The 57,671-nt window shown below is 42.3% G+C and carries 54 protein-coding genes (2 of these 54 cut by a window edge); 22 read left to right on the plus strand and 32 right to left on the minus strand.

The features are described 5' to 3' along the window. Positions 1 to 754: the 5' portion of a pyridoxal phosphate-dependent aminotransferase gene (locus tag DBR32_RS11985; protein WP_124636576.1), read on the minus strand. The gene continues 446 nt to the left of window position 1, outside the view; the window shows 754 of its 1,200 coding nt (coding positions 1-754); its start codon is at positions 752 to 754; the stop codon falls past the left edge of the window. 193 nt (positions 755 to 947) lie between these two features. Between DBR32_RS11985 and DBR32_RS11990 the strand changes: the two genes are divergently transcribed. Beyond that, positions 948 to 2,837: a TonB-dependent siderophore receptor gene (locus tag DBR32_RS11990; RefSeq protein WP_124636577.1), complete on the plus strand. Its 1,890-nt coding sequence runs from the start codon at positions 948 to 950 to the stop codon at positions 2,835 to 2,837. Positions 2,838 to 2,906: 69 nt separating this feature from the next. On the opposite strand, the gene DBR32_RS11995 is transcribed toward DBR32_RS11990, so the two are convergent. The 5 genes from DBR32_RS11995 to DBR32_RS12015 form a co-directional block, all read right to left on the minus strand. Further along, positions 2,907 to 3,326 carry a nucleoside-diphosphate kinase gene (locus DBR32_RS11995; protein ID WP_124636578.1) on the minus strand — a complete coding sequence of 140 codons (420 nt, stop codon included), beginning with the start codon at positions 3,324 to 3,326 and terminating at the stop codon, positions 2,907 to 2,909. A gap of 89 nt (positions 3,327 to 3,415) precedes the next feature. Beyond that, positions 3,416 to 3,892, minus strand: a complete 477-nt coding sequence (locus DBR32_RS12000; protein ID WP_124636579.1) for a DUF4920 domain-containing protein — start codon at positions 3,890 to 3,892, stop codon at positions 3,416 to 3,418. A 76-nt stretch (positions 3,893 to 3,968) separates the two neighbouring features. Then, on the minus strand, positions 3,969 to 4,319 hold the full coding sequence (locus DBR32_RS12005; RefSeq protein WP_199724469.1) for an ArsC family reductase: 351 nt from the start codon (positions 4,317 to 4,319) through the stop codon (positions 3,969 to 3,971). Beyond that, a complete protein-coding gene (locus DBR32_RS12010; protein WP_124636580.1) occupies positions 4,316 to 6,397 on the minus strand; it encodes a hypothetical protein in 2,082 nt (693 codons plus the stop codon). Before DBR32_RS12010 ends, DBR32_RS12005 begins: the two co-directional genes overlap by 4 nt. Before the next feature lie 36 nt (positions 6,398 to 6,433). Then, positions 6,434 to 6,937, minus strand: coding sequence for a 3'-5' exonuclease (locus DBR32_RS12015; RefSeq protein WP_199724471.1), 504 nt, complete (start codon positions 6,935 to 6,937; stop codon positions 6,434 to 6,436). 111 nt (positions 6,938 to 7,048) lie between these two features. Between DBR32_RS12015 and DBR32_RS12020 the strand changes: the two genes are divergently transcribed. The 3 genes from DBR32_RS12020 to DBR32_RS12030 all read left to right on the plus strand — a co-directional run bounded on the left by DBR32_RS12020 (position 7,049) and on the right by DBR32_RS12030 (position 10,482). After that, positions 7,049 to 8,308 (plus strand): pyridoxal phosphate-dependent aminotransferase family protein, encoded by a 1,260-nt coding sequence (locus DBR32_RS12020; protein ID WP_124636581.1) that lies wholly within the window; start codon positions 7,049 to 7,051, stop codon positions 8,306 to 8,308. Positions 8,309 to 8,474: 166 nt separating this feature from the next. Further along, positions 8,475 to 9,722 carry a putative DNA modification/repair radical SAM protein gene (locus tag DBR32_RS12025; protein ID WP_124636582.1) on the plus strand — a complete coding sequence of 416 codons (1,248 nt, stop codon included), beginning with the start codon at positions 8,475 to 8,477 and terminating at the stop codon, positions 9,720 to 9,722. Position 9,723: 1 nt separating this feature from the next. Next, positions 9,724 to 10,482, plus strand: coding sequence for a TIGR03915 family putative DNA repair protein (locus DBR32_RS12030; RefSeq protein ID WP_124636583.1), 759 nt, complete (start codon positions 9,724 to 9,726; stop codon positions 10,480 to 10,482). Positions 10,483 to 10,485: 3 nt separating this feature from the next. Here DBR32_RS12030 and DBR32_RS12035 read toward each other — a convergent pair whose 3' ends face one another. Then, the gene (locus tag DBR32_RS12035) at positions 10,486 to 11,253 is read right to left on the minus strand and encodes a tetratricopeptide repeat protein (protein ID WP_124636584.1); all 768 of its coding nucleotides are present in this window, start codon (positions 11,251 to 11,253) and stop codon (positions 10,486 to 10,488) included. Between the two features lie 331 nt (positions 11,254 to 11,584). On the opposite strand from DBR32_RS12035, the gene DBR32_RS12040 reads away from it, so the two are divergent. After that, the gene (locus tag DBR32_RS12040) at positions 11,585 to 14,167 is read left to right on the plus strand and encodes an adenosylcobalamin-dependent ribonucleoside-diphosphate reductase (protein WP_124636585.1); all 2,583 of its coding nucleotides are present in this window, start codon (positions 11,585 to 11,587) and stop codon (positions 14,165 to 14,167) included. Between the two features lie 76 nt (positions 14,168 to 14,243). On the opposite strand, the gene DBR32_RS12045 is transcribed toward DBR32_RS12040, so the two are convergent. After that, positions 14,244 to 15,440, minus strand: a complete 1,197-nt coding sequence (locus DBR32_RS12045; protein WP_370453703.1) for a pyridoxal phosphate-dependent aminotransferase — start codon at positions 15,438 to 15,440, stop codon at positions 14,244 to 14,246. Positions 15,441 to 15,586: 146 nt separating this feature from the next. On the opposite strand from DBR32_RS12045, the gene hisS reads away from it, so the two are divergent. Further along, positions 15,587 to 16,966 (plus strand): histidine--tRNA ligase, encoded by a 1,380-nt coding sequence (gene hisS / locus DBR32_RS12050; protein WP_124636586.1) that lies wholly within the window; start codon positions 15,587 to 15,589, stop codon positions 16,964 to 16,966. Positions 16,967 to 17,272: 306 nt separating this feature from the next. On the opposite strand, the gene DBR32_RS12055 is transcribed toward hisS, so the two are convergent. The 8 genes from DBR32_RS12055 to DBR32_RS12090 form a co-directional block, all read right to left on the minus strand. Then, positions 17,273 to 17,920, minus strand: coding sequence for a hypothetical protein (locus DBR32_RS12055; RefSeq protein ID WP_124636587.1), 648 nt, complete (start codon positions 17,918 to 17,920; stop codon positions 17,273 to 17,275). Positions 17,921 to 18,276: 356 nt separating this feature from the next. After that, complete coding sequence (locus DBR32_RS12060; RefSeq protein WP_124636588.1) at positions 18,277 to 19,674, minus strand: S9 family peptidase; 1,398 nt, start codon at positions 19,672 to 19,674, stop codon at positions 18,277 to 18,279. A gap of 3 nt (positions 19,675 to 19,677) precedes the next feature. Then, entirely contained in the window at positions 19,678 to 20,313 is a 636-nt protein-coding gene (locus DBR32_RS12065) for a hypothetical protein (RefSeq protein ID WP_124636589.1), read from the minus strand. A gap of 96 nt (positions 20,314 to 20,409) precedes the next feature. Further along, positions 20,410 to 21,237 carry a hypothetical protein gene (locus tag DBR32_RS12070; protein ID WP_124636590.1) on the minus strand — a complete coding sequence of 276 codons (828 nt, stop codon included), beginning with the start codon at positions 21,235 to 21,237 and terminating at the stop codon, positions 20,410 to 20,412. 88 nt (positions 21,238 to 21,325) lie between these two features. Then, a complete protein-coding gene (locus DBR32_RS12075; RefSeq protein ID WP_124636591.1) occupies positions 21,326 to 21,880 on the minus strand; it encodes a DUF1572 family protein in 555 nt (184 codons plus the stop codon). Between the two features lie 76 nt (positions 21,881 to 21,956). Beyond that, complete coding sequence (gene trxA / locus DBR32_RS12080; protein ID WP_124636592.1) at positions 21,957 to 22,274, minus strand: thioredoxin; 318 nt, start codon at positions 22,272 to 22,274, stop codon at positions 21,957 to 21,959. Between the two features lie 123 nt (positions 22,275 to 22,397). Next, complete coding sequence (locus tag DBR32_RS12085; RefSeq protein ID WP_124636593.1) at positions 22,398 to 23,873, minus strand: OmpP1/FadL family transporter; 1,476 nt, start codon at positions 23,871 to 23,873, stop codon at positions 22,398 to 22,400. Positions 23,874 to 24,055: 182 nt separating this feature from the next. After that, positions 24,056 to 24,379 carry a YtxH domain-containing protein gene (locus tag DBR32_RS12090; RefSeq protein ID WP_124636594.1) on the minus strand — a complete coding sequence of 108 codons (324 nt, stop codon included), beginning with the start codon at positions 24,377 to 24,379 and terminating at the stop codon, positions 24,056 to 24,058. A gap of 154 nt (positions 24,380 to 24,533) precedes the next feature. Here DBR32_RS12090 and DBR32_RS12095 point away from each other — a divergent pair, with 154 nt between their 5' ends. Both DBR32_RS12095 and DBR32_RS12100 read left to right on the plus strand, forming a co-directional pair. Next, on the plus strand, positions 24,534 to 25,328 hold the full coding sequence (locus tag DBR32_RS12095; protein WP_124636595.1) for a thymidylate synthase: 795 nt from the start codon (positions 24,534 to 24,536) through the stop codon (positions 25,326 to 25,328). A gap of 11 nt (positions 25,329 to 25,339) precedes the next feature. Next, positions 25,340 to 25,852: a gamma carbonic anhydrase family protein gene (locus DBR32_RS12100; protein ID WP_124636596.1), complete on the plus strand. Its 513-nt coding sequence runs from the start codon at positions 25,340 to 25,342 to the stop codon at positions 25,850 to 25,852. Positions 25,853 to 25,860: 8 nt separating this feature from the next. Here DBR32_RS12100 and DBR32_RS12105 read toward each other — a convergent pair whose 3' ends face one another. Next, complete coding sequence (locus DBR32_RS12105) at positions 25,861 to 26,754, minus strand: transglutaminase family protein (protein WP_124636597.1); 894 nt, start codon at positions 26,752 to 26,754, stop codon at positions 25,861 to 25,863. Between the two features lie 39 nt (positions 26,755 to 26,793). On the opposite strand from DBR32_RS12105, the gene DBR32_RS12110 reads away from it, so the two are divergent. From DBR32_RS12110 to yidC, 4 genes are all read left to right on the plus strand, one after another. Continuing rightward, positions 26,794 to 27,522, plus strand: a complete 729-nt coding sequence (locus DBR32_RS12110) for a shikimate dehydrogenase (RefSeq protein WP_124636598.1) — start codon at positions 26,794 to 26,796, stop codon at positions 27,520 to 27,522. A gap of 54 nt (positions 27,523 to 27,576) precedes the next feature. Then, positions 27,577 to 29,067: a glycoside hydrolase family 10 protein gene (locus DBR32_RS12115; RefSeq protein WP_124636599.1), complete on the plus strand. Its 1,491-nt coding sequence runs from the start codon at positions 27,577 to 27,579 to the stop codon at positions 29,065 to 29,067. Between the two features lie 25 nt (positions 29,068 to 29,092). Then, positions 29,093 to 30,388: a sodium:proton antiporter gene (locus DBR32_RS12120; RefSeq protein WP_124636600.1), complete on the plus strand. Its 1,296-nt coding sequence runs from the start codon at positions 29,093 to 29,095 to the stop codon at positions 30,386 to 30,388. Positions 30,389 to 30,463: 75 nt separating this feature from the next. Further along, entirely contained in the window at positions 30,464 to 32,281 is a 1,818-nt protein-coding gene (gene yidC, locus DBR32_RS12125) for a membrane protein insertase YidC (protein WP_124636601.1), read from the plus strand. Between the two features lie 90 nt (positions 32,282 to 32,371). Here yidC and DBR32_RS12130 read toward each other — a convergent pair whose 3' ends face one another. From DBR32_RS12130 to DBR32_RS12150, 5 genes are all read right to left on the minus strand, one after another. Beyond that, positions 32,372 to 32,857, minus strand: a complete 486-nt coding sequence (locus tag DBR32_RS12130; protein ID WP_124636602.1) for a hypothetical protein — start codon at positions 32,855 to 32,857, stop codon at positions 32,372 to 32,374. 49 nt (positions 32,858 to 32,906) lie between these two features. Continuing rightward, complete coding sequence (locus DBR32_RS12135) at positions 32,907 to 33,572, minus strand: phosphatidylserine decarboxylase family protein (protein ID WP_124636603.1); 666 nt, start codon at positions 33,570 to 33,572, stop codon at positions 32,907 to 32,909. 42 nt (positions 33,573 to 33,614) lie between these two features. Beyond that, positions 33,615 to 34,439, minus strand: a complete 825-nt coding sequence (locus tag DBR32_RS12140) for a phosphatidate cytidylyltransferase (RefSeq protein ID WP_124636604.1) — start codon at positions 34,437 to 34,439, stop codon at positions 33,615 to 33,617. Between the two features lie 3 nt (positions 34,440 to 34,442). Further along, positions 34,443 to 35,378, minus strand: coding sequence for a type II CAAX endopeptidase family protein (locus DBR32_RS12145; RefSeq protein WP_124636605.1), 936 nt, complete (start codon positions 35,376 to 35,378; stop codon positions 34,443 to 34,445). Positions 35,379 to 35,555: 177 nt separating this feature from the next. Next, positions 35,556 to 38,534, minus strand: coding sequence for a glycoside hydrolase family 3 N-terminal domain-containing protein (locus DBR32_RS12150; RefSeq protein ID WP_124636606.1), 2,979 nt, complete (start codon positions 38,532 to 38,534; stop codon positions 35,556 to 35,558). 243 nt (positions 38,535 to 38,777) lie between these two features. Between DBR32_RS12150 and DBR32_RS12155 the strand changes: the two genes are divergently transcribed. The 4 genes from DBR32_RS12155 to DBR32_RS12170 all read left to right on the plus strand — a co-directional run bounded on the left by DBR32_RS12155 (position 38,778) and on the right by DBR32_RS12170 (position 40,899). Beyond that, positions 38,778 to 39,329 (plus strand): RNA polymerase sigma factor, encoded by a 552-nt coding sequence (locus DBR32_RS12155; protein WP_124636860.1) that lies wholly within the window; start codon positions 38,778 to 38,780, stop codon positions 39,327 to 39,329. 13 nt (positions 39,330 to 39,342) lie between these two features. Next, positions 39,343 to 39,657 (plus strand): hypothetical protein, encoded by a 315-nt coding sequence (locus DBR32_RS12160; protein WP_124636607.1) that lies wholly within the window; start codon positions 39,343 to 39,345, stop codon positions 39,655 to 39,657. Between the two features lie 437 nt (positions 39,658 to 40,094). After that, positions 40,095 to 40,397, plus strand: coding sequence for a hypothetical protein (locus DBR32_RS12165; RefSeq protein ID WP_124636608.1), 303 nt, complete (start codon positions 40,095 to 40,097; stop codon positions 40,395 to 40,397). Positions 40,398 to 40,437: 40 nt separating this feature from the next. Continuing rightward, the gene (locus DBR32_RS12170; protein ID WP_124636609.1) at positions 40,438 to 40,899 is read left to right on the plus strand and encodes an Hsp20/alpha crystallin family protein; all 462 of its coding nucleotides are present in this window, start codon (positions 40,438 to 40,440) and stop codon (positions 40,897 to 40,899) included. A gap of 67 nt (positions 40,900 to 40,966) precedes the next feature. Here DBR32_RS12170 and DBR32_RS12175 read toward each other — a convergent pair whose 3' ends face one another. The 4 genes from DBR32_RS12175 to DBR32_RS12190 all read right to left on the minus strand — a co-directional run bounded on the left by DBR32_RS12175 (position 40,967) and on the right by DBR32_RS12190 (position 45,983). Then, positions 40,967 to 41,722: a GLPGLI family protein gene (locus DBR32_RS12175; protein ID WP_124636610.1), complete on the minus strand. Its 756-nt coding sequence runs from the start codon at positions 41,720 to 41,722 to the stop codon at positions 40,967 to 40,969. Between the two features lie 13 nt (positions 41,723 to 41,735). Beyond that, on the minus strand, positions 41,736 to 44,567 hold the full coding sequence (locus DBR32_RS12180) for an outer membrane beta-barrel protein (RefSeq protein WP_124636611.1): 2,832 nt from the start codon (positions 44,565 to 44,567) through the stop codon (positions 41,736 to 41,738). A 169-nt stretch (positions 44,568 to 44,736) separates the two neighbouring features. Next, positions 44,737 to 45,537 (minus strand): nitrilase family protein, encoded by an 801-nt coding sequence (locus DBR32_RS12185; RefSeq protein WP_124636612.1) that lies wholly within the window; start codon positions 45,535 to 45,537, stop codon positions 44,737 to 44,739. Positions 45,538 to 45,548: 11 nt separating this feature from the next. Continuing rightward, positions 45,549 to 45,983: a thioesterase family protein gene (locus DBR32_RS12190; protein ID WP_158605977.1), complete on the minus strand. Its 435-nt coding sequence runs from the start codon at positions 45,981 to 45,983 to the stop codon at positions 45,549 to 45,551. A gap of 67 nt (positions 45,984 to 46,050) precedes the next feature. Between DBR32_RS12190 and DBR32_RS12195 the strand changes: the two genes are divergently transcribed. The 3 genes from DBR32_RS12195 (at position 46,051) to DBR32_RS12205 (ending at position 50,194) form a co-directional block, all read left to right on the plus strand. Then, positions 46,051 to 46,659, plus strand: a complete 609-nt coding sequence (locus DBR32_RS12195; RefSeq protein ID WP_124636614.1) for a fumarylacetoacetate hydrolase family protein — start codon at positions 46,051 to 46,053, stop codon at positions 46,657 to 46,659. A gap of 61 nt (positions 46,660 to 46,720) precedes the next feature. After that, on the plus strand, positions 46,721 to 49,618 hold the full coding sequence (locus DBR32_RS12200; RefSeq protein ID WP_233559731.1) for a two-component regulator propeller domain-containing protein: 2,898 nt from the start codon (positions 46,721 to 46,723) through the stop codon (positions 49,616 to 49,618). Positions 49,619 to 49,717: 99 nt separating this feature from the next. After that, positions 49,718 to 50,194: a hypothetical protein gene (locus tag DBR32_RS12205; protein ID WP_124636616.1), complete on the plus strand. Its 477-nt coding sequence runs from the start codon at positions 49,718 to 49,720 to the stop codon at positions 50,192 to 50,194. A 71-nt stretch (positions 50,195 to 50,265) separates the two neighbouring features. Here the strand turns inward: DBR32_RS12205 and DBR32_RS12210 are convergent, their stop codons facing one another. Next, a complete protein-coding gene (locus tag DBR32_RS12210) occupies positions 50,266 to 50,676 on the minus strand; it encodes a RidA family protein (protein ID WP_124636617.1) in 411 nt (136 codons plus the stop codon). Positions 50,677 to 50,742: 66 nt separating this feature from the next. On the opposite strand from DBR32_RS12210, the gene DBR32_RS12215 reads away from it, so the two are divergent. Next, positions 50,743 to 51,432 (plus strand): aminotransferase class IV, encoded by a 690-nt coding sequence (locus DBR32_RS12215; RefSeq protein ID WP_124636618.1) that lies wholly within the window; start codon positions 50,743 to 50,745, stop codon positions 51,430 to 51,432. Between the two features lie 24 nt (positions 51,433 to 51,456). Here DBR32_RS12215 and ispE read toward each other — a convergent pair whose 3' ends face one another. Next, positions 51,457 to 52,269, minus strand: a complete 813-nt coding sequence (ispE, locus tag DBR32_RS12220) for a 4-(cytidine 5'-diphospho)-2-C-methyl-D-erythritol kinase (RefSeq protein ID WP_124636619.1) — start codon at positions 52,267 to 52,269, stop codon at positions 51,457 to 51,459. A 65-nt stretch (positions 52,270 to 52,334) separates the two neighbouring features. Here ispE and DBR32_RS12225 point away from each other — a divergent pair, with 65 nt between their 5' ends. Continuing rightward, positions 52,335 to 52,898 carry a cob(I)yrinic acid a,c-diamide adenosyltransferase gene (locus DBR32_RS12225; RefSeq protein ID WP_124636620.1) on the plus strand — a complete coding sequence of 188 codons (564 nt, stop codon included), beginning with the start codon at positions 52,335 to 52,337 and terminating at the stop codon, positions 52,896 to 52,898. A gap of 57 nt (positions 52,899 to 52,955) precedes the next feature. Here the strand turns inward: DBR32_RS12225 and fabD are convergent, their stop codons facing one another. Both fabD and DBR32_RS12235 read right to left on the minus strand, forming a co-directional pair. Next, positions 52,956 to 53,837 carry an ACP S-malonyltransferase gene (gene fabD / locus DBR32_RS12230; RefSeq protein ID WP_124636621.1) on the minus strand — a complete coding sequence of 294 codons (882 nt, stop codon included), beginning with the start codon at positions 53,835 to 53,837 and terminating at the stop codon, positions 52,956 to 52,958. A gap of 37 nt (positions 53,838 to 53,874) precedes the next feature. After that, positions 53,875 to 55,233, minus strand: a complete 1,359-nt coding sequence (locus DBR32_RS12235) for an NAD(P)/FAD-dependent oxidoreductase (RefSeq protein WP_124636622.1) — start codon at positions 55,231 to 55,233, stop codon at positions 53,875 to 53,877. 206 nt (positions 55,234 to 55,439) lie between these two features. Here DBR32_RS12235 and DBR32_RS12240 point away from each other — a divergent pair, with 206 nt between their 5' ends. Beyond that, complete coding sequence (locus DBR32_RS12240) at positions 55,440 to 56,636, plus strand: sialidase family protein (protein ID WP_124636623.1); 1,197 nt, start codon at positions 55,440 to 55,442, stop codon at positions 56,634 to 56,636. On the opposite strand, the gene DBR32_RS12245 is transcribed toward DBR32_RS12240, so the two are convergent. Both DBR32_RS12245 and DBR32_RS12250 read right to left on the minus strand, forming a co-directional pair. Further along, positions 56,633 to 57,223 carry a HutD family protein gene (locus tag DBR32_RS12245; protein ID WP_124636624.1) on the minus strand — a complete coding sequence of 197 codons (591 nt, stop codon included), beginning with the start codon at positions 57,221 to 57,223 and terminating at the stop codon, positions 56,633 to 56,635. The two genes, DBR32_RS12240 and DBR32_RS12245, sit on opposite strands and share 4 nt — an antisense overlap. 11 nt (positions 57,224 to 57,234) lie before the next feature. Next, positions 57,235 to 57,671, minus strand: the 3' portion of a protein-coding gene (locus DBR32_RS12250; protein ID WP_124636625.1) for an NAD(P)H-binding protein. Its footprint extends 223 nt past the window's final position; 437 of the gene's 660 nt are visible here — the last part of the coding sequence; its start codon lies beyond the right edge, outside the window; its stop codon occupies positions 57,235 to 57,237.

Consider the following 57,671-nt stretch of genomic DNA (forward strand, 5'->3'; position numbering starts at 1 on the left):
TTTTCGTAACCAGAGCACCGATACGGGCGCCACAAGCGCTATAACGTTTAGAAATCGTGTCTAAGAGTACAGCATGGTTTTCCAGGCCATCTAAGGCCAATGCAGAAAAGTGTTTGTGCCCGTCATAGCAAAATTCACGATATGCCTCATCGCTAAATAAGAACAAATTATGTTTGATACAAATATCCCGTAACACCATCAGCTCTTCTTTGCTATACAAATAACCGGTGGGGTTATTCGGATTACAAATCATGATCGCCTTTGTTTTTGGCGTTACCGCCTTTTCAAAAGCTTCAATAGAAGGTAAAGCAAAGTTTTCTTCTATCGTAGATCCGATCGGAACTACCGTAACACCGGCGGCTACAGCAAATCCGTTATAGTTCGCATAAAAAGGTTCCGGAATAATGATTTCATCGCCGGGATTCAGGCAAGACATCATCGCAAATGAAATCGCCTCAGATCCTCCTGTCGTGATAATGATATCCTCTTTTGTTACATTTAACTGTTGGCGCACATAATATTCGGCCAATTTCACTCTGTAGCTCTCAAAACCCTCACTTGGACTATAAGCCAGTACTTTTAAATCCGTTTGCTTGACCGCATCTAAAATGCTTGCAGGTGTTTCAATATCGGGCTGACCAATATTTAAATGATAAACGGTTGCACCCGATTTTTTTGCAGCATCTGCATAGGGCGTTAATTTCCTGATGGGTGAAGGTGGCATTAAGGCACCACGATTCGAGATATTGGGCATAAAATATATGTCTTTTTATAGCTGCAAATGTACGTTTTTGAACACTAATAAATGTGTGAAAAATGTAAATAGTTCCAGTTTCAGGATAGTGGCTGATCTGAACCGATCTGGCTTTAGGACATATAATTATGACACAACTTTTGCTTGAAATGGGAAGTATTCACTTACATTTGCGCACGAAATTTCAAAATCTATGACTAAAAATCTATTATCAGTCCTGTCAGGTACTCTGTTAAGCCTATCTGCTTTTGCACAGGCCGATAGTACTACACTATTAGATAATGTAAGTGTCTTTTCCAATAGAATCGACATCCCTTTTGCACAACAAAACAGAAATGTTACCGTGATCTCTAAAGAAGATCTGGCCACCATGCCGGCAAAATCGATTAATGAAATCCTGAGCTTTGTGGCCGGAGTAGATGTTCGCCAACGCGGGCCCAATGGTGCACAAGCTGATATCGGCATTGATGGTGGCGGATTTGATCAGGTATTGGTTTTGGTAAATGGGGTAAAAATGAGCGATCCTCAAACCGGACATAATATGATGAATATTCCGGTAGGCCTGTCGGCCATTCAGCGTATTGAAATATTAAAAGGAGCCGCCGCCCGTATTTATGGAGTCAATGCGATGATGGGGGTAATCAATATTGTAACCATTTCTCCCATGCAAACAGGGATTGAGGCAAATGTATATGCCGGCTCCAGCTTTCAGAAGGATGACAGTACCCGGCAGACCTATATCAATTACGGGGCTAATGCAGTCGCTTCTTTTGCCAGTGGACATGAATTCGGTAACCAGATCTCTTTAGGGATCGATAAGGGTAACGGATATCGCTATAACACCGCTTATCAAAATGTGAAACTGATGTACAATGGTGTTTACGCACCAAGTAAAGATGCTGTTTTTAATGTAATGGGTGGCTACGTAAACAATGATTTCGGGGCCAACCTATTTTATGCGGCTCCGCGCGACAAGGAAGCGACAGAACAAGTGCAGGTCGCAATGGGTAGTATTTCCGGAAAGATAAAAGCGTCTTCCATCTGGACCATCAGCCCTATCCTGAACTATCGCTATGCCAAAGATGATTATATTTTTATTCGCCAGAAACCGGCGGTATACCGCAATCTCCATGAGACCAATACCGTTGACTTTTCCCTGAATAACAGCATTGCCTTAGGTAAAGGCACTTTGGGTATTGGTTTAAACTATCGCGGAGAGCAGATCAATAGCAGCAACTTAGGAAAGAATAAAAGAGATAACTATGGCCTTTTTGGAGAGTATCGCTATGTATTTTCTGAAAAATTTGATGCAAGTATTGGCGCTTTTGCCAATTATAATTCTGTGTACGGGTTCAAATTGTATCCGGGCGTAGATCTTGGATGGCAGGCGAGCACAGATTTAAGGATATATGCCAATGTCGGAACCGGACAACGGTTACCAACTTTTACCGATTTGTATTATGTAGGACCCAGTAATATCGGCAATGCAAACCTTGCTCCGGAATGGGCCACTACTGCGGAGCTTGGAGCGAAATATACACAAGGTAATTTGCGCCTGGAGGCTTCCGGATTTTACAGAAAAGGAGTCGATTTTATTGATTGGACCAGACCGGATACGCTACAGCCTTGGCAGCCGCAGAATTACGCCAGTGTAAGCACCTTAGGACTGAGGGTACAAGCCCGCTATCTGTGGGATATCGCGGCTTCTTTTAAGCTGAATATACAAACAGGATATACCTATTTGAACCCGGTGATTGATGACCTTTCGGGAAATACACAGTCGAAATATGCAATCAATAGCCTGCAGCACCAATGGGTGAGCGGATTAGAAGCCTTGATCGGTAAAGGCTTGAGCCTGTCTGTTAAAAATCGTTATGTGCAAAGATTGAATACGCCGGAAACATCGGGTAGTTATAAACTGCGTAGCTATAACCTGCTGGATGCCCGCGTGGCCTATACTCAGAACCGATTCACTATTTATGCCGATGTCAATAATATGAGTAACGTACAATACATCGAGACCGGTGTTGTGCCGCTTCCCGGTACCTGGACGACTCTAGGATTAAAGTATCGTTGTTTTTAGAAGACCATTGCTTATAAATAATAAAGGGTTGTGCAAAAGCACAACCCTTTATTATTTATAAGGATAAATTTAGAATCTTTCTAATCCGCTAAAGAAGAAGTTTCCTTCGATGGCTGCATTTTCGTCGCTATCAGAACCGTGAACGGCATTCTCTCCGATAGATTTTGCAAACATTTTACGGATGGTTCCTTCTGCTGCTTCTGCAGGGTTTGTCGCACCGATAGTCGTACGGAAATCTGCTACTGCATTTTCTTTTTCTAAGATGGCGGCAACGATTGGACCACTACTCATAAAAGATACTAATTCACCATAGAAAGGACGCTCTTTGTGTACTTCATAGAATTGGCCTGCAGCCGTTTCTGTCAATTGAGTGTATTTCATTGCTACGATTCTAAAACCTGCTTTGTTGATTTCAGCTAAGATCGCGCCGATATTTCCTGCTGCTACTGCATCAGGCTTAACCATTGTAAATGTTCTGTTTGTTGCCATAAAATGGGATAACTGTTTATTAAATTGAGCCGCAAATTTAGCTTAAATTCTATTATTCTTGTATATAAAATTATATTAAGAAAATAATATTAATCCAAAACGGTAATACCGGCAGCCGTAAAGCGATTCTTTTTCACCGGTTCTTTAATGGCTTCGATCTCTTCTTTAGATTTTTTCGCATCTTCTGCATAATGGCGCAACTCGTCTACGGAAGTTGTCTCCTCATAGGCTTCGCCGCTTAGCAATACTTGTTTGCCTTTAATATCCATAGGCAAGAAGAAGGCATAATCCTTCATTTTAACGAATACGGTTTTGCCATTACCTAAATCTACATTTGCCCAGCAACCTCTTTTTTCACAAACAGAAGTTACGGTACCTTTCAATTGCATCTTTACCGGTGTTTCTCCCTTGAGTTTGCCGTCAAAATCAGTTGTGTTCACCACTTTCTTTTCCGCGATTTTAGTGCCATATACGACTCCCTTTGCAGCAGGGGCAATCGCCGTTTGTGCGGTTACCGTCGTGAAACTTAATGCGGAAAGGAGTAAAAGTCCAAATAATTGTTTCATATTATATTTTTTGCAAAAATATCTTAAATATCAATTGCGGTTGAATTGTCGGTGTTTTTTAACACAAAATAAATCTTTAGGCATTCAGCAGTGCTAAGGCTGCCTCATCATACCCTACCACGACAACCTTGTTGCCTTTGGTGATCACCGGTCTTTTGATGAGGCTTGTTTTTTCCTGCATCAATATTATAGCCGATGCTTTATCTACTGTATTGGCCTTCTCCTGGTCCGTCAGGGCCCGCCAGGTCGTTCCCTTTTTATTTAAAATAATCTCCCAGCCTACCTGGGTACACCAGGCATCCAGTGTTCGGGCGTCAATACCTTCTTTTTTATAATTATGAAATTGATAAGCGAGCTGATGTGCTTCAAGCCATTTTAAAGCTTTTTTGACGCTATCGCAATTCGGAATGCCAAATATTGTAATCATATGGATGGGGTTTCTTTTTTCTTCTTTTTATCAAATGCCTCGGCCTCTTTTCTTTCTTTATTGGGCGGGAAAACAAAATCGGCAGGAAATCTGCGTAAATAACGGATGATGTAACGGGCTACACGGGGCACTTTGCTGATGGGCACACTTCTGGATTTGAGGGCCACAAAAAATGCAAGACCGAAGCTGATTGCGAAATTGAAAAAGCCGATGCCCACCACGCCGATGGTGGTCCAGATCCAGTTATAAGCATTTATGTGGTTATCGAGTCCCGCTACTCCGAAGCCGAAGTAGGCCGTAGAAATAGTGATGTGCCGGATGTCGAAGGGAATGCCGAAAAAATTACCAATTAAGCCGGCATAGCCCAACATAAACCCGAGACAAATATTACCAATGATACCGCCCATATTGTGCGCCACATAGTCTCCCGCTTTTTTCAATTTCTTGGAAGAAAAATAGCGTTTGAGCCAGGGGTGTTCGGTGATGCGGGAGCCGATGCTGCTGTAGGCAGCTTTATTGTCGAAAAAGCCCGTGATCAAGCCACTGATAAACAAAGCGACACCGGTTATACAGGCATAAAACCAGGCCAGGCTCCTGAGCGGATTTTGATCATATAAGGCTTGCTGTGCTTCTTGCGGTGTGTGTAATAGATGTTCGCCGGTAAGATAGTTCCAGCCTACCGCAATCAGGTACGACATGGGAAAGACAACAATCAGGTTGCCGGCAAAGGAAGCGAACTGGCTGCGCCATACTTTAGCAAAAGTGAGTGCCAGGCCTTTGAAAGAAACATCTCCTTTATTTTTCTTAGAGTCCAGGCCGCCGGCCAAAGCACTTGCGGTCATGGTGGGTTGCTTGGTCGCCAGAGAGGCACCGGTCACAAAAAGGGTTACAAAGGCGATCGCATAGTTTAGCCCATAGCAGAAATACTGCCAAAACATCGGCATTTTGATCATGTGCAGCAAGGCTTTTACCAAAGCCGCAAAGGCAATGATAAAACCGCCGGCTACGGCGCTGTAAAAGAAGTCTACATATTCGTTTCTGGTAGTGGTAATATAATGCTCCCCCGATTCACTTTTGTGCTCTGCAATCTGGTATGCAAGCATTTCTACATTCTTAGCATATAAGAACTTCGTGCTGTTACGGGTCGTAACTCCGAAGATGATACTCTTAAAAAGCTTTGCCGTATTTTCCCAACCCAGTTGCGGTAAGTACTCGGGAGTTAAGAACCGGAGGATTACCCGCATTCTGGCTAAGAGTTGTGCGGTACGTAATAATACATAAGACTGTCTTAAACTCGTGCCGTTTTTTACCGTATTCTTGCGAATATCTTCGATGATCTGTTCACATTGGATAATGTTTTCTCTTACATTTTCGGCAGCAAGAATAATGGTATTTGGCGAGGTGCTTTCATTATAGCTGAGTTCAAGGAAGGCTTGTATTCTTTTATTCTGTTCCAGAAAAGGAGAAGGCTCTTCTTTGTTTTTGGTGCTTTTGGAATGGTGTTTAAATTCATCCTCCAGTCCCAGATAAGAGATCTTCACAGAAATTGCGACCAATGCATCGTTCATTTGTTTGCGCATCGGGCTCGCAATACTTTCAGAAGGTACATAAATCAGTTTGAAAAAGGTAATCCATTCTTCATTGCTGATTTCATTAACCCAGATATAGTCCTTTTTCTTATGGAATGTTTTCTCCAGTAAATAATTAAAAGAGCGTTTTTCTGGTACGGGCGGTAAGATGCGGTGTTTAATTTGCTTGCTCAGTTCCTCTACAAAGGAGCTGCTGACCAGAAGGCCCACTTTAGCAAAAAGCGTTTCGATCTCTCTGTTATTGATCAGGTACACAAACATCCGCTGTATGCCATTGCGGAAAGCGGCATCATGTTCCAGGACCTGTAGCATGACTTTCAGGTTTTCGTCTGCTTTTTGATCCGCTCGGGGTCTTAAAAAGGCAAAAGTCAGGATAAAAAGGTCGCTATACCGGTTATTATCGGTATTCGTTTTAAGGTCCTCTACAATACTTTCTATCGGTATCGGCTCTTTATTACGTTTCCATCTGGCACGAAGTTTCTTGACCATTGTGTTTATTATACATGCTTCATATGGTGCAAAGGCTTATGCCGGAGCACTAAAATGGAGCATTTCTTTCAAATGTTTTAAATATAAAGTGGCACAGGCCATGGCATCGGACAAGGCATCATGATGGTTTAGGGGTATGGTAAAGCGCGTGCATAGCGCTTTTAAATTGGTCTTATAAATCTTGTAGGTGCACTCCGTCTGAAAAGGCGGAATCACCATTTCGTAGAAAGACAGGGTCTTTCTTAAGCAGGCCGCATCAAACACAGCATTGTGCGCCACTACGGTCTGGTTGGTAATATAAGGCTCAATCAGGTGCCATACCTCGTTAAATGCCGGGGCATTTGCGGTTGTTTTCCGGTTGATGCCGTGTACACGGGTATTGCCCCAATGATAATAATTGTCTGGTGGTTGCACTAATTGATTAACAGTATGTGTCACCACTCCCTGCTCTACCCGTACCAGGCCTATCTGACAGATGCTATGATAAGCCCCATGTGCCGTTTCAAAATCGATCGCCGTAAAGGAAGGTATTCCATTCATAACCTGCAAATATAAGTTTATACCCACAATATTATTTGTGCATATTACCATGTATTAAATTTTTGTAACTTTGCACATCTAAATTAATTTAATACATTTAAAACGTACTTAATGGACATTTTTGCCAAGATAAAAAAAGATAGAGGTCCTATCGGTAAATATCAAGATCAAGCACACGAATATTTTGCTTTTCCCAAACTGGAAGGAGAGATCGGGAACAGAATGAAGTTTAACGGAAAAGAAAGAATTGTTTGGAGTTTGAACAACTATCTAGGCTTAGCAAATCATCCGGAAATAAGAAAGGCAGATGCAGATGCAGCGGCACAATACGGTATGGCCCTGCCAATGGGTGCCCGTATGATGAGCGGTAATTCTGATAACCATGATCAGCTGGAAAATGAATTTGCCGCTTTTATCGGTAAAGAGGGTGCGATGTTGCTGAACTTTGGCTATCAGGGTATGGTGTCGGCTATCGACGCTATTGTATCCCGCCATGATGTGATTGTATATGATGCGGAAAGCCATGCCTGTATTTTGGATGGTTTACGTTTGCATCCGGGTATGCGTTACAAGTTCAACCATAATGATGTTGCAGATTGTGAAAAACAATTACAACGTGCCGCTAAATTTATCGAAGGTACGCCCGGAGGTATTTTGGTGATTACAGAAGGTGTGTTTGGAATGAACGGTAACCAAGGCAAGATCAAAGAAATTGCGGCTTTAAAAGCACAATATGAATTCCGTTTATTTGTAGATGATGCGCATGGTTTTGGTACCATGGGAAAGAAAGGTGCCGGTATCGGGGAAGAGCAGGATTGTATTGAAGAGATTGACCTGTATTTTTCAACTTTCGCTAAATCATTGGCGGGTGTAGGTGGTTTTATCGCTGCAGATAAAGACATTCTTCACTTCCTGCGCTATAATATGCGTTCTCAGATCTTCGCAAAATCATTGCCGATGACAATGGTTGTGGGTGGATTGAAACGTATGGAGCTGATCAGAAATAAACCGGAACTGAGAGAAAAGCTTTGGGAGAATGTAAATAAATTGCAGAAAGGGCTTACGGAAAGAGGCTTTAATATCGGAACGACCAATACTCCTGTAACGCCAGTATATATGGAAGGAGAATTGAACCCGGCCCTGCAAATGATCGTAGACTTAAGAGAAAACTATAATATTTTCTGTTCTGTCGTGGTGTATCCGGTAATTCCTAAAGGGCAAATCATTTTACGTTTGATCCCTACCGCAACCCATACAGATGCAGATATCAACGAAACCTTAGAAGCATTCTCTATTGTAAGAGAAAGATTGACTAATGGTGAGTATCCTGATGTATTCCCGGATATTAAGGACCTGATAGCAAAAAAATAAATTTATCATAAATAATGCTCCTGTGGCCAGTATATAGAGATATATTGGCCACTTTTTTAGGAAACAATTTAGGTAAAATAATATATATCACTACGTCGTAGCTTGTCTTAGGGCTATAGTACCTTAGTCTTTATTTTGGTTTACGTAAAACAAAAAAACGGGAGATATGGAACGGATTCGTGAAAAATTGCAGATTCTGGCAGATGCTGCGAAGTATGATGTGAGTTGTAGCTCCAGTGGCAGCAAAAGAAAAAATACTAATAAAGGTATTGGAGATGCTTCAGAAAGTGGGATTTGCCACACGTATACCGAAGATGGCCGTTGTGTGTCCTTACTGAAAATATTGCTGACCAATCATTGTATTTACGATTGTGCTTTCTGCGTATCGCGCAAAAGCAATGATGTAAAGCGTGCGGCCTTTACCGTAGAAGAGGTGGTAGAATTGACGATGAACTTCTATCGCCGTAATTTTATTGAGGGGCTTTTTCTCAGTTCCGGCATTTTTAAAAATGCAGATTATACCATGGAGCGCCTGCTGAAGATTGTGAAGAAACTACGTACCGAAGAGCGCTATAATGGTTATATACATCTAAAAACGATTCCCGGAGCGAGTGAGGAGCTGATCAATGAGGCCGGTTTGTATGTAGACAGAATGAGCATTAACCTTGAAATGCCCACGGAAGAAGGCTTAAAGAAAGTGGCTCCTGAAAAAAGCCACGAAGACGTAAAGCGCCCCTTGGGGATTATCCAAAATAAGATTGCACAGTTTAAAGAGGAAAAAAAGTTAATCAAACATGTTCCCCAGTTTGTTCCTGCAGGTCAAAGTACCCAAATGGTTATTGGCGCTACACCTGAGAACGATATGCAGATCATGCATACTGCAGCGGCATACTACAAAAATTTCTCGCTAAAAAGGGTTTATTACAGCGGCTATATTCCGATTCGGAATGATGAAGTATTGCCCGTGGTGAAAGCGCCTTTAATGCGGGAAAACCGTTTATACCAGACCGACTGGCTCTTGCGTTTTTATAATTTTGAGGTGGGCGAAATACTGAATACGGAGCACCCTCATCTGGATATGGATATTGATCCGAAACTGACCTGGGCCTTGCGCAACCTCCACTACTTTCCGGTAGATATCAATACCGCAGACTTCAAAATCATTTTAAGAGTTCCGGGTATCGGCCGGCAATCTGCGATGAAGATCATACAGGCCAGAAAGTTTGGTACCTTAAGGACTGAGCAATTGCGTAAAATGGGGATATCTTATAACCGGGCGCAGTATTTTATTGTATGTGCGGATACGCCTTTACAATTAGGTAGTTTTCAACAACACCAGATCAAGTCGCGGATACTCGCTACTTCTAAAAGTAAATACGAAGCCGCTTTTTCACCCCAACTCACACTTTTTTAGCATGATCTATGTGTTTGACGGCAGCTTTGAAGGCTTGCTGAGTGCCGTATTTGATTGTTTTGAGAGAAGGCATACCGTAAGTCGCTTATTAGAAGAGCACTATTTTCAGGGCTCCTTATTTGAAGCGCCTCATATCGTGCATACCAGTTCCCAAAAATCAGATCGGGTCTGGAAAGGCATAGCAAAAAAAATGGATAAGGACTGGCAGCGTAAACTATACTGTGCCTTTTTATCCGAACAGGCCGATATGTATGACACCTTATTTAAATTGATCCATTCCCTTTTCTGTTCAGAGGCTATTTTTCAGGAAAATTATGGAGATGCCCTGATTCTCGATACCGCACAAACAGCAAAAAAAGTGGAGCGGGAAAAACACCGGATGAAGGCTTTTACCCGGTTTGAAAAGAGCGGCGATGGTCTTTTCTTCTGTGCCGTCGCACCCGATTTTAATGTACTGCCCCTGATTATCCGTTTTTTTCGCAATCGTTATGCAGACCAGCCCTGGCTGATCTATGATCAAAAAAGAAAATATGGTATTCACTACGATACCCATAGTGTACAAAGAGTGGAGATCGTCCCGGAAAGTTTATCAGATACACGCTTGTCCACTCCTTTAATCCTGGACGAAAAAGAGGCCTTGTATGCGACCCTTTGGAAAGATTATTTTAAAAGTACCAATATTGAAGCCCGCAATAACCCCAAGCTACATGTACAACATGTTCCTAAACGCTACTGGCGTTTTTTGACAGAGAAGCAATGATCCTTAATCACCATGAATCGTTTGTAGGTTTTTAAGGATATCATTATCGACATTCTCTAAATCCTTCTTATTTGCGGCTCCGCTGATCTTCTTCATTTTTAGACAACCGGATTCATTTCGCCGTTCATAACTTATAGAATAATAGCCCTTGGCTTTATCAGGGTACATCACAATATCCACATTACTATTGTAGATATCCCCAAGTTTTTCGGCAGCCAAGGCGCTTCTTGCTTCATTTGAATTTATAGATAAAGAATACCATAAAATAGCATTATCAATATTGTGGTTACAATAGTTTTTATCTTGGAAAAGATTACCAAGTGTATACATAAGATTATTTTTATAACCTACCGAAAAAGCCTTAAAATACCAGTAAGCAGCAGAGTCTATATTTGGTGCAAATTTTCCTGTGCCGTTATAATGCCAATCACCCAACTCTATCATGGCCGCCCCAAACCCGAGATGGGCGGCTTCTTTTAAGATGGTAATGGCCTTGGGGATATTATGCTGCACGCCTTTGCCACTAAATAAAAGCTGCCCATAATATTGTTTTTCAAAACCATTTAATTGTGTTCCTGCTGTTTCTAATAAGGTACAGGCAGCCGATTCATTGTTGTTTTTTAGATATTCCCTCACTTTTCCCATTCTTTCCGGCTCATCAGGCTTTGGCGCAGCAGCGGGAAATGCAAGAGGAGCAACAAAAGTGACTTGTCCCGGGCTGGAAATATAAGCGCATAGAATCAGGACAGTCAGGATTAATCTATATAACATGTAAAAAAATTAGGAAGCCAAAATTACTAAAAGCAATAGGCAAAGGCAGGGAATTGTTAAAATAAGTTTTCAATACTGGAAATACTTTCTGCTGATGTGAATATTATAAAGTATATACCGAAAATAATTGAGAATTACAAACATTTTTACATTATATGTTTTATTTATTATTGTTACCAATTTGCTATTAAAAATAAAATATTATTTGATAATCAATTTATTATGTATTTCAATTTGAAAACCTATGTTTGGAAATGATGTTTTGAATGTTGAATTTTTATAGCTTTGGGTTTCTTATCCCGACTTCCCATATTTAAAATATATTATTATAATGAACGTAAAAGATACTAACCTAGTGGTAACAACCTACACACAGGAAGAGGCTTTCGAGGCCAGCCTGGCCTATTTCAAAGGCGATGACCTGGCGGCACGCGTATGGTTAAATAAGTATGCCCTAAAGGATTCTTTTGGCAATATTTATGAAAAATCTCCTGCGGATATGCACCGGCGTATTGCGTCTGAAATCGCGCGTATAGAGGCGCTGTATGCTAATCCTATGAGCGAAGAAGAAGTCTACGAGCTCATTAAGGATTTTAAGTACATTATTCCTCAAGGCAGCCCGATGACCGGTATTGGCAATCCGTTCCAGATCGCTTCTTTATCCAATTGCTTTGTGATCGGGAATAATGGCGATTCTGATTCTTACGGAGGGATTATGAAAATTGATCAGGAGCAGGTACAACTGATGAAACGCCGTGGTGGTGTAGGGCATGACCTGTCTCATATCCGTCCGAAAGGCTCGCCCGTAAAAAATTCGGCACTTACCTCAACTGGTTTGGTGCCCTTTATGGAACGCTTTTCTAACTCTACAAGAGAGGTGGCGCAGGATGGCCGCAGAGGCGCACTGATGCTATCGGTATCCATTAAGCATCCCGATTCGGAGTCCTTTATTGATGCGAAGATGGAGCAGGGGAAAGTTACCGGAGCAAATGTCTCGGTGCGCATTACCGATGATTTTATGCGGGCAGTAGAACAAGGAGCTACTTTTATGCAGCAATATCCGATCAGCAGTGCTAACCCCGTATTCACCAAAGAAGTAAATGCCAACGATATATGGAAGAAAATTGTACATAATGCTTGGCGTTCTGCCGAACCGGGAATCTTATTCTGGGATACCATTATCAAAGAATCCGTGCCGGACTGTTATGCAGACCTGGGATACAAAACATTATCGACCAATCCTTGTGGTGAAATTCCTTTATGTGCCTATGACTCTTGTCGTCTATTGGCTATCAATCTTTATTCTTATGTAAACGATCCGTTCACCAAGAAGGCCGCCTTCGATTGGGACCTGTTTAAAAAACATATTCATGCAGCACAGCGCATGATGGATGATATTATTGACCTGGAATTAGAAAAGGTAAAAATCATCATTCAAAAGATAGACGAAGATCCGGAAGATGCAGAGATCAAAAGAATCGAACGTAAACTTTGGGAAAACATTTATCAAAAAGCCGAAGAAGGCCGTCGTACCGGTATTGGTATTACTGCCGAAGGCGATATGCTGGCAGCTTTGGGTATTCGTTATGGCAGTGAAGATGGGATTACCTTCTCTACAGAAATTCATAAAGTCGTGGCTTTAGAAGCGTACCGCAGTTCCGTGTATACCGCCAAAGAGCGTGGTGCCTTCCCTATTTTTGATGCAGAAAGAGAAAAAAATAATCCCTTCATTAATCGTCTGAAAGAAGCGGATCCGGAATTGTATTTCGATATGACGGAATATGGCCGTAGAAATATTGCTTTATTGACCATTGCACCAACAGGAACAACCAGCCTGATGTCGCAAACCTCCAGTGGTATTGAGCCGGTATTTATGCCGGTGTACAAACGCCGCAGAAAAGTAAATCCTAATGATAAAGAAGCGCGTGTAGATTTTGTGGATGAAGTAGGAGACAGCTGGGAAGAGTACATCGTATTTCACCATAATTTCAAAAAATGGATGGAAGTAAACGGGCATGATACCACTAAAAACTATCCTCAGGAAGAACTGAATGCTTTGGTAGAACAGTCGCCTTATTATAAAGCAACCTCCAACGATGTGGATTATCATGCAAAAGTACGCATGCAGGGCGCCATTCAAAAATGGGTGGATCATAGCATTAGTGTAACCATTAACATGCCGAATGACGTAAGCGAAGAATTGGTAGGCGAATTGTATATGCAAGCCTGGAAAAGCGGTTGTAAAGGCGTTACGGTATATCGTGATGGTAGCCGTAGCGGTGTATTGATCGCTGCAGATGAAAAGAAAAAAGAAACACCAAATACAGATTTGAGCGATGATCCGGATGAAAGTGCAGATGCCCGTATCTTCCCGACAACCCGTCCGGAAACCTTGAGTGCAGACGTGGTGCGTTTTCAAAATAACCGGGAAAAATGGATCGCCTTTATCGGCCTGATCGATGGTAAACCTTATGAAATCTTTACCGGTATTTCGGATGATGAAGATGGGATCCTGATTCCAAGATGGGTAAACGAAGGCCAGATCATTAAGAATAAAGATGAAGAAGGTAATACCCGTTATGATTTCCAGTTCCAGAACCAAAGAGGATATAAGACGACGATCGAAGGCTTATCGCATAAATTTGATCCGGAATACTGGAACTATGCTAAATTAATCTCCGGCACTTTGCGTCATGGTATGCCTATAGAAAGAGTGGTAGACCTGATCAATGGCTTACAATTAGCCGATAATATCAATACCTGGAAAAACGGGGTGGCCCGTGCTTTGAAGCGTTATATCGCCGATGGCGTTGCCGCTCAGAAAGCAAAATGTGCCAACTGTGGTGGTAATAACCTGCAATATCAGGAAGGTTGCCTCACCTGTAAAGATTGTGGTAGCTCTAAGTGCGGATAATTATACAATTGTGATTTGAATATAAATAGTAAAGGAGACCCNNGGGTCTCCTTTACTATTTATATCTGTTATGGATTTACGATAAATCCGCCAAAGCATTTTTAATACGGGTAACCGCATCCCAGAGTTGTGCCGTAGAGGCTGCATAGGAAAAACGAATACAGTTATCATTACCAAAAGCCGTACCACTCACACCACTTACATGTGCGGTATTGAGCAGGAACAAGGCAAAGTCATCCGCATTGCGCAATACATTGCCCTGTGTATCTTTCTTACCGAAATAATAAGAAATATCGGGGAAAGCATAAAAGGCTCCTTCGGGTATCAGTGTTTTAAATCCTTCTATTTTATTCAATTCGGCAATAAAGAAATCCCTTCTTTCGTGAAAAGCTTTTACCATTTCCATCGAAGGAGCATTGTCTTCCAAAAGTGCCGTCACTGCAGCTTTTTGGGCAAAAGAGTTTGTTCCGGAAGTAAAAGAACCCTGGATTTTCTCACAGGCTTTCACCATGGCTACCGGTGCGGCAATATAGCCCAAACGCCAGCCGGTCATCGCAAAGCCTTTTGCAAAACCATTCACCAGCACGACCTGCTCTTTCAGCTCTTCGAACTGTGCAATACTTTCGTGTTTGCCTACATAATTGATGTACTCATATATTTCATCACTGACAACCGTGATGTTTGGATAGTTTTTCAGGACAGCAGCCAGGGCCTGCAATTCCGATTTTGAGTAAACCGCTCCGGAAGGATTACAAGGGGAAGAGAAAATAAATAATCTTGTCTTCTCCGTGATCGCGGCTTCCAGTTTCTCCGGCGTAATCTTAAAATGATCTTCGATGCCGCAAGGTACAAAAACACATAGCCCTTGTGCCATTTCTACCAAAGCAGAATAGGTAACCCAATATGGCGTAGGGATAATGGCTTCATCACCTGCGTTAATCGTGGCCAGTACTACATTCGCCAGAGATTGTTTCGCCCCGGTAGAGACCATCGTCTGTTCCGGTGTATAGGTTAAGTGATTGTCCCGGTTCAATTTAGCGCAAATAGCGGCTCTTAAATCGGCAAAACCCGCCACAGGCGTGTATTTGGTGTAGCCTTCATCTAAGGCTTTTTTGGCGGCGTCTTTAATGTGTTGAGGGGTGTCAAAATCCGGTTCTCCCAAACTTAAATTGATCACATTCACACCTTTTGAAGCCAATTCGCGACCGAGTTTAGCCATCAATAATGTTTGCGGCTCAGAAAAACGGTCAACAAATGAAGAAATCTGCATCATCTTTTTACTGTTTTGGAAAAAACAAAGGTAACAGAAATAGCAGAGATTCAAAGGTTAAAATGGAAGGAAAATCGGGCTTTGCTAAATCTACTTTTTCATTAAGTCATTAAAGGTTAAATTTGCTCCCGTATTCAAATTTTTTACAGATGAAACCCTCCATTCCTCAAGGTACCCGCGATTTTTCCCCTGCCGATGTAAGGCGCCGCCAGTATATACTCCAGACCATTAAATCGGTTTTTGAAGTGTATGGCTATCAACCTTTGGAAACACCTTCTATGGAAAACCTCAGCACGCTGATGGGTAAATACGGAGAGGAAGGAGACCGGTTGATCTTTAAGATTTTGAATAATGGCTTGCATGAGAAAAAAGATCAGGCAAAGCTGAATGAAGAATGGGCAAAGGTTTTAGAAAAACCCTATAGCGCGACGGCGATTACAGAAAGAGCTTTGCGATATGATCTGACTATTCCTTTTGCACGTTATGTGGTGATGCACCAGAACGATTTGGTATTTCCTTTTAAGCGCTATCAGATGCAGCCGGTATGGCGTGCTGATCGTCCGCAAAGAGGCCGCTACCGCGAATTCTGGCAATGTGATGCCGATGTGGTGGGCAGTAATTCTTTATTAAACGAAGCGGAATTGTTATGTATTTATCAATCTGCTTTTCACCAATTAAAGGTGCCGGGTATACAGGTAAAAATCAATAGCCGTAAAGTATTAGCGGGGTTGGCGGAATGTTGCGGCGCCCTGGATAAACTAACAGATATTACTGTGGCCATCGATAAGCTGGATAAGATCGGTTGGGATGGCGTGGAAAAGGAACTAATCGGCAGAGGATTAGATGCCGATAAGATTGCCTATATACAACAATACCTATCGGTAACAGGGAATACAGAAGAGCGCCTGGTCATCATGGAAACCTTGTTGCAGGCGAGTGACATAGCACAGAAAGGGATTGCAGAATTAAGAACGACCCTGCACTATTTTGAACAACTTAAACATCCGGAATGGACCAGTGAATTGATCGTTGATTTTACGCTGGCACGTGGTTTGAACTATTATACAGGCATCATTGTAGAGGTTGCGACAACAGCCGTTAAAATGGGTAGTATCGGCGGCGGCGGTCGTTATGATGACCTTACGGGTTTATTCGGACTAAAGGGTTTATCTGGTGTGGGGGTTTCCTTTGGTATAGACCGTATTTACGATGTTATGGAAGAGCTGGCCTTATTCCCTGTGCAGGTCGATATCACTACAAAGATTCTGTTTGTAAATATCGAGCCAAAGGCAGAAGCAACAATCCTTACTTACCTGTCACAACTCCGCAATGCAGGTATCTCCTGCGAGCTGTATAGTGAAACGGCAAAATTTGATAAGCAGATGAAGTATGCGCACAGGCGTACCATTCCTTTTGTGGGTATCGTCGGTGAAAGTGAATTGGCAGAAAATAAGATTATGGTGAAGAATATGGAAACCGGGACACAGGAATTGGTGACCATAACCGCATTGAGCAATTTATTGTCTTAAAGCGGAACAACAATAAGGAGTATAACAAAGCCTGGTGATTCATCACCGGGCTTTGTGTTAGCGGTCTTTTAAACGATTATTTTTTACAAATTGTCTTCTGGAGATTGTACCGAATGCCGTCGCAATCTCTGCAAGAATTACCTTTTGGTAAAACAGAGACATCAACTGTATTGGCTTGCGTGTTCCCCGCCGATTTTTGCCCCATCATATTATAGCTGTAATAATCTTTATGGGTTCAGTTGTGCTTTGGATATGTAATGTATGGTCTATCGGATTCGGGTATACTGTAAGCGCTACAGCATTACATTAGCGCGTGATGTGCAAAACATTGCCATATTTTTTTGAGCCATCATTATCCACCTGGATCAACCGGTAAAAACTAGATCCGGTTTTAGTATTAGGATTGGTATGGGTATAAGTATATTCATTATGCGCAAGCGTTTCTTGTGTTCCTGATTTGGCATCAACACTTGCCAGAACGGTCCAGTAAGAAGCATCAGTGCTGTATTCAACAATGAAATTCCTGAAATCTTTTTCCAGTGAGGTATCCCACTGTAAAACAATGTTTCCATCTTTCTCTGTACCGCCAAAAGAAACAAGGGTAACCGGAAGAGGTACCGGGGGTGGCACTAATGCTTTGGCCAGATTGCCGCACAAGTTAGCTCCGGATTGAGGAATATTGCCAATGGTATTATCTGCACCCACAGAGGTTGCGGTATAGAGAAAGCTATCTTTTGCATTGAGTCCGGCCCTATTAAGATTATACGGCGAGGTAAAGGAAGCGCCGACGTTGGTCGGTGTTGAGTGGTAATCGGTTTTTGCTCCATTATTCATACCTGCTTTTGAAATAGACACATAGGTATTTGGTGCAAATTTAGTGGGAGCGCTATTGCCCTGCAACGTGGCCAGAGAAGCCATAGCCATAAGGCCTGATTTAATTAGTAAATGCTTCATGATGGTACGTAATTTATTTCCGCTAAATTATCGTCCTACCACTGGTTTAGGCACTAAGGCTTGGTTAACAGCATATTGTTAAAATATGTAATTATTGTATATAGAGTAATCAATGATTGATATATGATTACATATATTTATATTAAATTTAAATCATAAAATTTAAATTTTGTTGTGCAAAGTGATATAATAATATTGTGAAATGGTCTTTTTTGATTGTCAAAACATGGATATTTTTTTCATAATCAAATTTCAGACAGGCTATCTTTTAATAAAAGTATGGTCATGCAAGGAGTAATAATAACAAAAAGCCACCGTTTCTACGATGGCTTTTTGCTATATATTCATTATTGGGTTTAGTGCTTTTGTTTTGCCTGATATTTAAGCCAGTTCAATATTTCTGTCAGGGCTTTAGGGGATATGGTCTGTTCGATTGTTGCATATTCCTGAGGCGCTCCTGTGCTGCATTCCTGGAAAAGGTGATTCAGATTAGGAAGCTCCAGTACAGAAGCATGACTATTATTCGCTTTTTGCAAGGCATTTCTGACCGCTTCTGCATTTTCCTTTGCAGGTACCTGTACATCTTTTTCTCCGAATAAGGCGAGTATCGGACAACTCAGTCGCTCGAGGTCTTTTGAGGGATCATATTTCAGGAAATACCGTATCCAGGGCGAGCTCAGTTCTGTTACATATTTTTGAATGAGTGCGTCTTCTGAAGCGCCCGCCGGTATTGCCGCTGCAAGCTCTGTTTTGAAGGATTGTTTCAGATAGCTGTTCAGTTGTTGTCCGGCTTCTTTTTCATCCGCACTCTTTACCACGATATCATATAGAGCCTTATTCACTTTATTTGACTTTTCGGCTTGCTCCGGTGCCACCCCGTTCGCTGCTGCAATCGCCAGTTGTTGTTGTAATAATAAGCTTGCACCCGGTACGCCCGGTCCGGCAAGGGTTACGATAAAGGCGATATCTTTAGATTGTACTGCCATCATTGGGGCGATCACACCACCTTCACTGTGCCCGATGATGCCGATCTTCTTTTTATTAATTTCTTTTCGGGTACGCAGGTAGGCTACGGCTGCCAATGCATCATCAGCAAAATCCCGGGTCGTTGCTTTCGCAAAATTGCCGGTTGAGGCCGCTGTACCGCGATCATCATAACGCAACACTGCAAAACCGTTTCGGGTCAAAAAATCGGCCAGTACCAAAAATGGTTTATGCCCCAACAATTCCTCATCCCTGTTTTGCGGGCCACTACCGCTGACGAGCACGACCACCGGGTAGGTTCCTTTTTGTTCCGGCAAGCTGAGGGTACCTGCTAACTGAATGCCGGCGGCTTTATTCTCAAAATGCACCGCTTCTTCATAATAAGGGTATGGCTTGAGGGGTTCCTGGGGTCTGCGGCTTTTTGCGGCACGCTCCAGGTTCAAGGGCAAGGATTGTCCTCTTTGCTTAAAGGTGCCGGTAATCAGGCTGTCCGATACCATTTTGCCTTCATAGGTCATGCCAATCGCCGGAATAGAGAGACGCAACACGGACTGATCAAAAGATAGATCGCTTACCGGAATTCCTTTGGTACCCTGGTCCGGGCTATCCATGGTGGCCAAATAACCAGAATCCGTTTTTTGGATGTTTAAAACCAATTCCAGGGTTACGCTTTGTATTTTTAAATCGCCTTTCCAGGTACCGGCAATATTTTGTCCGGAGGAAATCAGCGCAATTAAATTTAATAGTAAAGTCAGGGCAATCTTGTTCATGTTTTATTGTGGTACGTATTTTAAAAGTGTTTTGATGTCTGATTCAATCCTGATTCGTTCTTCGTCCAGGTAGTCGCTGGCAAAGGGTGCACCGCAGTCTTGGTTATTAAGTTGGTAGATCAATTTTTTTTGTTCAAAGTAGCTTCTGGTTTCTTCAATCTCCGATTGGTTGAAGTCAAAGGCCGCGGTATCATTATTCGCTTTCATTGCTGCCACATCATAATAATACGGCCGGTTATACTGATAGGTTCTTTCTAATACAAAGGATATTTCCCCATTCAGGAAGTAGTATTCCGTAAGGTTTTGAGTCATTTCCCCAAATGCTCTGGTAATAATCTTCTCTAACCGCTTTTGTTGATAATAAAAAGTGGCCGTTCCTCCTTCTGAGCTATTGTCGAGCGCTTTATTGCGTACAGTAGTCCACTTCGTCATGGAATTGATGCGCTTGAAATTAGCTCTTATTGTGTGGAGCATCTGGTCCAGTTCTATCGGGCCATTTCGATCCGTCTCCTTAAAGGAAGCTGTAGCAATAACGGTATTTTTCTTTTTTTGTTGTTGTGCGAAAACAGGTAATGCCGGAAAGCAGCATAACAAGCCGAGGGCAATGCCGGAGCGGAAAGATGACTTAAACAGAAGCATATAATTGCGATTTAGAAGATGAATCCGATGCTCATTATAAAAAGGGCTGTTCTGACACAACAGAACAGCCCCAAGATACAATTTTATGCGGAATGATTAGTGGTGTTCACCCCACCATCCGTACTCTTTCCAATTGAAAGAGAAAGGCATTAATACCAGTGATAATGAAAAAGTATTTTTACCGATCAGTTCGCTTTTGCTTTCTAAGCCTGAGATATTACCAAACAAGCTGTTGGCATTCGTGTAGAATGGAATCTTTCCAAAAGAATATTGAGCTCTTAATTTAAAAACAATACCTGCTTTATACCCAACTTCTGCTTTTAAAAATGGTGCGATACCCGTTCCGAAACCCGCATTCCCATAATCTACCGTCATATTCAGAGAAGGATGAACACCTGCCCCGAAGGTTCCGGTCCAGCGGCTACCTTTTTCCAAGGTCGCTTCTCCTCCGAATTTGAAATCCACACTTACCGGTAAGGCCATCTGTACAGACATGGCAGAAAAACCAAAAATAGGATCACTATAAGTTACACCATTTACCGTTCCGTTCTCATCTGTCGTAAAGCCGCTGAACTCAGGTACTTTATAATCCCATAAAAACGCATTGTATTCATAATCGATACCGATTGCTAATAAAGATTGCCCACCCAGGCGTTTCACCGGAATATAAGTGCCTGCAAAACCACCATACCCAAATTTGCTATTTACATTTTGGTTAATCTCTCTGGAAAATGACTTGCCCGATGCCGCATCTTTTACAGTCTCGTTGCTTTTATATGTTGCGGAGGCGATAGAATATGAGTAGCCAATTTCCCAACGCTTCAGAAAATTAGGTAAGCCATAACCCGGTCCGGCATGTACTTCCGTAAAACTCGCCAATAATAAAGTGCCGGCTATTGCTTTCTTAAGTATATTGAATTTCATATTGTATATTATTTACGTTGGAAAAATAATATATTTTTATGAATAATTAACAAATTCAATATTTTTTTATAGAAAACGGGACGCGATCTTATTTTAAATAGTCCGTAAAGTGATCGCCTCTGTTCTCTGCTTTATTATGGTGCTGGTTAAACTCCTGAGATTTATTTCTCGGTATAGAAAGTGATTCCCATTGCGTACTGAGCATTTTGCCCAGAAAAACAATCTGCCCTACATGATAAGCATAGTGACCTATTTGTCTTTGAATGGCTTCCATAACACTATGTGCCTGGTTTCTAATGTACACCACCTTGTCCATATCGGCTTCTGTAAGCGTATCGAGCGTATCTAACAGTACCTTCCATCCTTCTTCCCATTGTTGAAAGACTTGTGCGGCATCCTGTGTTTTCAGGTCAAATTCACTATCCCTGTCACGCCACTCCTTTTCCCCGTCGGTCTGGAGGAAATCAGTCCAGCGGGAGCGCATATTTCCCCATAGGTGTTTTACAATATGAGCAATGCTATTGCTTTCCTCGTTAGCCTGCCAGAATAATTTGTCTGCGTCTATCTGACGAAATGTCTTTTCTCCCAGGTTTTTATAATAACCAAATAGGATAATACTGTTTTTTAAGAAAGAGGTTTCCATAATCGTATAAATTAATAAAGCCCTTCTGCATATTGCGAAAGGGCTTTATTGTAACATTAAGACATCTGAAAAAAAATTACAGATGTTGTTGGATTTTTTTGTCGAAAGCAGATTTTGGAGCAGCACCTACTTGTTTGTCTACTACTTCTCCGTTTTTGATATAAAGGATACAAGGAATGCTTGTTACCCCATATTCTACAGACAAGTTTGGATTTTCATCAACGTTTACTTTTCCTACATTGATTTTTCCATCATACTCGGTAGCCAAAGCATCGATTGTGGGGCCTAAGGCCAAACAAGGACCACACCAAGGAGCCCAAAAATCAACAACCGACAATTTATCGGATTTTAGCACTTCTGCTTCGAAGTTAGCATCATTATATACTGCTGCCATTATTATAAATTTACTTTTTTGAAAATGATAAGACAAAGATAGGCGCATTTTTTATGAATAAAAAATAGAGGATAATAATAGCATCATTATCCTCTGTTATATTATAAAAAGTTTGTGATTTCCTTAAAACTTAAAGCCTAAGGTTAATGCGACGATACTTCTGTTGGTTTTAATACTAGCGACATCGGGTGTAAGGCCGCTCACAACATAGGCATTTTCTTTATTAGTCATATTGCTGTATGCATAGCCCAGGTCAATAAAGGTATTGTTGGCAAAGCGATATCCTAAGCCTACAGAATAGTCCATGCGGTCGCTGCCAAAATCACTGTATTGTGTGCTGTAAGGGTTGCCGTAATACGCTACCCCGGCGCGTATGGAGAATGGATTGGTAACTCTGTATTCTGCACCCACTCTTACATTAGAAGCACCTCTGTATGTATTCTTGATGGCATTATTCACCTGAACCTGATAGTCTGTGTTGCCGGAGAATTTATAAGACATGGTTTGGTAAGGCACAAATTCATAATCCGCAGTGATAAATCCTTTATTACCGACAAATGCTGTAGCACTTAAGATACCTCTCCATGGTGTTTTCAGGGAATATTCATATTGGTATATGTTTTGAGGCGTTATACTACGATTGCCGGCACCATCTTCTACATTAGCCACGACATTATAATCTACGTAATCGTTAAAGGAAGACCAGGTTGGCGTGTGAATGGCTGCACCTAGACGGAAACTTTTTACCGGTGCAAAAATAAACCCGAATTTACCATTAACCCCTACACCTGTTGTTTGCAGATCTTCTCTGAAGGTAAACCGGTCAAAACCGTTGTTTGTATTGCCCGTTTGATCCGCTTCTATAAAATCTGTAATACGTTTGAAGCGATAAGAGGTGATGCCAATCGTACCGCCCACCATGAATTTATCATCATAATTGGCACCTAAACTCACCACATATTCGTTTACAGCACCTTTCATATCACTTGTTTTCATTTGTGATAGTGTACCACCCTGGGCGATAATCCTTTGATAAGGAACCGATTTCAGGTCATTGGAAAGCAAGAATGATTGATATCCGAGATAGCCATAAGGGCCGGCACTTTCCTGTACGCCATTGGCTTGTGCCGATGCGGCAAAAACTTCGGAGAAAGAGCTGTTTTTATTGTTGCCCTGATAAGTGACATTATTATTGAAATCGGCCAATTTATTGACACCTAATGCGAAAGAAACGCTTTTCCAACCGCTTCTGTTTTTGCTGCTGTTAAATACCATGCCCGCATTACCCAATTTAAATGCAGATCTATCATCTGTCGTATTTTGATTCAGGTAATCGCTGGAATTATTATTCATCCTCAGAGATGGGGTGATGGTAAATTCACTTTGTCTGTATACACCTAATCCTGCGGGGTTTACACTTGCTGAAGAAAAATCGGCACCCAAAGATCCTGCAGCGCCTCCTATAGATAAGGAACGGGCTGTAGTTGCGGGAGAAAGCATGCCAAAGCGAAGTGCATCGTCTGCCGTTTGGGCAAAAAGCGAAGTACCTAACAATCCGAAAGCTCCGGAGATCACAATGGTTTTGGTAACTAAGTTCATATCAGATCTTGATTTAAAGTTGTAAAAATACAATGTTTATCCATGGGATATTGTGGATACGCAGGGTAGGACGGTAATTTTAGCAAAAAGTTTAAACTTAGGACAAAAATCGCGGTTCTTTAAGCATAAAAGAGTGAGCCGGACGGCCCACTCTTTTATGCTTAGGATTTTGCTTATAATCCTTAAGCCTTATCTGCTGCAGCTTCTGTGTCGTTGCTGAGCTTATCAATTTTGTCTTCTGCTTTGTCTTTAAGATCGGCAGCCTTGTCTTTCGTACTATCCCATGCATCTTCTGCTTTATCTTTCAGGTCTCCGGCGACTTCTTTTGTTTTCTCCCAGGCATCTTCCGCCTTGTCTTTAGCGGCATCAAATACTTCTTCTGCTTTGTCTTTTGCTTTTTCTGCCGCATCTTTAGTGGCTTCCCAGGCATCGGCAGCTTTATCCTTTATTTTATCCCAAAGGCTCTCTTCTTTGTTTTCTGCTTCGTTTTTTAATTCTTCTGACATAATAAGCGGTTTTTAAAAGGTGAACAATTTCTTATGCTTATAAAATTAAAGGATTCGCTGCGAATAAGATAGCCCTTATCATAGAATTAACATTAAAATTACCTTAAGGGACGCTCGGATATTTTTGTTTAATTTTGTATTCAATTTTTGAAAAATGCAGCAATACACGCAATTACTCCAACATATATTAGATACCGGTGTGCATAAAGAAGACCGGACCGGAACGGGAACGATCAGTTGTTTCGGGTATCAAATGCGTTTCGATCTCAATAAGGGGTTTCCGATGGTGACCACAAAGAAGCTGCATTTGAAATCTATTATCTATGAGTTGCTTTGGTTCTTAAAAGGAGATACGAACGTACATTATCTGAATGATCATGGGGTGCGGATCTGGGACGAATGGGCCAATGAACAGGGCGATTTAGGCCCTGTCTACGGAAAACAATGGCGGAGCTGGGAAGGTGCAGATGGGAAAGTGTATGATCAGATTAAGGACGTTATTCAACAGTTGAAAACCAATCCGGATAGCCGCAGGATTATTGTAAATGCCTGGAATGTGGGCGACTTGCCGCATATGGCGCTGAGTCCCTGCCATGCTTTATTTCAATTTTATGTAGCTAATGGCAAACTGAGTTGTCAGTTATATCAGCGGAGTGCGGATGTGTTTTTGGGGGTACCATTTAATATTGCCTCTTATGCTTTGCTCACGATGATGATCGCGCAGGTATGCGACCTGGAGCTTGGAGAATTTATCCATACTTTTGGAGATGCACACCTGTACAACAACCATTTAGAGCAGGCAAAACTGCAATTGACCCGGGAGCCTTATGCCTTGCCGACCATGCGCCTTAACCCGGAGATAAAAGACATCTTTGGCTTTACTTTTGAAGACTTTACTTTAGAAAATTACCAGGCGTATCCGCATATTAAAGCGAGTGTAGCAGTATAAACATAATTATTATGGCCGTAATCCTACCTGTAAAAGGAATAGAACCACAAATGCCCGAAAGCACATTTATTGCACCTAATGCCACGATTGTAGGTGATGTGATTATGGGAGAAAACTGCAGCGTATGGTTCAATGCGGTTGTGCGCGGGGATGTAAACCGTATTCGTATGGGCAACCAGGTAAATATCCAGGATGGTGCCTGTGTGCATTGTACCTACGAGAAAACCGAAACCGTTTTAGGCAATAATGTATCCGTGGGACATAATGCTATCGTACATGGATGTACCATAGAGGATAATGTACTGGTCGGTATGGGGGCTATTGTTATGGATAATGTGCATATCGGGAGCAATACCATTATTGCTGCCGGTGCTGTAGTGCTTGAAGGGACACAAGTGCCTTCCGGATGTATTTTTGCGGGTGTTCCGGCCAAAAAGGTAAAAGACATCAGTGCCGAACTGACCGAAGGAGAGATCAACCGCATCGCTAATAATTATGTGATGTACAGTAGCTGGTTCAAATAAGGTCTTACCTATTTTTCGGGTTGTTGGATCAGGGGAATAAGACTTTCTATTTCAACAGCCTTCTCCGGTTCTCCGATGTTATCATAAGTCGTAGCCAGGTTTTCCAAAAGCAGGGTAATCACCGCACGGCTGTCGAGCATATTCAATTCGGGATAGAGATCGTATTTTCCATTTTTCTTCAGGTACATCATAATGTCGTTACGGTTATAGACCATACCATTGGTGGGATCTATAAAGAACTGTACATGCTGAATGGCATTGTGTTCTTCCATATCGTCAAATGCGTACACATGATCAAAATATGCTAAGATAAACTGATTAGGGAGGTCTATAGCATAGATCGGCACATCCAGCATCTCACATAAAGCCAGATATAAAATACCGATGGTAAATGCATTTCCCTGTTTGCTTTCTACCGTATGATTAACAAAGAACAGATTCGGGTTGGGATCGGTCAGTTCATGCCCTTTCAGCCGGAAAAAATTGAATAGAATACCGTTAATGATATTGATCTGCTCCAAAGGAGAGAGGAAATTATTCAACTCTAACCAGACATTCCGCCGCATCAGTTCAAACTGGTGTAGAATGGCTTCCTTGTCCATTTCCGGAAAACGGAATTTCGCAATGATGAGCGCCGCCTCAAATGCGGATGGATGTGAGGCCTTGGCCCAATGAATCAATTCGGTTTGTAATTGCTGGTAAAAGGATTGATGGATCAGGTTTTCCAGCCGCGACTGGGCAAAAGGATTATCGCAAACCTCCCATAAGGCCTCCAGATGAGGCACAATAGACAAGCCATAACTCAATAGTTTTTGAGCAACGGTTTCGTATACTTCCTGGTCCGGGTCATCGACCAGCTGCAGGAGTGCTACGATTTCTTTGTCTGTTTGGGGTTTCGCCATAAATTTATTCCATACATTTACCTCTGGAAAACAAATATAATGAAGGAATATGGTATAATTGGCAAAAGTTTGTCACATAGTTTTTCTCCAAAATATTTTAACAATAAATTCGGGGTTTTGGGTTTAGAGGCGCATTTTGAAATCTTCGAAATCCCTCATATTGAATCGTTTAAGCAAATTATTGCACAACATCGGGCACTTGCCGGTTTATGTGTGACGATTCCTTATAAAGAGCTCATTATGCCCTACCTTGATGAAATTGATCCGGTAGCGGCGGACATTGGCGCGGTGAATTGTATTCAGTTTAAACAGGGCAAACTGAAAGGGTATAATACCGATATTAGCGGTTTTGTAAATTCTTTGGTGCCGATACTGCCTGCTGTACCTGTAAAAGCCCTGGTTTTGGGTACCGGAGGCGCTTCTAAAGCGGTGTTGAAGGGCTTGGAGTCTTTAGGAATTCCTTATACTTTAGTTAGTCGAATGGTATCCGCTTCGGCTATTACCTATGCCGATGTTGATGCTACGCTGCTGTCGGCACATAAACTCATTATTAATACCACTCCTTTAGGCACTTTTCCAGAAGTGCATACTTTTCCTGATCTTCCCTATGCGGTTTTGAGCGATCAGCATATCTTATATGACCTGGTGTACAATCCCGCAGAGACGGCCTTTTTGCAGAAAGGAAAGGCAGCGGGAGCAGTCCTGAAAAATGGTTTAGAAATGCTGGAATTGCAGGCAGAAGCGAATTGGCGTATCTGGAACGAGTAGAGATACCGATAGAATTTCGTAACTTCGCGGGCAACCTCATATGTGATTCGCTATATGCTAAGGTATTTCTATTCTACTGTTTTACTGTTTGTTACCCTATTTTCCTTTGCTCAGGATGCTCCGAAACGAGAATTCCGGGCGGTATGGATTGCTACTGTCGGTAATATCGATTGGCCGTCTAAACCCGGCTTAAGTGCTGCGCAACAACAAAACGAATTTATCGACCGCCTCACCTTCTTACAAGAAAACGGATTTAATGCGGTCATTGTGCAGGTACGCCCTTCGGCAGATGCCTTTTACCCTTCTGAGTTAGAGCCCTGGAGCAAATACCTGAGCGGAAAACAAGGCGTTGCTCCTTTTCCGATGTACGATCCGATTGCTTTTATGGTGACCGAAACGCATAAACGTAATATGGAATTCCATGCATGGTTTAATCCATTTCGTGCTTTGGTGAATAGTGCCCTTAACCCAAACCCACCATCGCATGTAACCAAACAACATCCCGACTGGGTGATCAATTATGGTGGTAAAGCCTATCTGGACCCGGGAAACCCCGAAGCACGCAATTATGTAAACCAGGTGATCCTAGATGTCGTGAAGCGCTATGATATAGATGGGGTGCATATCGATGATTATTTTTATCCTTATAAAATAGCCGGAAAGGTATTTGGCGATCAGCGTTCTTTTGCGCAATACGGACAGGGCAAAAGCCTGGACGATTGGCGGAGAGACAATATCAATAAATTTGTTGAGGCCTTATATAAAGGGGTAAAGAAAGAAAAAAACTATGTGAAAGTGGGGATCAGCCCTTTTGGGATCTGGCGCAACAGTCGGCAGGACCCGGCAGGCAGTGCTACCAATGGCACCAGTTGTTACGATGACCTGTATGCCGATGTACTCACCTGGATACAGCATAAATGGGTAGATTATGTAGCGCCGCAACTTTACTGGGAACATGGCCACCGCTTGGCAGCTTATGATGTGCTTGTGCCTTGGTGGAAAAGCGTATGTAAAGAACGAGCTTTGTATATTGGTATGGGCGTATATCGTATGGTGAATGCCACACAAGCTACATGGCAAGGGTCTAAAGAGATCTTAAAACAAATAGAGACCGAACGCAGTTATCAGGCTGAAGGTGCGATTATGTACAGTATGGCCAGTTTCGATAAGATCGGCACTGCGCTGAGCAAGGATTTAAAGCAAGCGAAATATTATGGCACCATTGCCATACCTCCAACAATGCCCTGGATCGATAATATACCGCCCGGCGCACCGAAAGCGACATTGAAATCAAGCCCTAATCAAAGAGGGGCTATACTTACCTGGGAGCCTACCGGCAATAAAGAACCGGTTCGATACCTGGTGTATAAATTTGATAAAACCGAAAGTATAGACCTGAATAAATCTATTAAAATCGTTGCCATTACTCAGAAAAACATCTTTATAGATGAAGATCCTGATTTTGCAAACCATAAGTATATCATTACTGCGGCCGACCGGTTGTGGAATGAAAGCAAACCAAGCGAAATATTAGTCTATCGATAAAAATCAAAAAAACAATTAATCATATATGGAATTATACTACTCCTTTTCAATTTTAATAGTCTTAGCGGCCGTATTTGCATACATCAATGCACGATTTCTAAAACTACCCTCTGTAATAGGAATAATGGTAATTTCCATGTTGTTTTCGATAGGGCTGGTTACTACCGGTCGCTTTTTTCCTAAAACCTTCTCTGGTTTCCTGAAGCTGCTCTCTGGTTTCGACTTTACCGAACTCCTGATGGGCGCCATGCTGAATTTCCTGCTTTTTGCCGGGGCCATACACATCCGCCTGAAAGACCTTAAAGAGCAGATGTGGCAGGTGCTGACCCTTTCTACCGTCAGTGTCATTATTTCTACCATCGTGGTGGGCTACCTGTTTCATTATGGTATGCATCTGATCGGCTTAGAAGTTCCCTTTATTCACTGTTTGTTATTTGGGGCCCTTATTTCCCCTACCGACCCGATTGCGGTTTTGAGTATCCTGAAGCAAACAAAAGTGGCCAAGTCGCTGCAAACGAAAATTGCGGGAGAGTCTTTGTTTAACGATGGGGTGGCCATCGTATTATTTATCTTATTAAGGGGTATTGCAGAAGGCAGCGGCGTAGATGTGACCCCCAAAGGAATTACCCTGTTATTTGTACAAGAGGCCATCGGTGGGATTGCTCTCGGATTATTATTGGGTTATTTCGGCTCATTGATGATCAAACAAATTGATGATTATACGGTAGATGTACTCATTACCCTGGCTATTGTAATGGGAGGTTACCTGATTGCCCATGAATTACATGTATCGGGTCCGCTGGCGATGGTGGCGGCCGGGTTGATCGTCGGTAATTTTGGAAGGGATAAGGCCATGAGCCAAACCTCAAGAGAATATGTAGATCGTTTCTGGGAGTTGAATGATGAAATACTGAATGCTATTCTGTTTCTCTTTATCGGGTTTGAAGTATTGCTGATTCCCGAATGGAAAATCTATTGGCTACCGGGGATTATTGCCATCGTGATCGTCTTGTTTTCCCGTTTTATCTCCATTGTGATCCCGGCAAGGTTGATCAAATTCAAGCAAAGGCTCAGTAATCAGTCACTCATCATCCTTGTTTGGGGTGGTTTGCGGGGTGGCGTGTCGATTGCCCTGGCTTCTTCCTTATCCGAAACGACCAATAAACACATGATCCTGACCGTAACCTATTTTGTCGTAATCTTTTCTATTATTGTTCAAGGACTTACTGTAGGTAAGCTTACCGGACCGAGAACTTTCTCCAGAAGAAGGCGCATGGTGACCCGGAAACAGGATAAAGAAAATACGGGTATAGTGGCCTAACGTTAAATGTAATATTCCCAAATTATAATTCATAATTAAGTTTTACCTTTGCGCCTCATATTGAATTAATACATAATGGATCGCAAATCAGTCATTGGTTTTGTATTGTTAATTGCTTTAGCCACTGGTTACATTTTTTATAGTAATCACTCTGCCAAAGAATATCAAGCAAAAAAAACTGCAGACTCTTTAGCTTATGCTAAAGCACATCCACAGCCTGTGCAAAACAGCACAAGTACTGTGATCAAAGACACCACTACCGCTATAGACAGTACCCTGCCTGCAGCCTTTAGAGGGGCAGAAAAATTGGTTACGGTAAGTAACGGATTGGTAAGCCTTAATGTAACCACAAAAGGGGCTTTTCCGGTAGAAGCTAACTTACTTAAATTTAAGACTTATAGTCAGAAACCTTTATTGTTGTTCTCCGGTAAACAAGGCAATCGCCTGGCCTTTAAGATTCCGGTTGACGGAAAAGATATGTGGTCGGATGAGCTGTACTTTACACCCGAACAAAAAACGGGAACAGATGGCAGCACGCAATTGATCATGACTGCTGATGTAGGTGCAGGTAAAAGTGTCGTCCTTACCTATTCTTTACCGAAAGACGGCTATATGATGGACGCCAGTCTACGGATGATCGGGATGTCGGAAGGTTTAGCAAAAACCAGCGAAATTCCGGTAGAATGGAAAACGGCGGCCCTGAGTACTGAAAAGGATTTGAAAAATGAGCGCACTAATGCACAGATGCATTTCCGCTATCAGGATGGGGAGCATGATTATAATACCATCTCCCGTACCCCAAAGAAATCAATAGACAAAGAGTTGCAATGGATGGGTGTAAAAACGCATTTCTTTAACTCTACCATCATTGCTGCAGAAAAGCCCTTCAAAAAAGGTGCTTATGATGCTGCGGAGCCTAAAGAAGATTCCAGTATTGTAGCTACTGATGTCAGCACCATGAGTATCCCGGTAATGGCTTCTAATGATTTTGCCTTCAATTTCAGATGGTATATCGGGCCTAATGACTATAAAGTGCTTAAATCGTATAATTATGAAATGGAAGAAATGATTCCTTTAGGTTTCGGTATCTTCTTCTTTGTAAAATATATTGCGAAATGGGCGATCCTTCCTTTATTTAATTTCTTAGCCTCCTTTATCTCCAATTTCGGGGTATTGATTATCGTCCTGACGCTGATCATCCGTTTATTCCTGTCTTTCTTTACCTACAAAAGCTATCTGTCCTCTGCGAAGATGCGGGTATTGAAACCGGAGATTGATGAGTTAAAAGCGAAATACGGAGAGAACCAACAACAAATGGGTGTAGAGCAAATGAAACTGTATCGTACTGCCGGTGTCAATCCTTTAGGAGGATGCTTGCCGATGCTGTTACAAATGCCGTTCCTGTTGGCGATGTATTATGTATTCCCGACCGCGATTCAATTACGCCAGGCCAAGTTCCTGTGGAGCGATGACTTATCTACTTATGATAATATCCTGAACCTGCCGTTTAACATCCCGTTCTATGGTGATCACGTGAGTTTATTTACCTTATTAATGACTGTTTCCAGTTTATTGTTGGCGATTTACAGCAAGCAAATGACTGCCGGACAAGAAATGAGCGGCCCTAACGGACAAGTGATGAAATGGATGCCATACATCATGCCGATTATGTTCTTAGGTTGGTTTAATAACTTTGCAGCCGGTCTTACTTTCTACTACTTCTTCTCCAATATGTTGAGCTTGTTACAACAGTTTATCATTCAGAAATTCTTTATCAATGAAGCTAAAATTCATGCGAAGATCAAAGAAAACAGAAGCAAGCCTGCCGCTACCTCCAAATGGCAGCAAAAGCTGGAAGAAATTCAAAAAGTACAACAACAAAACAAAAAATAGTCTTTTGTTTTAAGCACATAAAAAGCGCGGTCACCAAAGGTGACCGCGCTTTTTATGTGTACTGCTTTCTTAATCGGAATATATATGTGCTTATTGTACGCCGTCCATGGGTTCATCTACAGGAGGTGTTGCATTCGGATGTACAACGGGCTGTTCTACTTTTTTCTCCTCTTTTTCGGGAGGGCAACCCGGAGGCATCGTTTTATTCAGGAAATTAATATAGCTGCCGTATTGGTTCATTAGGTTGTAGCCTTCACCCGTTAGGGTGAGCCAGCCTTGCCTGCCGAAGCCGATTACTGCTTTCATTAAACCCGTACTGGTAATGATGTCCCAAAAGGATTCCAGAGGCTTTCCTGCCGGAACGGTAATCTTATTAGGGGTCAGTATTTCTTTTACAAAATTGAGGTCTCTGCGGTCACCGTTATTGTATAGTTCTCTAAGGCATACATCGATCAAAATGGCCTCTACATCTTTGGGGCTGAACTGGGGTTGCGGCACTGCCGGAGCCTTGGTTGCGTTTGCTGCTGCTGTGATTCCTCTTTTTTTTAGCCTATTTATCGTTTCTTTTGATTTCATACTATTCTTGTCTGTTGTTGAAACAATAAATATACTACAATTTTGAGATTCAGACTTTTGCCAATATGGTTTGTCCGCCTTTTACTTTATCTCCGATGTTAACCTCAATCTTTGTGCCCACCGGGAAGTAGATATCTACACGGGAACCGAAACGGATGAATCCGAATTCTGCATTTTGCTCAATAGTTTGTCCGTCTTTTACATAATAACAGATGCGGCGGGCCAAGGCTCCGGCAATCTGGCGCATGAGTAACGTAATCTGGTTGTTGCCCACCACTACAGTCGTCCGTTCGTTTTCTGTAGATGATTTTGGATGCCAGGCCACCAGGTATTTACCCGGATGGTATTTTACATATTTGATCAGTCCTTTGATCGGGCTACGGTTTACGTGCACATTCAAGGGAGACATGAAAATAGATACCTGTAATCTTTTATCTTTAAAATATTCTGTTTCTGTTGTTTCTTCAATAACCACTACTTTGCCATCGGCAGGTGCCACGATCACATTGTCGCCTTGTGTGAAGGTGCGGTTAGGTATGCGGAAAAACCAAAGTACCCAAAACCATAAAAGGAAAAATCCTGTTTGTAAGAACCAGTAGATAATCTGGAATCCGCAGCCGGGTTTGTTTAAAAAATAATGGTTCAATCCTGCCAGGATAACGAATAGAACAGAGGCAATGGTGATATACTTATAGCCTTCGCGATGAATAGTCATAGTAAAATATTTGTTGAAAATAAGGGGCAAAAATAAATGAAATTAAGGAGCAAATGCAAACATAATGTAAATAAATGCAAAGGGTAAGGCCGCCAATAAGGAATCAAAGCGATCCAGCGCTCCGCCGTGCCCCGGCATAATGTTGCCTGAGTCTTTGATGCCGGCCAGTCGTTTTAATTTAGATTCCAGCAAATCGCCGGCAGTACCCGCAAATGCAGCACAGGCGGCTAAAGCCATCCAATCTACAGGATGGTATAAGGAAGTATAATGTGCCCAGATAGCAGCGCCACCGATGGTCAGTAAAGCACCTCCGATGGTTCCTTCCCATGTTTTTTTGGGCGATATAGGAGAAAAGGGGGTCCGGCCAATAAAAGAGCCGACAATATAAGCCATCGTATCATTCATCCAGATCATTAAGATGAGTGCGAGCGGAATGGCAAAATTAATGGTCCATAATTGTACCAGTAAAGCCATCGGCACGGCAACGTAGACTAAACCAACCAAGCTCATCATACCGGCTGTTAGCGCGGTGCGCTTTGCTAAAACCGCCACGAAAAGAAGGATTATAGGAATCATAGACAGCATAGCCGTCGCAACGCCACCGGTAGAGGCAAGATTGATGCCCACAAAAACCAACAGGCCCAGAAGTTGGGTGACCCATTCGAGGTATGGAGGAAAGTAAGCTTCTTTAAAAATATGTTGAGACAGGCGGTAAAACTCCCGGATGCCCAGAAATTGAACCAGCAGCGCCAAACCGAAAATACCAAAAACAGAATGCGTCCATAAATGTCCCAACAAACCAAACATCATAAGGGCGGCAAAGACAATAGCGGAACCTAAACGGGTAAAAAATACAGGCCAGTTCATAAATCAGGATAAATTCGGGTTTGGATGATTATTTATATAGCTCATGCCCCAAAGTTTCGGGGAGGGTGTTTTCCCTTTTACGGTTTGTTTAAAGGCGATATACACAATAACCCCACCAATAAGCATCATACTCACTGCAATGGCGATGGGAAAAGCCTCTATATCCATTTCCGGATGTTTAGAGATCAAGTATACCTGTACAACCTGTATGGCATTGTTAAAAAAGTGCAAGATGATATTGTACCAGATATTACCGGTATAATGATATACAAGGCCCAAAACGAATCCGGCAATAGCAACGGGTAAAAAATTATAAACACTCCCATGAAAAGAAGCAAAGAATATACTTACGGCGACGATGCTCCAAACAGGGTTTTTGATAAATGAGTTGGTAAAGCGCTGGACAATACCCCTGAAAAATACTTCTTCACAGATGGCGGGCACCAAGGCAATCACCCCGATACGAACCAGCAGATCACCTATGGTCTTCATTTGCAACATGGAGGATTCCAATTGCTTGCGTTGCTCCTGAAGCGAATCTGCGGCTTTCCCGAAAGGCAAAGATTGTATGAGGGGAGTACTGCCCAAAATCAGGCTCAGCAAACCCAGAGAGAGCAGTATAACCCAAAGGATACTTTGTCCTTGTACTGGTTTAAAAGACAGGAATGCTTTTGGCCGCTCAGGAATAAGGTAGATAAAGAGTAGGGCCGGTAAAAGAAAAGTAAGTACTTGGTTCAGGGTAGTGATAGAAAGTATCCCTATGGTTTCTTGCGTATTTAAGGCCGTCTTTTTTGCACTGATCTGCGCGAAATCAATGTGTAAGACTTGTGCCAGCCCGGACAATACCACCAGTAATAAAAGACTGCACAGGAAATACAGGCATAAAAATATAAGCAGTTGTATGGCCACGGATTGTCGCCGTAGTTGGAATAATCGCATGAATTAATCTTATAATGGATTGCAAAGATACTTATTGCAATGGATTGCGGTGTCATCCTTCCTAATTTTACCAAATGCCTTGAAAAATTGCACGTTGAATTAATCCGCCGGGAAGCATACAAAAACAATTGGCACCGCTCAAGAGCGGTGCCAATTGTAGCAAATAGGGTTAAGGCCTTAATTGTAGCCCAAAGCCTTATAAATATAATCTTGTGCTACGGTGCGTACACTTAATTTATTGATCAGGTTATTGTCGGCAGTTGGATTGATGCGGTTAGACAGGAAGACGAAGACAATGCCTGTTTTAGGATCGGCCCATACACAGGTGCCGGTAAAGCCCTGGTGGCCGAAGGTGCTTTTACTACAGTATTCCGATGCAGGGCCGCCGTCGCCTGCGCGTTTTTCCGGTTTGTCAAATCCGTAGCCCCTTCTGCTGGTGCCCGAACGGTAGCCCGTAAAATACTCGACTGTTTGCGGGCTGAACATCTGTTTGCCCCTGTAAGTTCCACCATTGGCCAGCATCTGCATGATAATACCGAGGTCTTCCGCATTGGAGAACAGCCCGGCATGCCCGGCCGTACCGCCCATCATTGCAGCAGCCATATCGTGTACATAGCCTTGGAGTTGCTGATAGCGGAAGTAATTATCGCGTTCTGTTGGCGCACATCGTAATTGCCAATTGCGCTCCCAGGGATTGTATAAAGTGTTTTTTAGCCCCAAAGGCTGATAGAAGGTCTTTTCTACATATTCATCCAAAGGCATTTTGGTAATGGCCTCTACCACTTTTTGCAGGAAGATAAAGTCAAGGTCGCTATATACATAAGCAGCAGGATAGCTTACAGGACTTTCCAGGATCGTTTTCCAAATGGTATCGGTATAATTCTGGTTCATAAACATCCCGGAGGCTACGGGAACAGTATATCTCCCGCTTTTAAAAGCGGCATAGATTGCAGGATTAGGTCCTGTACTGTCAAGGGTGCTTTTGTAAAAAGGAATCCAGGCTTTTAGCCCGGCCTGATGTAATAAAATATTGCTGATCTTCAGGCTCGCTTTATTACTTCCTTTTACAAAGGGTAAATAATCGCCTAAGGTATAGTTCAGATTGATCTTGCCTTGTTCATACAGCTTCATCACCGCCAGCGTCGTTGCCGCCAGCTTGGTTACTGAAGCCACATCAAATAAGGTTTGATCAACGATAGGCGTGCTGCTCCCATAACTGTAGGCGCCATAATTTTTCTTGTATACGACCTGTCCGTCTTTCATCGCCAACACCTGGCAACCGGGAAAGACCCCTTTAACGATGGATCCTTTCAGGTAGCTGTCTAATGCTTCTATCGCAGCAGGGTTTTTAATAAGATTGGTCGCAATGGTTACGGGATTCGTTGTCGTTTGTGTGGTGACGGGAGTATTGACCACTGCCGTTTTTGTGGGAACGGCCGTGCTTGGGATATTCCGCGTCGCTCCGCTGCTGTTGTAAGTACCGGCTGTTGGACACGGCTGTACCGGTAGAACGCCTTTTGCCGTCATTCTGCCTAATAATACATTTAGTGTAGCCAGGTAAGTGGCATAATTCTCTTCATAGGCAATGATGCTGGAACCGGCACCGCAGATATACTTCGAGGCATAAGCATTACCGAAATTGAGGAAGATCGTTTTGTCCGAAAGGGTCAATTGTTTTAGAAAGGCCAATTGCATGGCATCAATGCCATAATTGTCTTTAGGATACAAGTTCAAGTCCTGCATGCCGATAATGACCGCATCATATTTTTTAAGGTTATTTACCAGCACATCCATTCTTGCGGCACTTTGATTTTTGGCAAAGCTAAAGATAGTGGTATTGGGTAAAGCCGCTTTAAGCATATTGTAAAAAGCTTTACTATCTGTAGCCGTCGTGTTCTCGTCTTTACCTACCGATACGTAAGCATACGATGCATTGGGGCGCATTGCTAATTTATCCAGTATATGATTGTTGTCTTTTACTAAGGTGATGGCGGCAGCGGCTACTTGCTCAAATATGGCTTGCGTATAACGGTTCAGGTCTACAGTCGCATTCGCTACCGGTATCGTTTGATAGGTATGTAGCCCGGCATCATATTTAGCATTCAGGATTTTTCGCACACTCTTTTCTAACCTTGCAGCGGTGATCTTTTTATGCTTGATGGCATCCTGGATTTTTGCAATGGCTTTAGGTACATCTTCCGAAAATAAGAGTACGTCATTGCCAGCCAGAAAGGCCTGCAAATCGGCTTCTCCATTCGGATAAAACTTTGTAACCCCTTTCATATTCAGGGCATCGGTAAAGATCAGACCTTTAAAGCCCATTTCATTTTGCAATAAATCGGTTACGATTGGATAAGATAAGGTGGAAGGTACATCTTTGCGAGATTCGTAAGCCGGTAAGGATAAATGTGCGATCATTACACTCTGTACCTTAGCCTGAAATAATTTCCGGAAAGGATACAATTCAAGATCGTTCAGTTGCTGTTTGGTCTTCGAGATGACGGGCAGGTCGAGGTGCGAATCAACGGAAACGTCACCATGGCCGGGAAAGTGTTTTACGCAAGCCATTACGCCATTGTCCTGCAATCCTTTTGTGAAAGCGCTGCCCATTATGGACACCCATTCCTTATTGTCACCAAAAGAGCGGAAGTTGATCACCGGGTTATCGGGATTGTTGTTCACATCAATATCCGGTGCAAAGTCTATATGTACCCCGAGCCTTTTGCATTGGTAAGCAATGGCAGTGGCCATTTGTTCCATCAAGGAAGGGTTTCGGGTGGCTCCTAACATCATTTGTCTCGGAAAATTCTGCACACCGGTCAGGCGCATGCCCAAGCCCCATTCTGCATCCATACCGATCAATAAAGGTACTTTACTCGATCTCTGAAAAATATTGGTTTGGTTAGCCTGTGCTTCAGCAGTTCCCTGCATAAAGATTAATCCGCCAACCAGCCGGTTGTCAATCAGTGCCTGAATTTGCCCTTGGTTATATTTCTCTCCGCCGGAATAGGCGGCTACCATAAACAGTTGTCCTATTTTTTCTTTTTCAGATAATTGGTTGTACACACTGTCTACCCATCGTTGTCTGGAAGATTGTGCAAAAGTCAGGTGTACCGTGCCGGTGATCAGTAACAGGCCAAAAATAAGTTTCTTCATATATATAAATCCGGGGTATAGAATATGCGATAATGATATTTGCAAATTAAAACAAATTCGGGCGTTACCGTATGTATTCACACTTAAAAAAGAAATAAAATATCATAAAACCAAATTTAACAGGCATTGTGAAGGCTGATGATGCCCAATGCGCTACTTTTGAATGATAAATTTTTAAGTAGTTTAAAGTAAAATGGCCGGAAGCCCGTCTTCCTGTGTATGAACCATTCAATTGCTTCACCTATGCCCGAGAACAATGCTCTGTCTATTACCGATACCGTCAAAAAATACGGGTCTCAGCTGCTGGGCTTTATTAAGGGAAAGGTAAAAAAACTGGAAGATGCAGAAGATGTGTTGCAGGATGTTTGGTACCAGTTTAGCCGTCTGACCAATATTAATGAACTGGAAAGCGTAAGCGGCTGGCTATACTTTGTCGCCAAAAATAAAATTACAGACCTATATCGTAAACGAACAACAGATTCTCTGGAAGATTATACCTATGAAACGGAAGATGGGGAATTTAATATAAAAGATGTCTTACTTTTGGATGATAGTAATCATCCCGAATTAACGATGTTTAAGGAGGTGTTCTGGAAAGCCTTTATGGAGGCGTTGGCAGAGCTACCCGAGCATCAGCGCGATACTTTTGTATTGAATGAAATTGAAGACAAAACATTGCAGGAGATTGCCGATATGCAACAGGAAAATATTAAAACGGTCATTAGTCGTAAAGGTTATGCGGTAAAGCACCTGCGTAAACGGCTGGAACCTTTGTACCGGGAATTGTATTCATAAAAACTAATTGAAAATGAGGAATCATACACGCGGCAGAAAACCATTCTTTTTATTATTTATCGCCTTCTTTTTTTTAATCGGATGGCTGGTGATGTTTTTGTGGAATGCAATCTTACCCGATCTACTGGGGATTAAACAGATTGGGTATTGGCAGTCTATTGGCCTGCTGGCCTTATGCCGCATCCTATTCGGACATTTCGGCTTTAAAGGAAGACCGGGACCCGGCGGACGCTTTGGTGGTGGGGAGCGTTTTAAAGAACGCATGATGAATATGACGGATGAAGAGCGCGAACGCTTACAACGCTTATGGCGGAATAAGTGTTCCTGATAGAAAATAAAAACTTGCCTGAACAGAATTGGCGCGCCGAAGGCGCGCCAATTCTGTTTTATACCGGCGTGGAAAATATTTTTATAGGACTATCCGCATATATGCAGCTATTTTGGGTCCTTTTGTGGCAACAAAAGGACCCAAAATGCCTGTTTTCATAAAGGCGATTGCCCCGCATCGCAATTTTGTTGTGTTCTGTGCATTGATTTTTAGCCATGGATTTATACAGCCTTGATTTTTTTCGGCGGTACCTTTTGCATCAAGGCAAAAGGTAGCAATCGCTATAAATAGAAACCAAAACAATAAAGAAAGTTTTTGTTTCCTAAAAGCGGATGCTCAATTATTTTTCAAAAAAAGAGATCTTTTTTTAAAGTAAAAAAACAAGGTCCCCGTCTTCAATACAAAGCAAACAATTTAAATCTTTAATCAAAAAAATTATGAAACACAAACTGCGTTTTATCCTGCCACGCCTTATCGGAGCCACTGTCATTATCGGTCTGGCATCTATGGTATTATTCATCCTGTTCAAGCTATTAATCGCCGCAGCAGCTATAGGTATCATCCTGGCCATCGCCAGTAAATTTATGGGCAAACGTGCACGGAAGCATATGTCCGGATACGGACCGGCCGCGTTTGGCACTCCGGGACAAAAGGTACATGCTATGGATCATCAGGCGCCACAACAACCGATCTATACCCAAACAAAACAAAAGGCGACAACCATCGTCCCTATTTATTAAAATAATCAAAACAATTTAACCATCTTAAATAATCAAAACAATGTTTAATAGACAATCATCAGCAGACTGGAACAATAATGACTTTTTCGGGTCTAAATTTAAAAACTGCAAAGGCGACTTTGCCAAAAAACTGAGCGAACGCTTTGGTGCACATGCCCCCTGGATGTCGGGTATGGGTCATCGAAAAGCCGCCAATATACAAGAAAACGAAACGGAGTTTATCATCAGTTTGTATGCTGCAGGCTTACAAAAAGAAGGTTTTAAAATAGAAGTGACCGGTGAAGATGTATTGACCATTCGTTACCAGGCTGCAGAAACGCAAAACGGGCAACAATATATCCATCAGGAATATCAACCCGGTTCTTTTGAACGTGCGTTCCAGTTAAATGGTAAAGTATTGACCAATCAGGTACAGGCGAGTTATCAGGATGGCGTACTTTGGGTAACCCTTCCTAAAAATCCGGACACCAATAAGCCGGCACAGGAAGTTTCGATCTCCTAATACATAATATCTCTTATTGCAAAAGAGGAAGCCATTGGCTTCCTCTTTTTATTTAGGCCTGATGGGTTTAAACCCTGATCTTCCACAAAATGGCTGCGCCATATTTGCCCCATTCCTTCAGCTTGGGCTGTAACTCTTTAAAGAGTTTTTCATTGCTAAGCTCTTTTCCCTTCTTGATTTTTTTTATTTCATTTTCGCCCATTTCAATTCCCGGATTCACCTTTGATGCAAACCAAGTGGTGTATAGCCTGGGTATGGCCAGCCCCAGGATCATGCCCGGAAGCCCTCCAAAAGATTCGGGGCCACTGCTGACCATAATCTGCTCGGTATAATAGGCGACCACAACAACCGAATCATCCATGGTGGTAATGGCTTTCCGGCAGTTGTATCCTGCAATAGGTCTCATTTCATCCAGGATTTTCCATTTGTATTTAGGCAGGCTGTCCTGAATGATATAATTACTTTCATATACTTCCTTCTGTGCGGTAATGGTATTATTGCTAAAGTTTTTAACCACTATATTTTCACTTGCCGGATCTTTTCCTCCCCAGAGCGGTACTTTTTCCGGTCCGTCTTTATCGAAAAAATAATGACTTTGTTTTTTATTAAAGCTCATTTTATAAAAAACGCTTTTTGTTTTGGGTAACTGTTTTACATAATCTTTCATATACTCATTCTTCTCTATTTCTTCACCCATTTCTACTTGTATATTCATTTTTACACTTGTCACCTTTGTGAATTCGATAGATCCATTTGCAGAGAATTGCGCCCATGAAGGATGTACACAGAGTGTCAACAGCAGGATATTTATGATTTTCTTCATTTTCAACTCTTTTTTAATTTAAATCAAGGGATTGGCTCTCGCTGCCCTCATTGTTCTCTTTCGTTCCGGACATCGCTTTACTATGCGTAAAGTTCCAGCTCAGCTTAAGAAGGAAGTATCGACGAATGTTGTTGTAGGTAGATTCCGTTATGGAATTCCCAAATGCAGTTCTGGAGAACCCAATATTCCGGTTAAACAAATCGTTGCCTTCGAAACGGATGGCCAGGGAGCGGTCTTTAAGAAAGGACTTGCTGATATAGGCATTTGCCAAAAAAACATTATTGTTCCGATCCTGTACGGCAGTCTTTTGTCTCAACAACCAGTTGAAGTTAAACCCAAGCTCAATGCCCTGTTTGAGGGTATAGGAGACATTAAACTCCTGCTGGGTCATCAGGAATTTATTCACAGCATTTATATTAACAGAAGAGCTGCTGTAATTATAAGTCGGGTTTAAATTATAGCTGAGTTGTATGGTAGAGTCTTTATAATAATTGAGGTCTAGTCTTGCACCCAAAGAGGTATTTTTGGATGCATTCAATACATCATTCAGATAGCTGTTATTATTGCCATAGTTCGCATTGAGGCCAAATCCTATGCGGCTTTTGATTGGGTTTATTTTTGCAGAATAGCCTGCAAAAGCGTAGGTATTCCAGTTGCCATTGATGTTTACGGTTTGGTATGTATTAACCCCCGAGGAAGAGATATTTTGTTTTTGCCCTAATGCATTTTGAATAACGCTATATCCGATATTACCGTAGATATAGCTTTCCGAAAGCATCTTGTACTGATTGAAATTTAGAGAGACGCGATGATTGAAGGCTTGTATCAAGTCAGGATTACCTAAACGGATATTGAGCGGATCGGTATTTTGTACCATTACCTGTATCTGATCCATACTGGGCTGTGTGGTAGAGCCATTATAACTTAAAGAAATGCTGGACGATCTTTTCCGGCTGTAATTCAGAGAGGCCCTTGGAAAAAAGTTTACATACTTACGTTCAAACAGTGCACCCGTAAAATTATTGTTATTCTGGTACTGGGCAAAAGCAACATTGCCGCCAAAATTAAATTTTAACTGCTCATATTTGAATCGGAGGTTCGCGCCAAAAGAATTAGTAAAAATGCTGTAATCATAATTACTGCTATACAGGGTATTGAAGGTATCAATTGTTGTATTCGGAATCCTGTCAAAACTCAGATTGGAAGCTGTATTTTTTATATAATTGCTGTTGGCATTCAGCACCAGGAATATCTTCTCCTTTACGATTGGTTCTGTATACGTAAGCCGTACATTGCCTTGCGCCTTTAGATTACTATCTGTTTTACGCTGGTTAAAATTCTGACTTGTTCCGGTGTTGTAAAAATTGTTTTCAGATAAAAATGAACTTTCGGAAGTATACTGTGTATAATTACCCCTAAGCATTACGGAAAGTGACCGGCCCGGAGTCCGGAATTTTTTTCTATAGGTAAAGTCGAAATCAGCAGACTTTGTATTGGATTCCCCATTAGTTTGGCTTTTACTATCGTTTATCGCCTGTTCCTGCATGGTGGTATAGTTGGCCGTATTCAGGCTGTTTTTAGTTGTCTTCAGAATGCTCCCTCTTACATTCACAATGAAGCTGTTTAGCGAATCTGCCGTAATCTCAGTTCTTCCGTTAAAGTTGTTCGAAAGGCTGTTCGTTTTACTGGTAGCCGAATTATTATTTACATATTGGGTGTCCGGCATAATGTATTGCGTCCGGGTATCTTTAGCTATATCAAGATTATAGCTGTTCACCCTGTAATCTGCATTTACATTTACCTGATCCTTTTTGCCAAATTTATTTCCATAATGCAATCCGGTATTGATGCTTTTAGGCAAGCCTTCTCCGCTAAAACTACCGTCGGATCCACCAATTCCTCCGCCTCCTTCACTACTAAAAGAACTGATATTCATATCGTCTTCGTCTCCGCCAAAAGAACCACTTCTGCCACCGCTATACTTAGAGGCGTCGTCCCATCCGAGGCCTACATTATTCGTATTGCTCATAACTGCAAAAGCTGCAATTTTCCTTTTATCTCTAAAGGCGTTAAACATAAGTTGGTTTTCATAAAACCTGGGCGAGCCTCCGGCCAAGACCGCCTTCCCGAAATAGCCTGTTTTGGCATTATCTTTAAGCGTAAGGTTTATCGTCTTTATTTTTGTACCATCATCAATACCGGTAAATTGCGCCTCGTCACTCTTTTTGTCAAAAACCTGTACCTTATCTACCGCCGCTGCCCGTAACATTTTAGAGAGTACCGCCGGATCATCAGCAAAAAACTCCTCACCATCTACCAGCATCTTTTGCACCTTCTCTCCATGCGCAGTAATATTACCCTTTTGGTCTACCTCAATACCCGGTAGCTTCTTTAACAATTCCTCTACCGTTGCAAACTGCCTTACCTTAAAACTATCTGCTGCATATTCGACGGTGTCTCCTTTGATGACCATAGACCTGGAGTCCGTCACGATTACCTCTTGGAGCAAATTTTGCTTAGAGATCATAGGTACTTCTCCCAAATTGGTATTGGCCTGGCTAATATTTACCGTTCCGATAAAATTGGCGAAAGTGGGATGTGCGTATAAAAGAATATAATCGCCGGCTTGCGGAACTTTTAAGTGGAATATCCCGTCTTCATCAGCGCGTGTGAAATCCTGCAAAATAGAATCGGACTGATTAATAACGGTAATGCTGGTATAACCCATGTTCATCATAGATGCGGTATCTACGATTTTTCCTTCAATGGTATAGGTAGGTATTTGGGCCCAAAGGCAGGGGGGTAACAACAAGAATAGGGCAAGGAGAAGTCGCTTTAGCTTCATTTATGGTATGGATTTATATACAATGATTGTAGTCTTTTATAATGGCCTTGATAAGTACACTAAACTATTTAAATACAACTGATTACTAAATCTTTTCGAGGCTTCAATATCGCAACCGAAAGTGTTTTATTAATTCGCTGAGTTTGGAATAAAATAACGGAAAGATAGGCTATAATAGTACAAAAGAATCTCGATCTCTTAAAAAAGGTAAACGCGCTCTGGCTTCATTTAAATTTTCTTCCTTAAAAGTATAGGTAAAAATGGCCTCTTTATCTGTATCGTTCCAGAGGACTTTCCCCCAAGGATCTATTAGAGCACTGCTACCATTATGGTAAATGTCGTTGCCATCTTTGCCGATGCGGTTTACGCCAATTACAAAAGATTGGTTTTCTATGGCACGTGCCCGCAGAAGTGTATCCCAGGCCTCAATGCGGCGTTCGGGCCAGTTGGCGACGTACAGTAAGATGTCATAAGAAGGGGTATCGTCTTCGGCTGATGTTTTCGGATTTTGCCGCGCCCAAACGGGAAAGCGAAGGTCATAACAAACCTGTAGATTGATCTTCCAGCCGTTTACTTGTACAATAACCCGCTTTTCGCCTGCGGTATAGGCTTCCTGTTCGCCCGCAAAACCAAACAAGTGTTTTTTATCATAATAATGGGCTATTCCATTCGGCTGCATCCAGATCAGCCGGTTATAATACTTTCCTTCTGCTTCAATAATCAGGCTGCCGGTTATGATTTTGCGGGTCAATGCCGCTTGTGTTTTCATCCAGGATACGGTAGGACCGTCCATGGGCTCTGCCAGCTTTTGTGCTTGCATAGAAAAGCCGGTCGAGAACATTTCGGGTAAAACGATTACCTGGCTTTCTTGAGGCACCTGAGTAAAAAGTTGTGTAAACAGTTTAAGGTTTTCCTCCTTTTGCTCCCAGTGTAAATCCGTTTGTATAAGGCTTATGCTAAGATTGTTCATGAATGCTTTTTTTAAGGGCTGAATTTTTGAGTAAATGCAGCAGGAATAGAGATTGTTTTTTTATGGACATAATCAAAGCAGACTAATCCTACTTTGGCCATTGCGATTGTAAGTACCTGACCGGCTCTAATTGTACTGATATGGTATAATAAATCAAATGAACGGGAAGTAAAATTTGTTAAATATAACGCAAAGGATAATTGGTCTCCGAGAAAGCCTTCGTTTTGGTAAGAAACCATAAGATCGGCTTGTATCAGGCTTACGCCTTCCACATCAAATTCTGTGTAACCCCATGCTGATAACATTAAGACCCTGCTTTCATGTAGCAAAGCGACCAACTTATCGTTGGCCAGATGATTACCATAATTAATGTCCGTGACCCTTATGGATAAGGTGGTTTTATAGTCCGGAATACGCTCCGGAATGATTATTTTTACTCTAGACATAAGGTTGTTATTGGAACATCTGTAAAAATAGTTAATTTCGTAGCACAAACCCATTAGTTATTTTAAAATGAAAATTATCTGTATTGGTCGAAACTATGTAGCCCATATTTTAGAATTAAAAAACGAGATACCTAGCAATCCTGTGATTTTCTTAAAACCTAAAACGGCTTTAGTACACCAGAGTTACCCTATACACTATCCGGAATTTACAGACGATTTGCATTACGAAGCGGAAGTAGTTTTAAGGATTTCTAAAAATGGTAAAAATATTCCGGAGCGTCAGGCGAAGAACTATTTCGACCAATGGACGATTGGTATTGATTTTACGGCGAGGGATGTACAACAAAGATTAAAAGCCAAAGGGTTACCCTGGGAATTGTCAAAAGCATTTGACGGCTCTTGCGTTGTGGGCGACTTTGTAGCAGTACCTAAAGAGACTATGGATACGGCTACTTTTGAGTTTTATAAAAATGAGGAAAAAGTACAATCGGGTGATACTTCGCTGATGATTTATTCTTTTGAGAAAATCATCAGTCATGTATCCAAATATTTTACCCTGCAAATGGGTGATCTTATTTTTACCGGTACGCCTGAAGGGGTTGGTCCCGTATTGCCATATGATGAATTGAGGGGCACCCTCAATGGAGAAGAGTTGCTTAAGGCTACGATTGTATAATGTTTTGTTGATGATAAGTACAGGGCGATATAGATGCTTAGCGAAAAACATATTTTTCGCAATGTCTTTGCTGTGTATGCTTGTAAGCACCTTTGCTTCCGCGCAGCGGTATGCCCTGCAAAATTATAATACCGAAAACGGCCTGGTACAATCTCAGGCCCTAACGATTGCTCAAGACCCCCAAAACCGGCTTTGGATCGGCACCTTTGGCGGGGCTTCTGTCTTTGATGGCAGCGAATTCAAAACCTATACCCGTAGCGACGGGCTGATTGGTAATACCATCACCGCAATCGGCTTTGCCCAAAACGGAATCTCCTGGATCGGTACTACCGAAGGCTTATGCAGCTTTGACGGCTTGCATTTCAAGCAATACAAACTAACCACACAAACCGAAAACAATTTTATCACCGATGTAAAGATCGATAACCGTAATAGGGTATGGGTTCTTTCAGGCAATAAACTGTATTTATATAACGGTACCGGATTTGACCTTATTCCTACAGAAGGCGTCATCACAACTTTATGTTTGGATGATCAACGGTATGTTTATGTGTGCTATCTGCAAAAAGGCATTTATAAATATATTAATGATCAATGGGTTTCCCAGCTCTCCACAATCCCCGAAGGCTTTGCTTTAGCAGCTTACTTTGCCAAACATGATAAAACCCTGTATGTGCTTACCACAAAGGGCTTGTATCGTGTGGCCGACCAAAAACTTAATGCCATCAATACGCAGCTTCCTCAATTTGCCGTGACCACACTCGCCACTAAAATGGTGGTGGATGCCAATGATAATATATGGATTGCAGTGGGTAATGGTTTGTGGCTTTATCATAATGGGAAAAAAGAATTCATCAAGCTACATTCTGCGAATGGTTATACCGATGAGCAAACCCTTTATCTTTTTATAGACAACACCAACAATGTATGGTTTGGAACCAACGGAAGCGGGATCTTCAAATATTCCGATAGCCCGTTCAAAATATTTGATAATAGCCAGATCCCTTTCTCCAAAAGCATCATTAATATCTTTCAAAGAGGGAGCGGACTTATTCTGAGTACCGGATATCATGGCATCTACCAGTTTGATGAGCAGACTAATCAAATACGGACCATGTCGCTGCCCGATTTTACAACCAGTATTATTTCCATACACGATGATCTCAACCTTGGTACTTATTACGCTACCTATAAGGGCTTATGGAATGTTGATAATGGAAAAATAAAAAAAATAAAAACGGCCGGTATTCCTTTTATTACAGACTGGGCCAGTATCAATAATGAAGTATGGTGCATTACTACAGAGGGGCTCAGCCGGATTGTGTCCGATTCTATTCAGCCGGTACATGTAGATCCTGCTTACAGACGGATGCTGAAATATGATAACAACAACATCATTTTAGGTACTAAAAACGGGGTGATTCGATACAACATCGTACAACATGAAGTAGATAGTATCAAAGGTCTGGAGCATATCCGGGTACAATGCCTGGCAGGCGACGCAGACCGTCTGTACATCGGTACCGATGACAATGGTATTATGGTATATGATTACCATACCAAAAAGACATACGCGATCAATCACGATGAGGGTTTGAGTTGTAATTATACCTACAATTTGCTGATCGATAAAGACGGGAAACTGTGGGTAGGTACAGGCTGTGGTATAGACCGCATTACTTTTGCGCAAAAGGGGGGCTACCAGCTGAAAAGCTATGGTAAGTCAGAAGGATTGGCGGGAGCGGAAAGCAATGAACGGGCCTCTTACCAGGATGCCTCCGGTAATATCTGGTTTGGCACCACCAAAGGCTTATACATGTATAACAAAAGTAAAGAGCGCACTTTATACGCCACACCTTTTGTGACCCTGAACAATGTGCAGCTATTTTCGCGGAACATACCCCAGGGGAAATACAGCGACAGTACCATTCCCTATGCAAAAATTCCCTACAAACCCGTATTTGAGCATGATCAAAATAACCTGACCTTCTCTTACAGAGCCATATCGCTTTCTTCGCCCGAAAAGATTTTATACCGCTACAAACTGGAAGGGGCAGATCCTGGTTTTATAGAAACCAATCAAACCTCGGTGGTATATACCAGCCTGCCTCCGGGATATTATACCTTTATCATTTATGCTTCTGATGAAAACGGCAACTGGAGTGAGAACGCCTATAAATATAGCTTTACCATTAAAGCCATCTTCTACCAGACAACTATTTTCAAGGCCATTGCCACCTTACTTTTGGCGGCACTCCTTTTTTATGCCATCTATTGGTACAGTAATAAAAAAGAGGCCAGAAGGCAGTGGGAGCTGAAGTTACGGGAAGAAGAGCAAAACAAAGTAAGGCAACGGACGGCAGAGGATTTTCATGATGAGATCGGCAATAAGATTACCCGGATCAATTTGCTGACGATGATGGCCGAACGCAAAGTAAACGGACAAACGGAAGTGGCGGATATTCTGATCCAAATCAGGAACAATACCCAATCTTTATACCATGGCTCAAAAGATATCATATGGTCTTTGCAAAAGGAAAGCAATTACCTGAAAGAGGCTTTATTAAGGATCCAGCAGAATGCCTATGCGATTTTGGAAGACACCGGAATCAAATTGCACATCGAAGAAGAACCGCCGATTAAAGCAGATATTAAAATGCCCTTGGATTATAGCCGTAACATGATCCTTATTTTTAAAGAAGCGATTAATAATGCTGTAAAATATGCCGGGGCACAGAATATATACCTGCGCTTTTTCGAAGACCTGGATAATAGCATTGTGCTGGAGCTCTCGGATGATGGTATCGGCTATGCCCTTGACGAAATACAAAAGGGTAACGGCTTGAAAAATATACAGAATCGTGCTGCGGCCATCAAGGCAAAATTGAGCATGAGTAGTGAAAAAGGACAGGGAACGACCATCCGCTTAAGAATGTTTACCTATAGTTTTAAGAAATAGCGTTAAGGATATCTTTTATTAAGATGTTATTTCAGGCCGATGCAAACGAGTGCATCTAATTGGTGCCTATCTTTACAGAACACTTAAAAATAATAAACAATGAAAAAAGTCATCCTTATTGCTGTGCTTGCCCTTTTTGGCGCCACCGCTTCTTTTGCGCAAAGCAATATACTCAATACGGTAGCCAATGCTGCAGGTGCTGTAAAAACAGTTCAGAAAATAGGTAATGTAGCTAGTGCTGCGAAAGAGATTTCCAGTACCTTAACCAACACACTTGGCTTGTCGAAACTGCAAAATTCTAAACTAGTCAATATTTTTACCAAACACATCACGGGTACCAATGCCATTTCCTCTTTGGCCAATTCCAATATTACCACGTATGCAGCAAAATTATTAGGATTGAATACCGGAACTTTAGGCAGCTTGAAAACCCTGCTTACCGTATCACAGTATGCTAAGTTGTTAGGTTTGGGCGGTTCATCTTCCGGAGGTGGTTCTTTATTGAATGCCTTAAGCGGCGGCAACAATCTCTCTACCGGAGCAGCAAGCGTTTTGGGTAGTTTGTTGATGAAATAAATGATATTTTATGATTAAAGAAAAGGCTGTAGCATTTGCTACAGCCTTTTCTTTAATGGGCCTGAGCCCTTTTATATTGTTGCAATACATTTTAATTCTATCGCGATCGGAGTAGGTAAAGAATTAATCTCTACCGTGGTGCGGCAAGGTTGGTTGTCTTTAAAATATTCGGCATAGATGCGGTTATAGGTTGCAAAGTCCCGTTTCATATCCACCAAGAATACCGTAACATCTACCAGCTGATCCCAACTGCTGCCACTCTCTTCCAGTACTATCCTGATATTATCAAACACACTGCGACATTGCGCCTCAAAATCGAAGGCCAGAAAATTGCCGTTCTTATCTAATTGAAGATCGGGAATCTCGTCGGTCGTGGTGCGGGGGCCGATACCGGACAAAAACAATAAATTGCCCACTTTACGGGCATGCGGATATAAGCCTACGGGCTTGGGTGCTTTATCAGTTGATATTCTTTCAGACATAATAGCAAATATATTATTTTAAAGGCCAAAGATAATAAACCTTATAAATTAATTACTTTCGTTACTATGAAAACAGCAATAGGATTGATCGAAACCATGTACTGGAATGGACATACCATTGACCTGTGGCCACATCATCTTTTACGGTTACAAAAGGGCTTGGAGCAATACCAAACCGATGTAGACGAGGATGAACTCCGGGAGCAGTGTTTTTATAAAATAAAACAATCGGCCGATCCGAAGCAGCCTAAAAAGCTGCGTCTGGAAGTTTATCCGGCTCCGGAAAAAGCGGAGGTAAACATAACCGTGTCTGATTTTAAAAGAACAGAGGGCATTACCCTGACCTTGGGGTTTGCTTCGGGGATTTGTATTCAGAGTACCCGTGCGAGTGGTTTAAAAACGACCGACAGAGCCCTTTATGATAAAGCACAGGAACAGGCTGCAGCCTTACAATACAGCGATATGATCCTGCACAACGAAAAAGGACATCTGGTGGAAACCGCTATTTACAATATCATCTGGAAGGAAAAGGGTAAACCGGATTTGTACACCCCAGATATAAAAGAGGGTTGTATTGCCGGTGTTATGCGTCATTATCTGCTTACAAAAGGTTTTATTACGGAAGCTATCCTGACCAAAGATCTTTTGGGGAAAGCAGAATCCGTATGGGTATGTAATGCCCTCAGAGGCATTATTCCCGTGCGTAGTATTGCCGGCCGGGTTTATGAGATCAGGGAGACGGGTATTACTTTATAACATTGCGCCACAGGAAGGAGTCATTTATTCAAAATAATATTGTTCTGCGGCAGTATCCGCACCAATATTTGCCTTCTTTCCCTTTTCAAAAATACCGTACAATGTAGAGCCGGTGCCACTCATGGCGGCATACACCGCTCCCTGTTCGTACAAAGTATCCTTAATATTTTTTAGTAGGGGATATGCTGCAAATATCGCCGGTTCAAAATCATTAAACACATGGTTCTTCCACTGATCTATAGGTAAAGAAGCGATCGTACTCAAATCGTATGCCGCAGCTTTAGGCTGTAGCTGACTAAAAGCGACTGCGGTAGCAATATGCAACGAAGGGCATATGATTTGCAGGCTATAATGCTTAAGATCCAGTGATACCGGTGATAATTGTTCTCCCCTTCCCTTGGCGAAGCATGCCTGGTTGTGTATAAAAAAAGGACAGTCACTACCCAGCTGCAAAGCATAGTCCATCAGTTGTGGTACGGAAAGCTGCAGCGCAAAAGCCTTGTTTAATAATTGTAACATATGTGCGCCATCAGAAGAGCCGCCACCCATACCGGCACCCATCGGTATTTTTTTGAGCAGATGAATTGTAATACCGGGTACTTTTTCCGGAAAATCTTTTTGTAATAATGCCCATGCTTTCCAGACCAGGTTATCCTGCGGATTGCCGTTGATGTTTAAACCATGCGTGATCATATCCGTTTGCGCAGAAGGAATAATTTCCAAAGCATCTTTAAGCGGTATCGGATAGAAAATGGTCTCTAAATTATGATAGCCGTCGGAGCGCTTTTCCGTTACAAACAAACCAATATTAATCTTCGCATTAGGAAAACAGATCATGACAAATCGTTATAGGGTATAAGCGCAAATTTATTCATAAATTTGGTATTCTTAAATCAAATTAAATGGCATTCAGAGTATATACCAAAACAGGCGACAAAGGCACCACCGGACTGATCGGTGGGACGAGGGTTGGAAAAGATAGTATCCGGATCGAGGCTTATGGCACAGTAGACGAATTGAATTCCTACCTCGGTATGGGTACCGATCAGTTAGCAGATCCTAAAATCAACGAATGGATTTTAGAGATACAGGATCGCTTATTCACCGTAGGAGCGAGTCTGGCCACCGATCCCGAGAAGGCACCCAAACAGAAATTACCCGATCTGCATAAAGAAGATATTGAGTGGCTGGAGCAAAGAATAGATGAGATGGATGATACCCTGCCCCAGATGAAATCATTTATTTTGCCGGGAGGAAGTATTGCAGCCAGCACCTTCCATGTAGCACGATGCGTTTGTCGCAGAGCAGAGCGGATTTGTGTGCATATGAACAATACCAACGAATTTGTGGCAGAAGATGTACTCAAATACCTGAACCGTTTGTCCGACTTCTTATTTGTACTCTCCCGCTATATCGTACACCAGCAAGGAGCAAAAGAAATACCCTGGAGACCAAGAGTCTCTTAGCATTAAAAGGTCCTTTACATTTTTTGTAAAGGACCTTTTAGTTTTAAAAGAAAGTATTTAATTGATGCCCGTAGTAAGGGCTTCTTTATGAATTTTCTTTACCAAACCTTGTAAAACCGCACCAGGACCTACTTCCGTAAACTGTGTAGCGCCATCTGCGACCATGTTTTGTATCGACTGTGTCCAACGTACCGGAGCCGTCAGCTGGTTGATCAGGTTTTGTTTAATTGCCGCAGCCTCTGTATATGCTTGCGCATCCACATTCTGATAGATAGGACATTGAGGCGTTTGGAACGCCATCTGTTCAATGGCTTCCTGTAGTTCTACCCGTGCCGGCTCCATCAACGGGGAGTGAAATGCACCGCCTACCTGTAAGACCAATGCGCGTTTAGCGCCGGCCGCTTTTAAGGCTTCACAGGCCTTTTCAATACCTGCGATACTGCCGGAGATGACTAATTGACCCGGACAGTTATAATTCGCCGCAACCACTACTTCGTCCGTGATTGTGCTTAATACTTCTTCTACTTTGGCGTCTTCCAAACCCAGTACAGCAGCCATAGTAGAAGGATTTTGCTCACAGGCTTTCTGCATTGCAGCAGCACGTTTAGAGACCAGCAGCAAGGCATCTTCAAATTGTAAGGCGCCACAGGCAACCAACGCAGAGAATTCGCCCAAAGAGTGTCCTGCAACCATATCCGGTTTTAGTTCCGGTGTCGTCAGGTAGGCAATCACAGAATGTAAGAATACAGCAGGCTGTGTTACCTTAGTCTGTTTCAGTTCTTCATCAGATCCGGAAAACATAATGTCAGAAATGCGAAAACCCAAAAGGTCATTTGCCTTTTCAAATAAGGCTTTAGCTTGTTCATTACCCTCGTACAGCGCTTTTCCCATTCCTGAAAATTGTGCTCCCTGGCCGGGAAATAAAAATGCGTGTTTCATATATTGTATTGTGTATTTATTTCGGTAGAAAAATAGCTTATCCGTTTACCTTTTGCTCATAGGTTCCGATCCATGTATCCAGATCCTTCAGAAAAGAAGCTTGTTCTATATTAGTAAAATAATCACCGGCATTCATGATCTGTGTCAAAAGCCAGTCCTGCGCCGCCATGGCATTCCAGGCAAAAGCATAAGGTGTATGGCTAAAGCTCACCATTTCATAAACAGAATTAAAGCGCCCGGCATAACGGATACCCAAGTCTTTTTCAATTTTTTTGCGCTCCAGAAATTTCGGGTCCGCTACCTTGTCCCGCATTTCGATAAAATTATTCAGTGCGAGCTCTGCCACCGCATCCGCATTGGGTTTACGATTGGCTTGAAAGGCCTGTAAAACCGTTTCCCAATCATCCCCATGACGGTCCAGCAGCGCATACAATTCAGAACAATCTTCAAAACCGGCATTCATACCCTGTCCGTAAAAAGGAACAATAGCATGTGCGGCATCGCCGATCAGGCAAGCTTTATCTTCATACGCCCATGGATACATTTTTACCGTAACCAAAGAGGACGTCGGGTTATTTTTATAATCTTCCAGTAAAGTAGGCATCAGCGGAATGGCATCCGGAAAATGCTCCCCGAAGAAAGACATAATCTCTTCGTCTGATTGAATACTTTTGAAAGAAGGCTTTCCTTCGAAAGGGAAAAACAGGGTACAGGTAAAACTACCGTCTGTATTGGGCAAGCCGATCATCATAAAGTTATGACGCGGCCAGATATGTAAGGCATTCTTTTCCATTTGGAAAGTGCCTTCCGGGTTGGGAGGAATACACAATTCCTTATAACCACTGTTGATATAAAACTGTTGGTAATCCGTACGATCCTGTAAGATCATGCTTTTTCTTAAAGCAGAAAAGGCCCCGTCCGCACCCAATAAAAGATCACAGGAAACTGTGTGCTTTTTGCCTTCCTGATCGGTAAGGTGAATGATATTCTGCTGTAAGTCTACCTGATCACAGGTTTGGTTGAAAAGAATCTTTACGCCGTTTTCTTCGGCAAGATCCATTAGCTTTTTATTCAGTTCTCCCCGGCTTACCGAATAGATGGCCTCGCCGTTTTTGCCATAAGGCTGAAAGGCGGCGGTACCATCCTGCTGATGCAGGTACCGACCCGTCATCGGGATGGCAATCGCTTCAATGGCCTCACGTAGACCCGCCAGTTCCAGAGCTTTCCAACCCCTTGTACTCATCGCCAGGTTAATCGAACGACCGGCACCTATCGTTGCCGTTCTTAAGTCAGAACGACGCTCGTAAATGGTCACTTCGTAGCCTTTTTTGCGTAATAAAACAGATAATACGGAACCCACTAATCCTGCGCCCAGTATGCTTATAGACCTACTCATTTTTAATAAATATATGTTGATTGCGATTGCTAAGATACGGCTATTGCCCAAAGTTTAAAAAAATAGATTAAGGTATCATACAGGCGCACAATCCTTTAAGTTTTGCTAAAGTGCTTATTTATAACAGTTGTATGACATTTGCCGGGGCTATGGTCCGGTTTTATGGTTTAAATTTGCACTTCTTGTAAACACAAATTTTTCATGATATGAAACGATACATGCTCCTCTTAAGTGCCCTGTTGATCATGGGCAGCCAGATCAGTTCTGCACAATCTATTACCTATAAAGAAGATGCTAAAACCTATGCCCTGCCGGCATTATTTCAGAATAATAATAATGAAATCATCTTATCCTGGACAGAAAAAGATGCTGCCGGAATGGTCAACTATTATTTTGCAAGATCCGCAGACAAAGGCAAAACATTTTCTGATAAAAAACTGATTTATGCAGCGCCCGGTATCGGCACCGGGAGATTGGCCAGACCAAGATTATTGTTTAAAAAGAATGGAGATATGGTGGCCACCTTTTCCTTCAATCCCGACGCACAGTTACAGGCAAATGCCGGAGAAGTAAAAGCAGCCAGACCAAAAGAATTACAGGTTTATGTAACCGAGTCTGCAGATGGAGGTAATACCTGGAGCACACCCAAAAGCGTGCATAACGACGCAACGCCCGGTGTGATCAGAGGATTTTATGATGCGACTTTAATGGCAAATGATGAATTGGCGGTGGTTTTCTTGAAAGATATCCCCAACAAACCACATGAAAGAGACCTTAGGTTAGTGATTGCACAAAATGGTGTTTTTGGCGATGAAAGGATCATCGATTCATTTGTATGTGATTGTTGTAACCTTGGTTTGCTGACCGACGAAAAAGGAAACCTGAATGTATATTACCGCGAGAATGCAGATAACATTAGAGACATTGCCAAAATGATCTCTACCGACAACGGGATCACCTTTTCCACACCCGAAATGGTATATAAAGACAACTGGAAAATTAATGCTTGTCCGCATACAGGGCCGGTGGCTTTGCGATACGGCAACACCAACCTGATCTCTTATTATTCCGGAGTAGAAGGCAATCCCGGCGTGCGTTTGGTAACACAAGCGGGCAAACAGCTTTTATTGTTAAAAGACGAAACGATTAAAACGGCCAGCTTGGCCGGTAATGAGAAAAAAGCCGTAATCCTTTATGGACAAGGTACACAGGATGCCGGTACTAAGATTGGTTACAGAACCATAGCCAAATCAAAAGTATCGGCCGATAAATGGTTAGATAACTCCGCAACCGGCACCAATCCTAATGGCATTATTGTGGACAATGAGCTAGTTGTGGTATACGAACTGACCGAAAAGGGAAAAGTCGTGGGTATCAAAACCGATGTAGTAAAATTGAATTAATACTCTTCCGGGTAGAGCGTTACCTTCAATAAGGTGGCGGTCGCTGCGGTAGTAAAAGGGATAGCCTTGTGTTCGGCAGTAGCCATACTGCCGCATACAAGGCTATCTTTTTGCGATAAATGTTGTTCTTGGCAAAAGAGGGCTTCTTCCGCTGCGGCAACATAAAAGAGCGTAATGGTATGAGGGGCTATTTCGGCCTGATAACTGTTGCGGATATAGATTACTTCCAGGCTGGCTTTATATCCCTCGCGCATCATCACGTTAAAGTCGGACGTGGTACCGATGCAATGTGTGGGTATTGCCCCGGCGAAGGAGAAAGGGATAAAAGGTGCTAACGTAAATGAATTTCCGTCTTGTTGTAATACAATCGGATCTTCGGTACTCATGATAATCCGGTTATATCCCGCCAAAAGGGTAAAATCAGAAGGGCTTACCATGACCCTTGCCGCACTGATGCGGAATATAAAATCCCTGTTCGCATAAGAAGCCACTTCCGGAAAGATAAAAATCTGGCTTGTTTGTCCGCCGGTCCAGTCCGCCGTCTGGTATTGTTCCGCTTTTAATACATGCATTTTTTGACTGTTCATTTTATATACAATTATGCTTGTTCTAATAATTCAATTTCATCCGAAAGAATGATGCGGTGTTCCGCCAGCGTATTTCTCGATTGATGCAGCATGGCCTTGGCCACCGTGATCGCAGATATGGCCCTGTATTTTTTAAAGGGTCCCCGTAAAAGCGGCTTGAGTAATTTGAAGAGCAACGCACCAATGCGCTCCCCGGTTCTTTGCTCGGTTCGATGCCCTAAAAGCAGGCTGGGCCGGTAGCAGTATACATTAGACAGCTTAGAGGCCAGTAATGCGGTTTCAGCTTGGCCCTTGAGTTGCAGGTAATGTGTGCTGCTTTTAGAAGAGGCGCCGAGCGCACTGATATAATGAAACTGTGCCGTACCTCTTTCTTCCGCCCATTGTGCCAATTGTAGTGGATACAGGACTTCTATAGCTTTATAAGCCGCTTTATCCGGAGTTTTCGCTT

Source organism: Taibaiella sp. KBW10, assembly GCF_003852495.1.
GTDB lineage: Bacteria > Bacteroidota > Bacteroidia > Chitinophagales > Chitinophagaceae > Edaphocola.

Bases quoted from the DNA above. Each gene is read 5' to 3' on its own strand.
- DBR32_RS12110 (WP_124636598.1), top strand. From the start codon at position 26,794: ATGAAGGAATATGGTATAATTGGCAAAAGTTTGTCACATAGTTTTTCT.
- DBR32_RS12015 (WP_199724471.1), bottom strand. From the start codon at position 6,937: ATGAATGGAATACCTTCCTTTACGGCGATCGATTTTGAAACGGCACAT.
- ispE (WP_124636619.1), bottom strand. From the start codon at position 52,269: ATGATCTGTTTTCCTAATGCGAAGATTAATATTGGTTTGTTTGTAACG.
- DBR32_RS12045 (WP_370453703.1), bottom strand. From the start codon at position 15,440: ATGATGCAGATTTCTTCATTTGTTGACCGTTTTTCTGAGCCGCAAACA.
- DBR32_RS12190 (WP_158605977.1), bottom strand. From the start codon at position 45,983: ATGTCTAGAGTAAAAATAATCATTCCGGAGCGTATTCCGGACTATAAA.
- DBR32_RS12210 (WP_124636617.1), bottom strand. From the start codon at position 50,676: ATGTCTGAAAGAATATCAACTGATAAAGCACCCAAGCCCGTAGGCTTA.
- DBR32_RS12095 (WP_124636595.1), top strand. From the start codon at position 24,534: ATGCAGCAATACACGCAATTACTCCAACATATATTAGATACCGGTGTG.
- DBR32_RS12100 (WP_124636596.1), top strand. From the start codon at position 25,340: ATGGCCGTAATCCTACCTGTAAAAGGAATAGAACCACAAATGCCCGAA.
- DBR32_RS12175 (WP_124636610.1), bottom strand. From the start codon at position 41,722: ATGAAGAAAATCATAAATATCCTGCTGTTGACACTCTGTGTACATCCT.
- DBR32_RS12000 (WP_124636579.1), bottom strand. From the start codon at position 3,892: ATGAAACAATTATTTGGACTTTTACTCCTTTCCGCATTAAGTTTCACG.
- DBR32_RS12065 (WP_124636589.1), bottom strand. From the start codon at position 20,313: ATGCTTCTGTTTAAGTCATCTTTCCGCTCCGGCATTGCCCTCGGCTTG.
- DBR32_RS12025 (WP_124636582.1), top strand. From the start codon at position 8,475: ATGGAACGGATTCGTGAAAAATTGCAGATTCTGGCAGATGCTGCGAAG.
- DBR32_RS12005 (WP_199724469.1), bottom strand. From the start codon at position 4,319: ATGATTACAATATTTGGCATTCCGAATTGCGATAGCGTCAAAAAAGCT.
- DBR32_RS12130 (WP_124636602.1), bottom strand. From the start codon at position 32,857: ATGAAATCAAAAGAAACGATAAATAGGCTAAAAAAAAGAGGAATCACA.
- DBR32_RS12040 (WP_124636585.1), top strand. From the start codon at position 11,585: ATGAACGTAAAAGATACTAACCTAGTGGTAACAACCTACACACAGGAA.
- DBR32_RS12180 (WP_124636611.1), bottom strand. From the start codon at position 44,567: ATGAAGCTAAAGCGACTTCTCCTTGCCCTATTCTTGTTGTTACCCCCC.
- DBR32_RS12165 (WP_124636608.1), top strand. From the start codon at position 40,095: ATGAAACACAAACTGCGTTTTATCCTGCCACGCCTTATCGGAGCCACT.
- DBR32_RS12055 (WP_124636587.1), bottom strand. From the start codon at position 17,920: ATGAAGCATTTACTAATTAAATCAGGCCTTATGGCTATGGCTTCTCTG.
- DBR32_RS12090 (WP_124636594.1), bottom strand. From the start codon at position 24,379: ATGTCAGAAGAATTAAAAAACGAAGCAGAAAACAAAGAAGAGAGCCTT.
- DBR32_RS12170 (WP_124636609.1), top strand. From the start codon at position 40,438: ATGTTTAATAGACAATCATCAGCAGACTGGAACAATAATGACTTTTTC.
- DBR32_RS12155 (WP_124636860.1), top strand. From the start codon at position 38,778: ATGCCCGAGAACAATGCTCTGTCTATTACCGATACCGTCAAAAAATAC.
- yidC (WP_124636601.1), top strand. From the start codon at position 30,464: ATGGATCGCAAATCAGTCATTGGTTTTGTATTGTTAATTGCTTTAGCC.
- DBR32_RS12060 (WP_124636588.1), bottom strand. From the start codon at position 19,674: ATGAACAAGATTGCCCTGACTTTACTATTAAATTTAATTGCGCTGATT.
- DBR32_RS12075 (WP_124636591.1), bottom strand. From the start codon at position 21,880: ATGGAAACCTCTTTCTTAAAAAACAGTATTATCCTATTTGGTTATTAT.
- DBR32_RS12245 (WP_124636624.1), bottom strand. From the start codon at position 57,223: ATGAACAGTCAAAAAATGCATGTATTAAAAGCGGAACAATACCAGACG.
- DBR32_RS12020 (WP_124636581.1), top strand. From the start codon at position 7,049: ATGGACATTTTTGCCAAGATAAAAAAAGATAGAGGTCCTATCGGTAAA.
- DBR32_RS12115 (WP_124636599.1), top strand. From the start codon at position 27,577: ATGCTAAGGTATTTCTATTCTACTGTTTTACTGTTTGTTACCCTATTT.
- DBR32_RS12140 (WP_124636604.1), bottom strand. From the start codon at position 34,439: ATGAACTGGCCTGTATTTTTTACCCGTTTAGGTTCCGCTATTGTCTTT.
- DBR32_RS12035 (WP_124636584.1), bottom strand. From the start codon at position 11,253: ATGTTATATAGATTAATCCTGACTGTCCTGATTCTATGCGCTTATATT.
- DBR32_RS11995 (WP_124636578.1), bottom strand. From the start codon at position 3,326: ATGGCAACAAACAGAACATTTACAATGGTTAAGCCTGATGCAGTAGCA.
- DBR32_RS12085 (WP_124636593.1), bottom strand. From the start codon at position 23,873: ATGAACTTAGTTACCAAAACCATTGTGATCTCCGGAGCTTTCGGATTG.
- DBR32_RS12215 (WP_124636618.1), top strand. From the start codon at position 50,743: ATGAAAACAGCAATAGGATTGATCGAAACCATGTACTGGAATGGACAT.
- DBR32_RS12185 (WP_124636612.1), bottom strand. From the start codon at position 45,537: ATGAACAATCTTAGCATAAGCCTTATACAAACGGATTTACACTGGGAG.
- DBR32_RS12240 (WP_124636623.1), top strand. From the start codon at position 55,440: ATGAAACGATACATGCTCCTCTTAAGTGCCCTGTTGATCATGGGCAGC.
- DBR32_RS12235 (WP_124636622.1), bottom strand. From the start codon at position 55,233: ATGAGTAGGTCTATAAGCATACTGGGCGCAGGATTAGTGGGTTCCGTA.
- DBR32_RS12200 (WP_233559731.1), top strand. From the start codon at position 46,721: ATGTCTTTGCTGTGTATGCTTGTAAGCACCTTTGCTTCCGCGCAGCGG.
- DBR32_RS12030 (WP_124636583.1), top strand. From the start codon at position 9,724: ATGATCTATGTGTTTGACGGCAGCTTTGAAGGCTTGCTGAGTGCCGTA.
- DBR32_RS12135 (WP_124636603.1), bottom strand. From the start codon at position 33,572: ATGACTATTCATCGCGAAGGCTATAAGTATATCACCATTGCCTCTGTT.
- fabD (WP_124636621.1), bottom strand. From the start codon at position 53,837: ATGAAACACGCATTTTTATTTCCCGGCCAGGGAGCACAATTTTCAGGA.
- trxA (WP_124636592.1), bottom strand. From the start codon at position 22,274: ATGGCAGCAGTATATAATGATGCTAACTTCGAAGCAGAAGTGCTAAAA.
- hisS (WP_124636586.1), top strand. From the start codon at position 15,587: ATGAAACCCTCCATTCCTCAAGGTACCCGCGATTTTTCCCCTGCCGAT.
- DBR32_RS12105 (WP_124636597.1), bottom strand. From the start codon at position 26,754: ATGGCGAAACCCCAAACAGACAAAGAAATCGTAGCACTCCTGCAGCTG.
- DBR32_RS12225 (WP_124636620.1), top strand. From the start codon at position 52,335: ATGGCATTCAGAGTATATACCAAAACAGGCGACAAAGGCACCACCGGA.
- DBR32_RS12070 (WP_124636590.1), bottom strand. From the start codon at position 21,237: ATGAAATTCAATATACTTAAGAAAGCAATAGCCGGCACTTTATTATTG.
- DBR32_RS12205 (WP_124636616.1), top strand. From the start codon at position 49,718: ATGAAAAAAGTCATCCTTATTGCTGTGCTTGCCCTTTTTGGCGCCACC.
- DBR32_RS12120 (WP_124636600.1), top strand. From the start codon at position 29,093: ATGGAATTATACTACTCCTTTTCAATTTTAATAGTCTTAGCGGCCGTA.
- DBR32_RS12010 (WP_124636580.1), bottom strand. From the start codon at position 6,397: ATGGTCAAGAAACTTCGTGCCAGATGGAAACGTAATAAAGAGCCGATA.
- DBR32_RS12150 (WP_124636606.1), bottom strand. From the start codon at position 38,534: ATGAAGAAACTTATTTTTGGCCTGTTACTGATCACCGGCACGGTACAC.
- DBR32_RS12145 (WP_124636605.1), bottom strand. From the start codon at position 35,378: ATGCGATTATTCCAACTACGGCGACAATCCGTGGCCATACAACTGCTT.
- DBR32_RS12195 (WP_124636614.1), top strand. From the start codon at position 46,051: ATGAAAATTATCTGTATTGGTCGAAACTATGTAGCCCATATTTTAGAA.
- DBR32_RS12160 (WP_124636607.1), top strand. From the start codon at position 39,343: ATGAGGAATCATACACGCGGCAGAAAACCATTCTTTTTATTATTTATC.
- DBR32_RS11990 (WP_124636577.1), top strand. From the start codon at position 948: ATGACTAAAAATCTATTATCAGTCCTGTCAGGTACTCTGTTAAGCCTA.